The sequence below is a fragment of the Chloroflexota bacterium genome (genome assembly GCA_013152435.1).
GTDB lineage: Bacteria > Chloroflexota > Anaerolineae > DUEN01 > DUEN01 > DUEN01.
In genome coordinates, this window is record JAADGJ010000114.1 from 1 (window position 1) to 51,670 (window position 51,670).

39 protein-coding genes and 1 pseudogene are annotated in these 51,670 nt (G+C 64.2%); 17 read left to right on the top strand and 23 right to left on the bottom strand.

The window, feature by feature from the left end; translation table 11 throughout:
- Positions 1-103 precede the first annotated feature (103 nt).
- The 18 genes from GXP39_16155 to GXP39_16240 all read right to left on the bottom strand — a co-directional run bounded on the left by GXP39_16155 (position 104) and on the right by GXP39_16240 (position 22,531).
- Positions 104-1,039, bottom strand: coding sequence for an alpha/beta fold hydrolase (locus tag GXP39_16155; GenBank protein ID NOZ29570.1), 936 nt, complete (start codon positions 1,037-1,039; stop codon positions 104-106).
- 92 nt (positions 1,040-1,131) lie between these two features.
- A complete protein-coding gene (locus GXP39_16160; GenBank protein ID NOZ29571.1) occupies positions 1,132-1,797 on the bottom strand; it encodes a LysE family transporter in 666 nt (221 codons plus the stop codon).
- A 100-nt stretch (positions 1,798-1,897) separates the two neighbouring features.
- Entirely contained in the window at positions 1,898-3,091 is a 1,194-nt protein-coding gene (locus GXP39_16165; protein ID NOZ29572.1) for an amidohydrolase, read from the bottom strand.
- A gap of 66 nt (positions 3,092-3,157) precedes the next feature.
- On the bottom strand, positions 3,158-6,760 hold the full coding sequence (gene metH / locus GXP39_16170) for a methionine synthase (GenBank protein ID NOZ29573.1): 3,603 nt from the start codon (positions 6,758-6,760) through the stop codon (positions 3,158-3,160).
- A 42-nt stretch (positions 6,761-6,802) separates the two neighbouring features.
- The gene (locus tag GXP39_16175; GenBank protein NOZ29574.1) at positions 6,803-7,576 is read right to left on the bottom strand and encodes an SDR family oxidoreductase; all 774 of its coding nucleotides are present in this window, start codon (positions 7,574-7,576) and stop codon (positions 6,803-6,805) included.
- 148 nt (positions 7,577-7,724) lie between these two features.
- The gene (locus GXP39_16180) at positions 7,725-8,225 is read right to left on the bottom strand and encodes a flavin reductase (GenBank protein NOZ29575.1); all 501 of its coding nucleotides are present in this window, start codon (positions 8,223-8,225) and stop codon (positions 7,725-7,727) included.
- Positions 8,226-8,328: 103 nt separating this feature from the next.
- Positions 8,329-9,456: a DUF1786 domain-containing protein gene (locus GXP39_16185; GenBank protein NOZ29576.1), complete on the bottom strand. Its 1,128-nt coding sequence runs from the start codon at positions 9,454-9,456 to the stop codon at positions 8,329-8,331.
- 56 nt (positions 9,457-9,512) lie between these two features.
- The gene (gene lipA / locus GXP39_16190; protein ID NOZ29577.1) at positions 9,513-10,460 is read right to left on the bottom strand and encodes a lipoyl synthase; all 948 of its coding nucleotides are present in this window, start codon (positions 10,458-10,460) and stop codon (positions 9,513-9,515) included.
- Between the two features lie 89 nt (positions 10,461-10,549).
- Complete coding sequence (gene lpdA / locus GXP39_16195; GenBank protein NOZ29578.1) at positions 10,550-11,947, bottom strand: dihydrolipoyl dehydrogenase; 1,398 nt, start codon at positions 11,945-11,947, stop codon at positions 10,550-10,552.
- A gap of 37 nt (positions 11,948-11,984) precedes the next feature.
- Entirely contained in the window at positions 11,985-13,076 is a 1,092-nt protein-coding gene (locus GXP39_16200; protein ID NOZ29579.1) for a molybdopterin-dependent oxidoreductase, read from the bottom strand.
- Positions 13,077-13,297: 221 nt separating this feature from the next.
- Positions 13,298-14,680: an FAD-binding protein gene (locus GXP39_16205; protein NOZ29580.1), complete on the bottom strand. Its 1,383-nt coding sequence runs from the start codon at positions 14,678-14,680 to the stop codon at positions 13,298-13,300.
- A gap of 12 nt (positions 14,681-14,692) precedes the next feature.
- On the bottom strand, positions 14,693-16,036 hold the full coding sequence (locus GXP39_16210) for a (Fe-S)-binding protein (protein NOZ29581.1): 1,344 nt from the start codon (positions 16,034-16,036) through the stop codon (positions 14,693-14,695).
- Between the two features lie 150 nt (positions 16,037-16,186).
- Positions 16,187-17,242: an Mrp/NBP35 family ATP-binding protein gene (locus tag GXP39_16215; GenBank protein NOZ29582.1), complete on the bottom strand. Its 1,056-nt coding sequence runs from the start codon at positions 17,240-17,242 to the stop codon at positions 16,187-16,189.
- A 125-nt stretch (positions 17,243-17,367) separates the two neighbouring features.
- Entirely contained in the window at positions 17,368-18,729 is a 1,362-nt protein-coding gene (locus GXP39_16220; protein NOZ29583.1) for an NAD(P)/FAD-dependent oxidoreductase, read from the bottom strand.
- Positions 18,730-18,797: 68 nt separating this feature from the next.
- The gene (locus tag GXP39_16225; GenBank protein ID NOZ29584.1) at positions 18,798-19,148 is read right to left on the bottom strand and encodes a hypothetical protein; all 351 of its coding nucleotides are present in this window, start codon (positions 19,146-19,148) and stop codon (positions 18,798-18,800) included.
- A 104-nt stretch (positions 19,149-19,252) separates the two neighbouring features.
- Positions 19,253-19,984: a 4Fe-4S dicluster domain-containing protein gene (locus tag GXP39_16230; GenBank protein ID NOZ29585.1), complete on the bottom strand. Its 732-nt coding sequence runs from the start codon at positions 19,982-19,984 to the stop codon at positions 19,253-19,255.
- A 12-nt stretch (positions 19,985-19,996) separates the two neighbouring features.
- Entirely contained in the window at positions 19,997-21,751 is a 1,755-nt protein-coding gene (locus GXP39_16235; GenBank protein NOZ29586.1) for an NADH-quinone oxidoreductase subunit D, read from the bottom strand.
- A gap of 120 nt (positions 21,752-21,871) precedes the next feature.
- Positions 21,872-22,531, bottom strand: coding sequence for an NADH-quinone oxidoreductase subunit B (locus GXP39_16240; protein ID NOZ29587.1), 660 nt, complete (start codon positions 22,529-22,531; stop codon positions 21,872-21,874).
- A gap of 770 nt (positions 22,532-23,301) precedes the next feature.
- Here GXP39_16240 and GXP39_16245 point away from each other — a divergent pair.
- The 12 genes and pseudogenes from GXP39_16245 (at position 23,302) to GXP39_16300 (ending at position 38,411) form a co-directional block, all read left to right on the top strand.
- Positions 23,302-23,982: a helix-turn-helix domain-containing protein gene (locus tag GXP39_16245; GenBank protein ID NOZ29588.1), complete on the top strand. Its 681-nt coding sequence runs from the start codon at positions 23,302-23,304 to the stop codon at positions 23,980-23,982.
- Positions 23,983-23,989: 7 nt separating this feature from the next.
- Positions 23,990-24,967, top strand: coding sequence for a GTP 3',8-cyclase MoaA (gene moaA / locus GXP39_16250; protein NOZ29589.1), 978 nt, complete (start codon positions 23,990-23,992; stop codon positions 24,965-24,967).
- A 57-nt stretch (positions 24,968-25,024) separates the two neighbouring features.
- A complete protein-coding gene (locus GXP39_16255; protein NOZ29590.1) occupies positions 25,025-25,396 on the top strand; it encodes an iron-sulfur cluster assembly accessory protein in 372 nt (123 codons plus the stop codon).
- Positions 25,397-25,820: 424 nt separating this feature from the next.
- Positions 25,821-27,271 (top strand): annotated as a pseudogene (locus GXP39_16260) (RtcB family protein).
- Between the two features lie 362 nt (positions 27,272-27,633).
- A complete protein-coding gene (locus tag GXP39_16265; GenBank protein NOZ29591.1) occupies positions 27,634-29,082 on the top strand; it encodes a radical SAM protein in 1,449 nt (482 codons plus the stop codon).
- Positions 29,083-29,101: 19 nt separating this feature from the next.
- Complete coding sequence (locus tag GXP39_16270) at positions 29,102-30,604, top strand: radical SAM protein (protein NOZ29592.1); 1,503 nt, start codon at positions 29,102-29,104, stop codon at positions 30,602-30,604.
- 432 nt (positions 30,605-31,036) lie between these two features.
- The gene (locus tag GXP39_16275; protein ID NOZ29593.1) at positions 31,037-32,512 is read left to right on the top strand and encodes a radical SAM protein; all 1,476 of its coding nucleotides are present in this window, start codon (positions 31,037-31,039) and stop codon (positions 32,510-32,512) included.
- The gene (locus tag GXP39_16280; GenBank protein ID NOZ29594.1) at positions 32,497-33,585 is read left to right on the top strand and encodes a radical SAM protein; all 1,089 of its coding nucleotides are present in this window, start codon (positions 32,497-32,499) and stop codon (positions 33,583-33,585) included. The genes GXP39_16275 and GXP39_16280 overlap by 16 nt, the downstream gene beginning before the upstream one ends.
- A gap of 188 nt (positions 33,586-33,773) precedes the next feature.
- Positions 33,774-35,225, top strand: coding sequence for a B12-binding domain-containing radical SAM protein (locus tag GXP39_16285; protein NOZ29595.1), 1,452 nt, complete (start codon positions 33,774-33,776; stop codon positions 35,223-35,225).
- Between the two features lie 16 nt (positions 35,226-35,241).
- Positions 35,242-36,762 carry a radical SAM protein gene (locus GXP39_16290; protein NOZ29596.1) on the top strand — a complete coding sequence of 507 codons (1,521 nt, stop codon included), beginning with the start codon at positions 35,242-35,244 and terminating at the stop codon, positions 36,760-36,762.
- Between the two features lie 93 nt (positions 36,763-36,855).
- Complete coding sequence (locus tag GXP39_16295; protein NOZ29597.1) at positions 36,856-37,932, top strand: radical SAM protein; 1,077 nt, start codon at positions 36,856-36,858, stop codon at positions 37,930-37,932.
- Positions 37,929-38,411: a hypothetical protein gene (locus GXP39_16300; protein NOZ29598.1), complete on the top strand. Its 483-nt coding sequence runs from the start codon at positions 37,929-37,931 to the stop codon at positions 38,409-38,411. Before GXP39_16295 ends, GXP39_16300 begins: the two co-directional genes overlap by 4 nt.
- Before the next feature lie 383 nt (positions 38,412-38,794).
- Here GXP39_16300 and GXP39_16305 read toward each other — a convergent pair whose 3' ends face one another.
- From GXP39_16305 to GXP39_16315, 3 genes are all read right to left on the bottom strand, one after another.
- Positions 38,795-40,207: a fucose isomerase gene (locus tag GXP39_16305; protein ID NOZ29599.1), complete on the bottom strand. Its 1,413-nt coding sequence runs from the start codon at positions 40,205-40,207 to the stop codon at positions 38,795-38,797.
- 42 nt (positions 40,208-40,249) lie between these two features.
- Complete coding sequence (locus GXP39_16310; protein ID NOZ29600.1) at positions 40,250-41,104, bottom strand: deoxyribonuclease IV; 855 nt, start codon at positions 41,102-41,104, stop codon at positions 40,250-40,252.
- Between the two features lie 202 nt (positions 41,105-41,306).
- Complete coding sequence (locus GXP39_16315) at positions 41,307-41,864, bottom strand: cob(I)yrinic acid a,c-diamide adenosyltransferase (protein ID NOZ29601.1); 558 nt, start codon at positions 41,862-41,864, stop codon at positions 41,307-41,309.
- A 131-nt stretch (positions 41,865-41,995) separates the two neighbouring features.
- Between GXP39_16315 and GXP39_16320 the strand changes: the two genes are divergently transcribed.
- The 3 genes from GXP39_16320 (at position 41,996) to GXP39_16330 (ending at position 44,557) form a co-directional block, all read left to right on the top strand.
- Positions 41,996-43,027, top strand: a complete 1,032-nt coding sequence (locus GXP39_16320; protein NOZ29602.1) for an NAD-dependent epimerase/dehydratase family protein — start codon at positions 41,996-41,998, stop codon at positions 43,025-43,027.
- A gap of 400 nt (positions 43,028-43,427) precedes the next feature.
- On the top strand, positions 43,428-43,889 hold the full coding sequence (locus GXP39_16325; GenBank protein NOZ29603.1) for a YjbQ family protein: 462 nt from the start codon (positions 43,428-43,430) through the stop codon (positions 43,887-43,889).
- Between the two features lie 8 nt (positions 43,890-43,897).
- Entirely contained in the window at positions 43,898-44,557 is a 660-nt protein-coding gene (locus GXP39_16330) for a hypothetical protein (GenBank protein ID NOZ29604.1), read from the top strand.
- Positions 44,558-44,649: 92 nt separating this feature from the next.
- Here the strand turns inward: GXP39_16330 and GXP39_16335 are convergent, their stop codons facing one another.
- Both GXP39_16335 and GXP39_16340 read right to left on the bottom strand, forming a co-directional pair.
- Positions 44,650-45,696 carry an aminotransferase class I/II-fold pyridoxal phosphate-dependent enzyme gene (locus GXP39_16335; GenBank protein NOZ29605.1) on the bottom strand — a complete coding sequence of 349 codons (1,047 nt, stop codon included), beginning with the start codon at positions 45,694-45,696 and terminating at the stop codon, positions 44,650-44,652.
- Between the two features lie 553 nt (positions 45,697-46,249).
- The gene (locus GXP39_16340) at positions 46,250-48,820 is read right to left on the bottom strand and encodes a DEAD/DEAH box helicase (GenBank protein NOZ29606.1); all 2,571 of its coding nucleotides are present in this window, start codon (positions 48,818-48,820) and stop codon (positions 46,250-46,252) included.
- 208 nt (positions 48,821-49,028) lie between these two features.
- Here GXP39_16340 and GXP39_16345 point away from each other — a divergent pair, with 208 nt between their 5' ends.
- Together GXP39_16345 and GXP39_16350 are read left to right on the top strand one after the other, a co-directional pair.
- Positions 49,029-49,604 (top strand): sigma-70 family RNA polymerase sigma factor, encoded by a 576-nt coding sequence (locus GXP39_16345; protein ID NOZ29607.1) that lies wholly within the window; start codon positions 49,029-49,031, stop codon positions 49,602-49,604.
- A complete protein-coding gene (locus GXP39_16350) occupies positions 49,601-51,622 on the top strand; it encodes a hypothetical protein (protein ID NOZ29608.1) in 2,022 nt (673 codons plus the stop codon). Before GXP39_16345 ends, GXP39_16350 begins: the two co-directional genes overlap by 4 nt.
- The last annotated feature ends 48 nt before the right edge of the window (positions 51,623-51,670 follow it).

Below are 51,670 nucleotides of genomic sequence, written 5' to 3' on the forward strand. Positions count from 1 at the left end.
GAGAAGATGCGTATACAGACACGACACCTTGCCTCGTCCCTGCAGGCGCCATGTATGCCAATATGGACGTTGGACTTTGAAAAGGCCCTAGCCCCTCACAGGTCTAATGACGCTCGACCTCGCGTATGAACTCCCGAGCCAGATCGCGAAACGCCTCCGCCTGCTCATCCTGCGGGACCGTCCCCGCGTCGTCGATGACGTGCAGGCGAGCCCGCTCATTTCGCGTCAGGAAGCTCTGGGAGAGCGCCACCGGGACGAAATCTGCCAGCCGCCCCCAGACCAGACATACCGGCGACGCCAGGTTCCCGAAGGGACGGCGAACATCGCGGTTGAGCAGCCCTCCCAGAAAGGCGGCAGGGGCGAAACGGGCGCCTGGCTGATGAGCGGCCGCGTAACAGTGGTCGATCATCTCCTCCGTGACCAGGCTCGGGTTGGCGTACACACGATCGCGCAACACGTGCGCGATGGAGGCCCGCGAGACGAGCGCGTGGAACACGGCCTCGCCCAGGACCGGCGAGCGCAGCAGGGCGTGCAGAGAACGCTGCGCCTGTGTAGGCGGGGTATCCCACACCCCAATGCCCGCCGGACAGATCAGGACCAGCGACCGAAACAGATCGGGGGACGCCACAGCGGAGGCGATCGCGTGCGCCGCGCTGAGGGTGCTCGCGATCACATGTGCCGGCCGGCCGACCACATCCCGCACGAAGTCGGCGATCAGGGCCTCATAGAGCTCCCGCTCATACACCAGCGGCGGGCGAGCGGACAATCCATACCCCAACAGATCCAGCAGATACACGCGAAAGTCTTCGGATAGATAGGTGAAGGGAAGGCGCATCTCGTGAGCGGAGGCAAATGGATAGTGGCCATGCACCAGCACGACGGGAGGGGCCTCCTCCGGCCCGGCAACCCAGTACGCGACACGGAATCCACGCCACAGGTGCCGCTGCGTCTCCTCATGCACCGGGGGAAGCAACGGAGGAGCCGTCACGGACAGATAGGTGTTCACAGCGGCCAGCCCGCCCACACCCAGCGCCGCCATGCCCAGAAGCTTGCCGATGCGGATCCGAGCCATTTTCTCCTCCTCTCAGCGATCCCACACAAACGATCGCCAGTGACGGGCGATCCCCCACGTCACCTGGACATCGCCCGCGCCAGGAACCCCCATCCGGACCAACCGAAATAGACGGCAAAGGCGATCAGAAAGAGCCCGCACACGACCAGCGTGATCCGATATACCCGATCGCTGATCACGCGCCGCCCCGACGCCGTGGCCATGCTCAGAAGGCTCAGCCAACCCAGATCCGCGGTCCAATGCCCCACGACGTAGAAGAACGCCAGCGCCCACAAGCCATACGGGGCGACCCGCAGGATCTGGCTGGCCCCGAAGGTAGCCCACCAAAGCGACCAGTAAGGATTGCCGACGCTCATCAACACCCCGGCGGGGACCTGCCCCAGCCGCACAGCGCTCGGGGGCGACGCCGCGTGCGCATCCTGCAGGGACAGATGGCCGCGCCAGACGCCCGCAACCAGCCCATATCCCATCCACAGGAGCAGTACCCCGCCCGCCAGGCCGATCGTCCCGGCCACTACCGGCTGTTGGAGCCAGCTCCCCAGCCCATACGCGATGGCCAACACCAGGGCTCCCTCGATCAACCCGTGTCCCAGCGCCAGCTTGGGACCGCTCCAGAACCCGGCGCGGGCGCCCTCGCTGATCGCCAGCGCCGTGAGCGGCCCCGGCGAGAGCGCCCCCGAGAGGCTGATCACCCAGAATGCAGCGACGATCGCGATGAGTTCCACACACCCTCCTTCAGCTACCAGCTCCACAGGGGGAGGCGTGGAGAGGGCCTCCCCATAGCAGAAGTAACGGCGTTTCCCAGGTACGCTCTCAGACACACCCTCACGGGGCACGATCCGCTTGCCGGCTCAGATAAGCCACAGCAGCCCCGGCCAGGATTGCCGCGCCCAGGGGCAAAGCCTCCTCATCGAAATCAAATCGCGGGTGATGATGGGAGTAGGCCAGGCCGCGCTCGGCGTTCATCGACCCCAGGAAGAAGAAGCACCCCGGAACGCGTTTCAGGAACTCCGCCATGTCCTCCGAAACCATGGCCGGAGTCATGTCGCCCACCGCCGCATCGCCCAATACACGCCGGGCGGCCTCCGCCACGTACGAGGTGGCCACCGGGTCGTTGACCAACACGGGAGCGGCATGCTCCAGCTTCAGCTCGTGCGTCACCCCAAACGCCTGATCGATCCCCTCGATGATCTGGCGCAGCCGATCCAACACATGCGCGAGCATATCATCATCCAGCGTACGGATCGTGCCGCTCAGGTCCGCCCGACCGGGGATCACGTTGAAAACGCTCCCCGCGTGGAAAGAGCCGACGCTGAGAACTGCCGTCTGCGTGGGGTCCACATTGCGACTGACGATGGTTTGAACGGCGGTGACGAAATGAGCTGCGGCCACCAGAGCGTCCACCGTCTTATGGGGAAGGGCCCCGTGACCGCCACGCCCCTGAAACGTGAGCCAGAAGTGGGTGGCCGCGGCCATAAACGGCCCCGGCTGAACGACGGCGCGCCCAACCGGCAGGAGGTTCCAGAGATGCAAGCCGAAGGCCACCTCCGGCCTGGGGTCCTCCAACACCCCCTCGGCGATCATGGCGCGGGCCCCGCCGGTGGCCTCCTCGGCCGGCTGAAAGACGAACTTGACGCGGCCGGATAGCTCCTCGCGATGCCGGCTCAGCAACGTAGCCACGCCCAGGCCGATGGCCGTGTGCCCATCGTGACCACAGGCGTGCATCTTACCCGGCTCCTCCGAAGCGTATTCGACCTCGTTGGCCTCTTCCACGGGCAATGCGTCCATGTCAAAGCGCAGCATAACCGTCCGACCCGGTCGCGCCCCCTCCAGGATCCCGACCACGCCGGTCTTGCCCACGCCCGTCTGCACTCCCAAGCCCAATCTTTCCAACACATCGGCCACGATCGCGGCCGTTCGCTCCTCCTCAAACGCCAATTCCGGGTGGCGATGGAAATCCCGCCGCCAGGAGACGAGCTGATCCCGCAGCTCCTGCGCCTCTTCACGAAAATCAGACATAACCCCTCCAGAGGATATATTTCCAGGCGCCTTCCCAGACAGCAGCTCAAACCTGAACCGTGGTCCTTATGCGCCGCGCTCCACGCCGCGCATGAGCTGCTCCACCCGGCTGCCGCCCACGCTGAAGTATCGCGCTCGTGGATGGTGCACCACGATGGCGGCCGTGCTCTGCTCCGGCACCAGCTGATAAGCCGACGTCAGGCTCATCCCCAAAGCCTCCTCCGCCGGGAGCAGCCGGAACACCTGCACGTGGTCCTCCAGCTCGGGGCAGGCCGGGAACCCCCATGAGTACCGCTTCCCGCGGTCGCCGATGCCCAGCTCCTGCTTGATGCGACGGTGCAGCCATTCGGCTGTGGCCTCCGCCGTCTGCACAGCCAACCCGTGGGTATAGTAAGCCTCGCTGTAGTCCCCGGCGGCCTCCAGCGCGTCGAATCGCTCCGTCGCCTCCGGCCCCACCGTGACCACCTGGAGGGCTACCACATCCAGCCGACCGGAGTCAACGGGCAGGAAGTAATCGGCGATACACAGCCGATCGCCACCCTCCTGGCGCGGGAAGTGGAAGCGGGCGATCTCACGCGGCCGTCCCCCGCCGTCCTCCATCGCATCCTCCGGGGCATAGAGGATCAGATCGTCGCCATCGGACTGGCAGGGGAAATACCCGTATACGGCCTGCGGGCGCAGCCACCCCTGGGCCATCGCCTGGGCCTCCATGCGGGCCAGCCGCTGCTCGAACTGAGCCTGCAGCTCCTCCCATACCTCCCCATGCACGTTCTTCGCGCCCCAACTCAGCCGGAACAGCTCGTTCTTATCGATGAGCGGGAACACCTCCGCCAGCGGGATGTGCTTCAGGACCCGAGGCCCCCAGAACGGCGGCCTGGGAATGTCCACCTCCGCGCCGGCTTGTCGCTCCGTCGCCTCGCCCGTTCGCCGACTCATCGATTTGCTGACCCGCTGACTCGCCGATTCGCTCCCCCGAACCTCCCGCCACGCCTCAGCATGCACGCGCTCCAACAAGGTAGCCCGCTTCTCCTCGTCAACCAGCGCGTCCATGACCGCCAAGCCCTCGAACGCATCCTTGCAGTAGAAGACGCCCGGCTCATAAGGCACACCCTCCTCCACGAAGAGGATCCGATGGCTGAAGCGGCGGTTGATCGCCGCGCCGCCGATGAGGACCGGGAACTTCAACCCCCGCCGGTGTAGCTCCTGCACGCAGAGCGGCATCTGCTTCGACGTGTTCACCAACAGCGCGCTGAGGCCGATGGCCGTGGCGCCCACCTCCACCGCCTTGTCGATGACGGCGTTGATCGGCACCTGCTTCCCCAGATCGTACACCGTGTACCCGTTATTGGAGAGGATCGTCTTCACCAGGTTCTTGCCGATGTCGTGCACATCCCCATACACGGTGGCCAACACGACGGCCCCCTTGCTCGTCCCCTCGCGCCGCTCCAGAAACTGCTCTAGGTGGGTGACGGCGCGCTTCATCACCTCCGCCGACTGCAACACAAAGGGCAGGATAAGCTCGCCTGCTCCGAAGCGATCTCCCACCTCCTTCATGGCAGGCAGCAGGATCTCGTTGAGCACCTCCACCGGCGTATGGCGGGTGAGCGCCTCGTCGATCAGATCCTCAATCCCCTCCTTCCGACGATGGAGGATCTGCCAATGGATCCGCTCCTCGGCCGTCATCCCGGCGGTGGGATCCTCCGCCTGCTCCTGCTCCGCCGCCTGATCGGCCTGCTCGAAGTAGGCGATGTACCGCGCCAGCGCATCCGGCCGGCGGTCGAAGATGAGATCCTCCGCCAGCTCCCGCTCTTTCGGATCGATCTCCGCGTAGGGCGTGATGTGAGCCGGGTTCACGATGGCCATGTCCAGCCCGGCCTGCACGCAATGGTATAGGAAGACGGAGTTGAGCACGGCACGAGAGCGCCGCTTCAACCCGAACGAGAGGTTGCTGACGCCCAGGTTGGTGAGCACGCCCGGCAGCTCCCGCTTGATGAGCCGAATGCCCTCCATGGTCTCGATGGCCGAGCGGCGTAGCTCCTCCTGGCCGGTGGCCAGCGTGAAGGTGAGGGTGTCGAAGATCAGATCGGACGGCTCCAGCCCGTATTCGTTCACACAGATGTCGTAAATGCGCCGGGCCACCTCTAGCTTGCGCTGAGCCGTGTGCGCCATCCCCTCCTCGTCGATGGTGAGGGCGATCAGGGCCGCCCCGTGGGCCTTCGCCAGCGGCACCACGGCGTCGATGCGCTCCCGTCCGTTCTCCAGGTTGATGGAGTTGATGATGGCACGCCCTGGGTAGTTCTCCAACGCCACTCGCATCACCGCCGGCTCCGTGGTGTCGATGACCAGTGGCGCCTCCACGCTCTGGGCGAGCATCCGCACCACTGTGCGCATCTGCTCCGCCTCGTCAGATCGCTCCGTCAGCGCCACGCACACGTCCAGCAAGTGGGCGCCGCCCTCCACCTGCCCCCGAGCGATCTCCAGGATGGCGTCGTAGTCCTCGGCCAGCAGTAGCCGCTTGATCCGGCGGCTCCCCTGGGAGTTCACCCGCTCGCCGATGAGGGTGGGCGGCGGATCCTGGATCAAAGAGACGGCGCGCATGGCCGAGGAGGCCATCGGCACGCGCCTCCCCTCCCCGTCCCGAACGCGCCGCAACCGCGGCCAGCCGTCAGCACCCGGCACGAGTTCCAACCGCTGTTCAGGCCGCCGCTCTCGCCCTCGCACATAGGAGATGAGGACATCCAGATGCTCGGGCGTGGTGCCGCAGCAGCCGCCCACGACGTTCACGCCGAATTGGGCAACGAACGTGTGCAGATCGCGGGCCATCGGCTCCGGCTCCAGCGGGTAGACGGCGTTGCCGGAGCCATCGTTGATGGGGAGCCCGGCGTTGGGGATGATGGACACGGGCAGCCGGCTGTACTCACCCAGGTAGCGCGCCGGCTCATACATATGTTCCGGACCGGTGGAGCAGTTCAGGCCGAGCACATCCACGCCCAGGGCCTCCAGCGTCACCAGCGCTGCCGCGATATCTGTGCCCAGCAACATGCGCCCCGAGGTATCCAGCGTAACCTGCGCCTGAATGGGCAACCGGACGCCGGTCTCCTGAAACGCCTGTCGCAGCCCGAAGACGGCCGCCTTCAGCTCCAGTATGTCCTGGGATGTCTCGATGAGAAGCAGGTCGACGCCGCCCTGGATGAGCCCCACCGCCTGCTCGCGAAACACGTCGGCCAGCTCGGCGAAGGAGATGGCGCTAAGGGTGGGATCGCTGCTGGAGGGGAGCATGCCGCTGGGGCCGATGGACCCGGCGACGAAGCGAGGATGCTCGGGCGTGCTGAAGCGATCGGCCACCCGCCGCGCCAACTCGGCCGCGGCGCGGTTGATCTCCATCACGCGATCCTGAAGCCCGTACTCGCGCAGCGTGATGCGATTCGAGCGGAAGGTATCCGTCTCGATCACGTCACAGCCCACCGCCAGGAAGGAGGCGTGGATCTCCTCGATAACGTCCGGGCGAGTGATGACCAGATAATCGTTGCAACCGTTGTACTGCTCGCCGCCGAAATCCTCAGCGGTCAGGTTCAGGCGCTGGATGTTGGTCCCCATCGCGCCGTCGAAGACCAGGACCCGCCGCGCCAAGGCTTCTAAGTAACGGGTATGAAACTTAAAATCGGCCATACGATTTCCTCTGAGTCCCCCATACATCATCAGGAATAGACATCACTGCGCCGTCCAACCACCATCCACCACGATCACGGAGCCGGTCATGAACCGGGAAGCCTCCGAGGCCATGAAGAGCACGGCGCCCTGCAACTCCTCAGGGTCCCCCCATCGCCCCAGAGGGATCCTGCGTCGGAACGACTCATACGCCTCCGGGTTCTGCTTGAACATCTCGTTGATCGCCGTCATGAACGGGCCAGGACACAGGGCGTTCACGGTGATGCCATACGGTGCCCATTCCAATGCCAGTGTCTTCGTCATCTGGATCAGGCCACCCTTGCTGGCGGTGTAAGGAGTGCGATCGGCCAGGCCCACCAACCCCAATATGGAGCTGACATTGATCACACGTCCCCAGCGCTGGGCGATCATATGCGGCCCCACAGCCCGAGCGCACAGCCACGGGCCCGTCAGGTTGGTCTCGATGACCTCATGCCAGCTCGCCTCGTCCAGCTCCAGGATGGGGCCACGCCGGTTGATCCCAGCGTTGTTCACCAGGATATCCACCCGGCCCAGCGTCCGGACGACCTGATCGACCATGGCGTTCACCTGATCCGCCGAGGTGACGTCCGCCTGGATCGGGATGACGCGCCGCCCGGTGGCCTCCGCGATCTCCTGAGCGGTCGCCTCGGCCTCGTCCAGATGGCGGCTGCTGATGGCGACATCGGCGCCCGCACCAGCCAGGGCGGCCGCCATCGCCTTTCCCAATCCCTTGCTGCCCCCGGTCACCAGGGCCACCCGATCATCCAATCGGAAAAGGCTCAAAGGATCGAACACGGAATTCCTCCATACACAGAAGGGGATGGCGCCAGGCCATCCCCCTGATGCGCTCCCTCATGACGTCACAACAGGCAGGATGCCCGGCTCAACCCACCCTCCACGCCCCCTGAACGAGACAGCGAGAGGGAAGCGTTCGCCCTGCCGATCACCCACCATAGGACCACGGGGTATCCCGAAGAGCTAACGGTTTTCGGTCGGGCGACACGCCGCCGGCCACCACCTCCCCGATCACCAGCGCGTGATCACCGGTCTGGCACGCCTCCTCGACCACCTTGCACTCGATCCACGCGGCGGCATCCCGCAGGATCGGCACCCCCGCCTCGCTGAGCCGATAGCCATATCCGCCGACGGTCTGGGCCTCCGTGTCCGCCTCCACGAACTTGAAGAACGCGGAGGCCATTTCCTCCTGTCCCTCGCCCACGACGTTGATACAGAACTTCCCGGCCTGCTTCACGGCATCATAGATCCGGGTGTCCCGCTTCAGGCCCGCGGCCAGCAGGCGCGGCCGAAACGAAGCCTGCGTGACCCAACTCACCGTCGCCGCGTGGACCTCTCCATCAACGGCCGTCGTCAACACGTAAAGGCCATAGGTGATCGACCGCATCGCCTTCCGCACGTCATTCACAACTCCGCTCTCAGGGGTCATCTCCCATTCCCTCCATCGGTCATCACGTACAGTTCCTTTCTCAATCCGCATACCCGCAACGGGCAGGGGGATTCCGCAAACGATCCAGCAAGAGGGCGGCCCATCACCACAGGCTACGCCCCCGGCTGCGCCCCAGCGCATCCAGGATGGGCTCAGACCACTCAGGGACCAGGTCAGCCACCGCGCGTATCAGCCCGAAGCACCCGGCCAGCATCTGGTCGCCGTGGGGCACGGCGAAGTAAACCGGGAGATCACTATCCAGCAGCATCCCCCGCCGTGGGCCAGTGACCGCCAGGAAGTCAAGGGGCTGGGGCGTCACATCCAGCACCAGCGCCCCATGTCCATGCTCCGCGAACACACGCTCATGCGTGATGCTGCCGTCCGCCAGCGCATGCAGCCACCCTTCCAACGCCTCCCGGCTCAGCAAACCCGTGTGATGCTCAAACAGACGGATGATCTGCCCATCCCGGTATTGAAACGCCAGGCAGTGGAAGTTGCCCACGTTCACGATCTGGGCATCCGACCGCGAGCCCACCGCCGGATCCTCACGAGCGCCCAGAACGGCGGCCGGCGCCGTATCCATCACGTACACGGGCAGCCCGCTCTGCTCCACGGCCGTTCGGGCGACCGCTCGAAGCCGCGTCATGATGGCCGGGACGGCGTCCGCCGGGAAGGCGAACGTGGACAGCCGGCGATCAGCCCGCAGTCGCTCGGCCAGGTAGTCCAGCCGGAACTGGCGATCGCTGACATCCGGCGGGGCGTCACCATGATCGAACACGGCGACGGCCAGGGCGTCCGGCCGCAGATCGGCGCCAAACGCGGCGAAGGCCGCCCGGATCGCCCCGTAGTCCAGGTCTCGCATCTCCACGTGGGCGATGCCCTCGCGCCGGGCCAGCGCGGCCGCCTCATCCTCCGAGACGATCTGGACGCCCAGATCCCGCTGAACGGCCTCCAGGTCATCGTTGAAGGAGCGAGCCGCGTCGGGCGTGGCGAAGAGGGGCAATCCCGTCTCGCGATGATCCCTCGCCGCCCACGCGCTGGGCCCGCCCCCCATGATGACCCCGGTGAGGAGCACCCCATCCCGGCGGGCGGTCGCCTCCCGGATCTGCCGGGCCACTCGCAGCGTCGGCGACGGCATCACCATCTTCAGGTAATTCTCGGGATCCCGCCCGGCGTCGAACAAGAGGATGTCCTGGGTCCCGGTGCCCACGTCTACGGCCAGAATCTTCATCGCATGCGTCCTACAGAGGCTTCCCTCGCCATGAATCGGCTTCTCGGCGTTCGCATCTACCCCTCGCCGGCCAGATGTTGCAACGGATCCGGATGTCCGGCCGCCTGCTCGGCGTGATAGCTGGAGCGCACCAACGGCCCCGACTCCACCCAGCGGAACCCGCGAGCGATGGCCTCCTGCCGTAGCTCCTCGAACTCCGCCGGCGTGTAGTACCGGGCGATGGGTAGATGAAATCGGCTCGGCTGCAGATATTGCCCGACGGTCAGGATGTCCACGTCCTGGGCGCGAAGATCGTCCATGACCTGAAGCAACTCCTCCCACTCCTCGCCCAATCCCACCATGATGCCGGACTTGGTGAGCCCGTCGGGGACCATCTCCTTCGCCCGGCGCAGCAACTCCAGGGATCGAGGGTACTTTGCCTGGGGACGGACCGTCCGATATAGGCGGGGGACGGTCTCCACGTTGTGATTCAGGATCTCCGGCCGGGCATCCATTACGGTCTTCAGCGCGTCCCAATTCCCCCGAAAGTCAGGGATCAGGACCTCGATGGTGCAGCCAGGCACCAGCCTGCGGATCCATCGGATCGTCTCGGCGAAGACCCACGCGCCACCGTCCGGTAGCTCATCCCGATTGACGGAGGTGAGCACGGCATGTCGCAGCCCCATCGTCTGGATCGTCTCCGCCACCCGACGCGGCTCATCGGGGTCAAGGGGGGCCGGACGCCCCGTCTTGATCTTGCAGAAGCCGCACGAGCGCGTGCACGTATCCCCCATGAGGAGGAAGGTGGCGGTCCCACGCCCCCAGCACTCGCCGATGTTCGGGCAGCCGGCCTCCTCGCACACGGTGTGCAGCGAATGCCCGCGCATCAGCCCCTTGATCCGACGATAATTGGGCGTGTCCTGCACACGCACGCGCAGCCAGGGAGGCCGCCGTCCCCGGGTCAACTGCCCCCTTCGTCCCGCGGCGCCCCCCCTCCCACGACGAGAACTCCTTTCAGTCGGCATCATCCACCCTTACGCCTCACGCTTCACGTTTTACGTTTTACGCCTTACGTTTTACGCTCTCGCCTTTACGCTCCACGCACGCCCCCACGTCACATATGTATCGCCTGCCCCAGCACGGCGTGGGCGGCTTCCATCAGGCTCTCGGACAACGTCGGGTGCGCGTGCACGGTACGGGCGATCTCCTCCACGGTCAGCTCCCAGGTCCGGGCCAGCACGATCTCTGGTAGCAGCTCCGTCACCTCGGGCCCCACGAAATGAGCGCCCAGGATCTCACCGTATTTGGCGTCGGCGACGATCTTGACGAACCCCTCCCGCTCGGCCAACCCCAGCGCCTTGCCGTTCGCCTGGAAGGGGAACTGCCCGACCTTGACGTCGTGCCCACGCTCGCGGGCCTGGGCCTCCGTCAGCCCCATGGAGGCGACTTGCGGCTGGCAGTAGATACAACGGGGCATCCAGGTGTAATCCTCGATCGGCGTCGTCTCGTGCCCGGCGATGTGCTCGGCGGCGACGATGCCCTGGGCGGACGCCACATGAGCCAGCGGCATCTTGCCCGTCAGATCGCCGATGGCATAGATACCGGGGACGTTCGTGCGCATGTAACCATCCACCACCACTGCTCCCCGCTCAACCTGGACGCCGACCTGCTCCAACCCCAGATCCTCGGAGTTGGGCTGCACGCCGATGGCGATCAGCACCACATCCCCCTCCAGGGTCTGCTCGCCATCCGGCGACGAGACGCGCACCTTCACACCGTCGTCCGCGGATTCCACGCTTTCCACCCGGGTATCCGTGTGCAACTGAATGCCCCGCCGCTGGAAAGATCGCGCCAACGCTGCGCTGACGTCCTCATCCTCCAGCGGAGCAATGCGCGAGAGCATCTCCACAACGGTGACCTCGGCCCCGTACGTGCGATAGATATGGGCGAACTCCAGGCCGATGGGGCCCGCGCCCACCACGATGATGTGCCCGGGCACCTCCGTGCGCTCCAGCGCCTCCCGGCTGGAGATCACCCGCTCGCCGTCGATGGTCACGCCGGGGATGGAACGAGGTCGGGCGCCAGTGGCCAGGATGATGTTCTTCGCCGAGAGGGTCTTCCCCCCCGGCTCCACGACGACCTGCCCCGGGCCGACCAGCCGACCGGTCCCCTGCACGACGTCGATGCTGTTCTTCCGCATGAGAAAATTGACCCCGCGCACCAGCCGCTTGGACACCTCCCGGCTGCGCTTGATGGCCTGGCTGTAATCCAGCGTCAGATTCTCGAAGTGAAACCCGAACTCCTTGCCCCGTCCCAACAGGCTCACGACTTCCGCGTTGCGCAACAGGGCCTTGGTGGGGATACACCCCCAATTCAGGCAAATCCCCCCTAACGCCTCACGTTCGATCACGGCCACCTTCTGGCCTAACTGGGCGGCCCGGATGGCCGCCACATAGCCGCCCGGCCCCCCGCCGATGACGATGACATCATAGCTGTCGGCAGGCTGTGCCATGATACGCCTCCTCATCTGCTTGTATGATCCGAACCGCCTATCCTTCCACCTTCACAACGACCTTGTGGATCGCATCGGTTCCATCCGGGAAGACGCCACTCAGGAATCGCCCTCCACCGGCCCCCTGCATGACCCCATCCCCATCGGTGACGCGAACCTGAATCGTCGCTCGAGGGCCGGAGGGGGCCATCCAATCCCAATGCCACAGGGTCCACACGAAGGGCTGAAAGTCCGGGGTACGCACCCGCGTGAGCGTCGCCTCGTGCCATGTCTTCCCATCGTCCACGCTGACCTCCACCCTGGCGACGCCGGAACTTCCGGCGAAGGCTCGCCCCCGAATCCGGTAAGGCGCCTTCGGGATCTGCTCGCCGGACTTGGGACGCTCGATCTGGGAGTTGGGGCGGATAAACGCGTCGTTGCTCCAGCCCTTCTGCTCCCAATACCCCAGATGATGATTGGTGATCGCCTCAATGCTCACGATCCACTTGGGCTGCTTCATCCCGTACCGGCCAGGCCACAGCGCCCGCAGCGGGGCGCCGTTCTTGACCGGCAGCGGCTCGCCGTTCATGTTGTAAACCAACACGGAGCGCTCATCTCGCGCCAGGTCAACGGGGATGGCCGTGTGGAAGTCATCCGCCCCTCGCACGATCAGCTCCGTGGTATCGGGTTTGACTCCGGCCATCTCCAGCAGATCGGCCATCCGGACCCCCTCCCACACGGCGTTGCTGATCAGGTCGCCTCCCACCGGGTTGGAGATGCACTCCAGCGTGCGCATCTCCTGGACCCCGGGCAGGCTCTTGATCTCCTCCAGGGAGAGGCTCAGCTCCGTTTCCACGTTGCCGAAGAGCCGAAGCCGCCAAGCATCGACATCGATCCGAACCTCCGGCACGTTGTAATACACGGAATAAAAATCCTCGTTGTTGGTGACCCGAATCCCGTCCACAATGAGGCCTTCCTCGATGGAGCCGCCGACACCAGGGGGAGAGGTCACGGTCGGCTCGACGGGTTTGGGGGTATTCGTCGGCGAGGGGGGGAGTACGATACCACCGGGCTGACATGCCGCCAGCCACAGCCCGGCCAGTGAGCCGCCCATCGCTCGTAGCCATTTTCGCCGGGAGATCTTTCGCATCCTGCGCTCCTTTCTATCCATCACAACACGATCACCTTCATCCTCACTTCCGCATCGTCTCGTTCTCAATCCCAGTCTTCGCATTCCGCATCACGCATATGAGCAACAGCGTCACCACCAGACCTCAGAGCGTGTCCGAACATTCACCGGGCAGGCGAATCCTCAGACACCGATCCATTTCGCGCTTCACGTTTCCATGGGATGTCGCCCGCACCCCAACTTCACGCCTCCGGAAAGACCTTGCCCGGGTTCATGATCCCGTGGGGATCGAACACCTTTTTGATGCCCAGCATCTTCTCGATGGCCAGGGGCCCCAATGCCCCGGGGAGAAACTCCTTCTTCAACAACCCGATGCCATGCTCGCCTGACAGCGTCCCTCCCAACTCCACAGTCGCCTCGAACACGGCCTGGGCCGCCAGGGCGACCCGACGCATCTCGTCCGGATCTCGACGGTCACACATGATGTCCGGGTGCACGTTCCCATCGCCGATATGCCCGAACGTGGGGATCAGCACATCGTATTCCCGAGCGATGGCCTGGATCCGCCGGATCATCTCGGGGATCTTGGATCGCGGCACGGCGATATCCTCGGTCAGCCGGTTGGGCTTGATCAGTGCCAGCGCCGGGGACACACTGCGACGGGCCAGCCACAGCTTCTCCTCCTCCTCGGGCGTGGTGGCTACCTCCACCGGGTCGGCGCCCATCCTACGGCAGATATCGGCCACGCGATGGATCTGCGGCTCCACGGCTTCCGGCTCCCCGTCCACGGCGATCAGCATCAGCGCCTCCGCCTCCACGGGCAACCCGATCTGAAGCTTCCGCTCGACGGCCTGGATGCACGCCTGATCCATGAGCTCCGTCGTCAGCGGCAAGATGCCCGCGGAGAGGATCGCATTCACGGTATGGGCCGCGTCTTCCAGGCGCGCATACGCGGCCATAGCCGTCGCCCGCGCCGCCGGGGCGGGAAGCAGGCGCAGCGTGATCTCCGTGATCACCCCCAAGGTCCCCTCGGATCCAACGAAGAGCTGCGTCAGATTGTACCCCGTCACGTTCTTGATCTGCCGTCCCCCGGTACGCAGCACGTCCCCACCGGGCAACACGACCTCCAGGCCGAGCACGTAATCCTTCGTCACGCCGTACTTCAAGCAACGCGGCCCCCCAGCATTGGTCGCCACATTCCCCCCGATGGTGGACATATAGAGGCTGGCGGGGTCCGGCGGATAGATCAAGCCATACGGGCGCAGCTCATCTTGCAAGGTCTGATTGACGACGCCCGGCTCCACCACAGCCACCATATCCTCCGGGGAGATCTCCCGGATGCGGTTCATGCGGGCCAGGTTCAGGACAATGCCTCCCTGGGGCACCGATGCGCCGGCCAGGCCCGTGCCCGCGCCCCTGGGCACCACCGGGATACGCTCCCGGTTGGCGATGCGCAGCACGGCCGCCACCTGCTCCGTGGTCGTAGGATTGACCACCACATCTGGCTGACCTTCGGCCCAGGTCCCGTCGTACGAGTATACGATCAACTCCTCCGGCCGGGTCAGGACCCGCTCGGGGCCCAGCGCGTCCCGCAGCTCTCGCAACACGTGGGAGGGAATCGCCATCCTCACTCCTCGCTATCTCGCCCTGGAAGACTCGGCCCGGGCATACGCCTCATCCAACAATTGCGTGAGATGCCGCACCCGCACGGGGATCCCATGCTCACGAACGCCCATCTGGATCTGGAGCAGGCAGCCGGGGTTTCCCGTGACCACCGTATCCGCTCCTGTGCCGGCGATCTTCCGCACCTTGTCCTCCAACAGCCGATCGGCCATCTCCGGGTGGGTCAGATTGTAGATGCCCGCGCTCCCGCAACACCGCGTGCTGTCGGGCAAGGGCCTCAACTCCAGGCCGGGTATGCGACGCAATACCCGAACGGGCGGCTCCCGAACCCCCTGCGCGTTGGCCAAATGACAGGGCTCGTGGTACGTGACCGTACAGCGCACCTCCGCCAGGGGGACGGCATCATCCAGAACCTCGGCCAGCCACTCACTTACATCCCGCATACGGCGAGCCATGGCCAGCGCCCGCGGATAGTATACCGGATCGTCACGCAACAGGTGCGGGTACTCCTTGATCATTCCGGCGCACGCCGCGCAGTCCGCCACGATCACATCCAGATCCTGATACCGGGCGAACAGATCGATATTGCGGCGCGCCAGATCGCGAGCCATCCGCTTGTTGCCCTGATCGTCATGCGGAGCGCCGCAGCACACCTGTCCGGGCGGCGTCACCACCTCGCACCCATTGCGGGTCAGGACGCGCACCGTGGCCTGGCTGACATCGGCCAACACCTGGCTCATCATACAACCCAAAAAGAAGCCGACACGGTAACGACGCTCACCTTGCGCCGGCGTGACCTCCGCCAGCCGGGCGTGCAACGGCTGGGAGGGAAGCCGGGGCAGCAGCCCTTCCATATGAAACAAGGTATGGAAGGCCGGATGCCGGCCCTTCAACGCCCGCAGAACGGGGCGCACCACGCGGGGAAGCCCCAGCCGCTGATACAGGCGCGCCATCCTCATCACCGGCTCCATCGCACGCGCGGACGTGAGGAAACGGTCCAGCGCGATGCGCGCCCACCATGGACGCCCTGCCTTCACGGCGTAGGCCGCTCTCCCATCCAGGATCAGCTCCCCGATGGGTACTCCGGGAGGACACACCGTGTTGCAGGCCCGGCAGTCCAGGCAGTGATAGAGATAATCGGCGATGCTGGAGGTCAAATCCAGCTTCCCGTCCTCCACCGCTCGCAGCAACGCCAGCCGGCCGCGCGGGGACATCGTCTCCAGCGTGGTCTCCTGATAGGTAGGGCACACCGGCAGGCAACGACCGCAGCGGATGCAGCCCTGCAGCACATCATAATCGGGGAACTCCGGCCCCGTAACCTGTTGCCCAGGGATGATCTGTTGTAGCAACGATGTCATGCAGTCGCCTCACGCCCAAGGACAAGCCCGGCGATCATACATCGCATGATACGCCAGAGCCCACGCCCTGTCCAAAATCGCCCGGTGAAACACAGCGACCAGGCGGACGATGGATCGTCCGCCTGGTCATGTGAAAATCCCACAGGAGGATTAGATGACCTTGAGCTCCGGATCCGGCCGGAAGGACATGACGCTGACCCGGGCGGCGATGGTCTCGGCCAGCTTACGGAAGGCCTGCGCCGAGGCGGATTCCGGCGCAACGGCGACGATCGGCCGGCCGCTATCGCCGCTCTCCCGGATCTCCCGATCCAGGTAGATCCGGCCCAGGAAGGGCAATCCCAGCTCACGCGCGGCCTTCTCGCCACCGCCCTCGCCGAAGACGTCGCCGGCCATGTTCTCGATGATGCCCAGCACGGGCACATCCAGCCGCTGGAAGGCGTGCAGCCCCCGGCGGGCGTCGGCCAACGCGACCTCCTGCGGCGTGGTCACGATGATCCCGCCGGTCACAGGCACCGACTGCGCCAGCGAGAGCTGCGCGTCGCCCGTACCGGGAGGCAGATCCACGATCATGTAATCCAGCTCCCCCCAGTCCACGTCCGTGAAGAGCTGGCGGATGGCCTGATGGAGCATGGGCCCTCGCCAGATGACGGGCTGGTCCTTGGGGATGAGGAACCCCATGGACATGACCTCCACGCCATAGGCCTTGGGCGGCACTAGCTTGTCGCCGCGCGGGGGAGGCAGCTCTGACACCCCCATCATGATGGGCACGTTAGGCCCGTAGATGTCGGCGTCTAGGATGCCCGTTTTGGCCCCCAACTGCGCCAGGGCGACGGCCAGGTTGACGGCCACCGTGGTCTTGCCCACGCCCCCCTTCCCGGAGGCGACGGCCAGGATGTTGCGGACGGGGATCTCCAGCCGCCCGGCGATCCGCTGATCCGATCGCACGTTGGCGTCCATCTTCACGTGGACATCCTTCACACCGGGCAGGGTCATCACCGCTCGCCGCACATCGTCCTCGATCTGAGTGCGAAGCGGACAGGCGGGAGTGGTCAACATGATGGTCAGGCTCACCACCCCGTCCTGGACCCGGATATCACGAACCATGTTCAGACTGACCAGGTCACGGTGCAGCTCCGGCTCCTGTACATTCCTCAACACGTTTAAGACGTCCTGTTCCGTAAGGACGCCCTTCTCTTCGTCGCTCATCTTCTTCTCCTCAACTCATGATGAAATACAACTCACCTATTCGCGAGTGGGCAACCCCACGCCGAAACGTGGAGCGAGGGAAAGGACATCGCGATCACCATCCGCCCGCCTCTCTCCCATCACGATCAGGGCGCCATCCCCACCGGCGGCCGGGGGGCAGCCAGCCACGCCTCTCGATCCCGAATCCGACGCAGCCGGACATCCTCATCGGCCATGCGAGCCACATCTCGCCCCAACCGGACGGCATAATTCGTGCCCCGATCCCATGGATACACCTGGCTCATACTGGCAAAGTACAGCCCCGGCACGGGGGTCGCCAACGACGGGATGCGCTGCGAGTAATGCAGGGACACCACCGGCTGCGCGTAGCTCTCCCGATGAAGCCACATGCCCTGCACCCACGATCGATCGAAGGACGGGTTGAACTCCTTCAGCGTGGGCAGGAAGAGATCGGCCAGCTCCTCAAGGGTCATCTGGAAGTACGCGTGCTCCGTGGGCAGGTAATCGCCCAGGTAGACCAGGTGCTGCCCCCCGTAGTGCTTGGGCTCGATGTAGTTGGTATGCTCGACGAGGGCCAGGAAGGGCATCCCCTCCCGCTTGGGCAGGTTGATCCAATAGAGCCTCTGGGTAAGGGGGCGATCCAGCGCGACCGTCATGACCACCGCGCCCAGCGAGCGAAGCTCCAGCAGCCCATCCAGGTAATCGCGCGGCAGGGCGGGCGTGAGCCTCGCCATGAGGGCGGGAGACACGGTGCTGATGACCACATCGAAGCGCTCCTCGCCATCCGGCGTGATGACCGCCAATCCCTCCTCGTCCGGCCGAATATGCTCCACCCGAGCGGATCGCCGGATATGGGCGCCGCGCTCCTCCGCCCTCTCGGCCAACCGGTCGATGAACGCCTGAAACCCGCCCTCAAAATAGCCCAAGGCCGGGCTGCGCTTGAAAATGCGCGCCCAGAACCAGGCGAGATTGATGTCCTGATAGTAGTCCCCGAACTTGCCGACCAGCAGGGGCTCCCACAACGTCTGGTACGCCCGCTCCCCCATCCAGCGTTTCAGCCAATGATGGGCTCGCTCCCGCTCGAATCGACGCCAATCCCGGCTGACCCAGCGCAGGTACGCGATGACCAGCCCCATGCGGAACTTCTCCCACAGGGAGAGATGGGGGAATCGCAGCAGACGAAGGGGGGTGTCAAAGGGGTAGTTGGCCCCTCGATAGTACATGGCGGTGATGGGGCGGCGAAAGAACACCCGGGCGCCGATCTCCTGCGCCAGCTCCAGGATGTCCTTGTCGGAGGCGAACAGATGATGGTAAAAGCGCTCTAACGGCCAGTCCCAGGAGTCGGCCCGAAAGCCGGAGGCCAGCCCGCCCAAATAGGGAGCTCCCTCCAGAACGGTGACGGCATACCCGCGAGACGCCAGTTCATACGCGGCCGTGAGGCCGGCGATTCCGCCCCCGATGATGCCGATGCGCGTGGTTCCATTCATTCCAGACACTCCATGCGGATCGGGAGACGCACGATCACCCGCTGACGCCGTGCCGTCTGGGCGCCCCATCACGCCGCCTGCTCAAGCTGGCCGGTCTCGGCCAGATAGCGGTTGACCTCCGCCTGCGCGCGTTGGTACAGACGCAACAGATCCGCATCGCTCCCCTTGAATTGCATGATCGTCTGGCGAGAGCAGGCCGCACAGCCGCGCATGAACTTGTAACTGCCATTCGTGCACTTCAGACACCCGTTCAGACGGATCATCAACAGGGAAAAGGCGAGGCTGTCCGGGTGTGTCTCCGGTAATTCGGCCACACGTGTGACGAGATCGCGCCATTCCGGCCCACGCAGGTCCTTCAGCTCCGGGATCAGGCGCGGCGGAAAGAGAATCTCTGATTTTGGATATACGGATACGGGCATAGTCACTCCTCGAGCAGCCAAACGACGGCCGCTTATGGTGTAAAAGGCCCGGGGAGTCCCCGAGCCTGGATTACGATCCTGGCGATGCGAACGGCAATGACCCATCACTCCTGTTCTCCGGATTCCTCCTCCGGCTTCTGTTTCGCCTGCCTCTGAGCCCGGCGGGCGGCCGCTGCGGCCCTGCGTCGCTCGATCTCCTCGGGGCTCAGCTTGCCCCGCCCGCCCCCCTTGGCAGCGGCGCCGGCCTGTCGCGACGCACGGGCTTGCCTGGCCTTCTCCTTGGCCGCCCGGGCCTCCTCCTCAGCGGCGAACTGATTCGGGTACAGCGCCGCATAGTACTCCAGGGGCACCATCAGCTCCTGCTTGGTATAAATCAGCCGCGGATAGCGCTCGTACACGGCCAGCTCGTAATCGTGGTCCATGCGGATCGCATCAAACGGACAGAACTCGGCGCAAAATCCGCAGCTCATGCAGATGGACACGTCGATATAGAACTCGGCCGGCCGGGTGATCGGCTTGCCCTTCTCGTCCTTATCGCGCACGATCCAGATGCACTGCGGCGGGCAGACCTTGGAGCAGATGCCGCACGCCGTGCAGCGCTCCTTCCCCGTCTTGGCGTCATAGAGCAGCATAGGGATGAAGCGGAAGCGCTCGGGGATCACGCGCCGCTCCTCCGGGTACTGGATCGTGAAGATCCCCTCCTCATCAGGCCTCTGTCGGAGGATCTCCCGCCCACCCGCGTACCGACTCGGGATCTTCTGCAGATCATCGATATACGTGTAGATCCAATGCTTCATGGTGACGCCCAAGCCCTTGAGCACCCCCACACCAAACATGTCCACCTCCGATCAGCGATCCGTCTCGCCCAGCACGATGTCGATGGCCCCCAGATTGATGATGGCATCCGCCACCTTGTACCCGACGGACATGGGCCCCAGCGCGGTGAGATTGATGAAGCTGGGCGCTCGTATGTGGTATCGGAACGGATTGGGGCTGCCATCGCTCACGATGTAGAAGCCCAACTCGCCCTTGGGCGCTTCGATGCGGCTATACACCTCGCCCGGCGGCACGCGGAAGGAGTACTGCTTCTTCCCGCTCATCACCTCGCCCTCGGGGATATCGGCCAACGCCTGCTTCAATATGCGCAAGGCCTGGCGCATCTCCTCCACACGCACACGATAGCGGTCGTAGACGTCGCCGCCGTAGAACACGGGAATGTCAAAATCGAAACGGTCGTAGATGCAGTAGGGTTCCGCCTTACGGATATCGTACTGGACGCCAGAGGCGCGCAGCAGGGGGCCGCTGACGCTGAGGGCGACCACGTCCTCAGGCGATAGATAGCCCACCCCCTTGCATCGGGCGACCAGGATCTCATTCTCCGTCAACAGCCGCTCGAGTTCATCGATCCGGCGGGGCAACCGCTCATTGACGAGATAGCGACACTGCTCCAGCCACTCCTCCGAGACGTCATGAGCGACGCCTCCAAATCGCATGTAGTTGCACATCATGCGGCTGCCCGAGGCGGCCTCGAACAGATCCAGGATCAGCTCCCGCTCCTCGATGGCGTAGAGCGCCGGCGTGAAGAACGCTCCCAGATCGTTCAGCAGGAACCCGATCGCCCACGCGTGGTTGAGCACGCGCGTGAGCTCCGCCATAATGATCCGAATATACTGGGCCCGCTCCGGGACCTCCAGCCCCATCAGTTTCTCAACGGCCAGCGCGTACCCCAGGTTGTTGGACATAGAGCAGAGATAGTCCAGCCGATCGGTGAACGGCATGTTCATCAGGTACGTATTCCGCTCCCCGATCTTCTCGTGGTTCCGATGGAGATATCCCACCTCCGGCTCCAGCCCGACGATGGTCTCCCCCTCCAGGGTGACGACCATGCGGAACACGCCGTGGGTGCTGGGATGATGAGGGCCGAAGTTGACCACGATCCGCTCCGTCTTCAGATCGCTCTCGGCGCCTGGCGGGGGCTCCACCGGCAGCCGGTACTGCACGACCGGCTGTTGCCACGTCTCCGGGTCCCAACCGTCCGGGTACATCACGTTATCATGCCAGGGCGCCCGATCCTCCGCCCAGGTATGGCGGCCGTCGGGATGCCGGCTGCGGAACGGCTTGCGATCGGCCTCGTAATACGCCTCGTGCCAGTCCTTGCGCATGGGGTGCCCGTGGAACCCCTCCCACAACAGGATGCGACGCAGGTTGGGATGGCCGATGAACCGAATCCCGTAGAGATCCCAGATTTCCCGCTCCTGCAGCTCGGCCCCCGGCCACACGGACACCACGGAAGGCACCTCCGGATTCGACTCCGGCATGCGCACCTTCAGCACGACCGGCCCGCCGCCGCGTTTGGTGGAGTACAGGTGATACACGACCTCAAAGCGATTGGTTTCGTCGCGGCCTTTGTACCCCAGATAATCCACGCCGGTGACGCTGGACAGGAAATCGTAGCCCTCATGATCGCGCAGATACAACCCCAGCCGCAACAGCTTATCCGGCGCCACGATCAGAGAGCCGTTCTCCATGCGCTCCAGGACCGCGCCCGGCACAGCATCGTTATAAGGCAGCGCCTCGTGGGTCTCTACGGTTGCTTCGGACATCTCAGCTCCTCACATGCGCTCATGATCAAAATACAGGCGAATCCCCAGACACGCTCTCCTCCCGGGGAGGCAAGAGAGCCCTATTCGCTGCCGCCCTCCCCGGAGACGCTCGATGGATCCTCACGCCGTCTCGGCCTCTTCCTCCCCCTCGCTCGCGGCCGGCTGGAGGGTTCGCTGTCGGATCTCAGGGACCCGACGCGGGTCGAAGATATCCGGCCCCAACACCGGCTGCGGGATGGCGTCCTGAACCCCCTTCTGATACCACGGCACCTGCTTGATGGACTGCCGGGCGATCTTCTCCCGCAGCTTGAGGACACCGTGCAGGAGCGCCTCGGGGGTCGGCGGGCACCCGGGCACGTACACATCCACAGGCAGGAACCGATCGATGCCGGAGACGACGTTATACCCCTCCTTGAAGGGGCCCCCGCCGGTGGCACATGCTCCCATCGCGATCACATAGCGGGGCTCCGCCATCTGGTTGTAGATGCGCACGATCTGGGGGACCATCTTCTTCGTCACCGTACCGGAGACGATCATCAGATCGCTCTGGCGAGGCGACGGCCGCATCACCTCCATGCCGAAGCGGGCCATATCGTAGCGGCCTGCCGCCGTGCAGATCATCTCAATAGCACAGCAGGCCAGCCCGAACATGAGAGGCCACACGGACGTCTTGCGGATCAGGTTGTACATGTAATCGAGGGAGGTGATGAAGACGTTGCGTTGCAGATCCGAGGGAACCTGATTGTGGGCATCCTTGGCTTCATCTGGGTTCATGTTCATGTTCTCCCTGCCACGAGGTTAGATCATCAGCGGCCGTGAACGGACGTATCGATCGACCCAAACGGGGGTACCCGTCCCAACGCTGAGGCAGGCCCTGAGCATAATCATAGCCGACGGCACCCGGCCAATGGTGTAGGCCCAATTCCGATCAAATTTACCACCAAAATTCTCCGGGCCGGCGCACACCGCCGACAGACGTCACGACAGGTCATCCCTCAAGGCACTCACCGAGAGGATCAGGGGACGTGAGGTCGCGGTCAGACCGCCGCGCTGGGACACGTGAGCGATTTTACAATAGGATAGAAGCTCTTGCAAGTCCCCCTTCCACCAAGTGAAACGCTGAAGCGCGAACAAGAGACACCTTCGCCCAGTGTTCCCCGTCGCGATCCGAGCCTTCCTCTCCATTCCGGCTATACTTACGGTAGGAAAGATAGCTTACAGAAAATCCTTGTCCGGATTCGCTCTTTGCTGTACAATGTTCAGGTAACACAACTTGTTCCTGGGATCCTATATCTATTAAAAAAGTTACAGTAATTGACACAAGCTGTCGGCTATGCTACAATCACTCTGGAACGTAAAAGCGATGCTGCTATTCGGGGGAATGCGTCACTGCGCAGCCATCGCGTTCGCTCATCCCGGTAGCGGGCGTCTGCGAACTCAGTGACCAGCCCCGTGTATATCCCAACCCCCATCCAATCCGATTCTACGAGGATGAAGGACGCGAAGATGGCTCCATGTAAGCTTCCAAGTCAACAAGAGAGGTAGGGGCCGTGCAATCTGTTCGTAAACACATCCTGGAGATCCTGAAAGAACGCGGGGGCGCTTCCGTAGCAGAACTCGCCGAGGAACTGGGGATGGCCCCGGTATCCGTCCGGCACCACCTCGATATCCTGCAAGGCCAAGGGCTGATCGCGGTATCCCATATGCGACGCCGCCGAAGCGTGGGACGGCCTCAGCAGATCTACACCCTGACCGAAGCTGCCCTGGATCATTTTCCCAATAACTTCCGAGAGTTGACCAACGAGATCCTGGAGGGGGTGAAGGAGGTCACCACTCCGGAGCAGCTTCGGGAGGTGTTCCGTCGGATCGCTTTGCGGACCGCCGAGGAGGCGCCGCCCCCTCGAGAGGGACAGAGCTTTGAGGAGCGGCTGTCGGAGATCGCCGCGTTCCTGGAGCGGAAGGGATACCTCCCGCGATGGGAACGGGACAGCGAGGGGCGTTACCTGTTCCACATCATCAACTGCCCCTACGCAGGGGTGTCGGAGAGGCATCCCGAGCTCTGCCAGATGGACGAGATGCTGGCCCAGACGCTGCTAGGCAGCGCGCCCAAACGCCTGTCCCGACTGGCGGACGGCGACCTCCGATGCACCTATCTCATCGAGCCNCCTCTGACAACGAGCGAGATGGGCACGACGGGCGCGATGTCTGATCGCGCCCACACATCAGGATAACCCTCCCATGCGCGATCAGTACGGGCGACGCATCCACTACATGCGCATCTCCCTGACGGATGCATGCAATCTGCGCTGCGTATACTGCATGCCGGAACACATCCGCTTCCGGCCGCGCGCGGAACTGCTGCAAGACGACGAGATCCTGACCCTGGTGCGGGCATCCGCCGAGCTAGGAGTGGACAAGATCCGTCTCACCGGCGGGGAGCCGACGGTCCGGGCCGGCGTCATCGAACTGGTGAGGCAGATCGCACAAGTGCCCGGCATCCGAGATCTCTCCATGACCACCAATGGCATCCTGCTCAGGGAGATGGCCGCCCCCCTGGCGGAGGCCGGGCTCACCCGCGTGAACATCAGCATCGACACCCTGGACCCCAAGAGATTCCATCACATCACCCGGTGGGGACGCCTGGAGGATGTGTGGGCAGGCATCGAGGCGGCCGAGGCCGCCGGGCTCACCCCGGTCAAACTGAATTGCGTGGTCACCCGCGGATATAACGACGACGAGGTGGTGGATCTGGCCCGCCTCACCCTGGACCACCCCTGGGAGGTGCGCTTCATCGAGCTCATGCCGTTGGGAGATGTGGCCGACTTCCAGTATGACGCCGTGGTCCCCATGCGGGAGACCATGGAGCGCATCACGGCCGAGCTGGGGCCGCTCCAGGAGGTCCCCGGATACGACGGGACCGATCCCTCACGGCCGTTCCGATTGGCGGGAGCCCAGGGTATCCTGGGATTCATCAGCTCGGTGACGGAGCCCTTCTGCGCCGGATGCGGCCGGATCCGGGTGACCGCGGATGGGAAGCTGCGGCTGTGCCTGCTGCGCGATGCGGAGGTGGATCTGCTCACCCCCATGCGGGCGGGCATCCGCTTCGATGAGCTGAAGGCGCTGATCCGCGACGCCGTATGGCGCAAGCCCTGGGGGCATGGCCTGCCAGAGGGGGTGGTCCCCCAGACACGCGTCATGTCTCAAATCGGCGGATAGGCGGCGCAGTGCCCAACAGGCGTATGTGACCCCAACGTTCCTAGAAGGGATAGAGGCGTGATTACGATAACGGAGATCGCAGCGCAGAAGCTACGAGAGGTCATGGAAGCGAAAGGAGTTCTGGAGACACACGCCCTGCGCGTATTCGTGGCGGGGGGAAGCTGCGGGGGCGTCCAGTACGGGATGGCATTCGACAGCCAACAGCGAGAGGACGACGAGGTCTACGAACAACACGGCGTGCGCATCCTGGTCGACCCTATGAGCCTCACCTACGTCGACGGGGCTCGCATCGATTACGAAGATCGCCTGATGGGAGGCGGATTCCACATCGAGAACCCTAACGCTGCGTCGGCCTGCGGCTGCGAGAGCAGCTCCCGTGCCGCTCGATCCCGCGCCGGGGGAGGCTCCGCCTCGTGCGGATGTCACTGACCCGCGCGCCCAGGCCAGCGGAGCATTCATAGGTTCTGAGCGAGCGCGATCGGCCGGACAGCCACGCCCGGCCGTCCGACAACGATCGGTAACCCTATCACTCTGATCTATACGAACGCCAGTTGTACTTTCCTAGCGAATAAGCACCGGTAGTGCATCCGTAGAGGAAAGACGTGCGGAGGGGCCTCCCTTCGCCAAAACACCACTTTTCAGCCTTGCACTTGAGGGGATGCACTGCCCAGACGTCATCCAGTTTGACATGGCAGGATCCAGCCGGGGCACCTGTGAACGGGGCGTGGCGTAGGAGCCGCGGGCGTCAACGTTACCAGGGGAGGCCTCGGCTTGTTTTGCTTACCGGCGAACCTCGTGGATAATGGAAGTGCCGCAAAGCGGTCCGGCACAGGTAGGAAGCAGGGAGGAAACCATGGTACAACGACGGGATATCCGCCAAGTTGCACCGTTCGTATATGAGATCCCCAAGACTTACCGCCCTGACATGCGCGTATCGGCGCGCCTGTACGCAGATGAATCGATCCTGGAGCGAGCGCTCGGGGACCGATCCCTGGACCAACTGGCCAACACGGCGACCCTGCCCGGGATCGTCGGCCACGCGCTGGCCATGCCGGACATCCACCAGGGGTATGGGTTTCCCATCGGTGGCGTTGTGGCCACCCGGGTATCAGACGGCGTGATCTCCCCCGGCGGCGTCGGCTATGACATCAATTGCGGCGTCCGCCTGCTGGGTACCCACCTGGACCACGAGGAGGTGGCCCCCTATCTGGATGATCTGGCGACGGCTCTTCAACACTACATCCCCAGCGGCGTCGGCGAGACGGGGTTCCTGCGGCTGGATGAGCGCGAGCTGGACCAGGTGTTGGAGCAGGGAGCCCGCTGGGCCCAGCGACGCGGCTTCGCCCGCCCCGAGGATCTGGAGCACACGGAGGAGAGCGGATGCATCGCGGGGGCAGACGCCAGCAAATGCTCGGCCAGAGCCAAGAAGCGCGGCCGAGATCAGATCGGCACGTTGGGAGCGGGCAACCACTTCTGCGAGCTGGACGTCGTCGAGGAGATCTACGATCCCGAGGTGGCGGAGGCCTTCGGGTTGTTCCCCGGCCAGGTGTGCGTGCAGATCCACTGCGGCTCACGCGGCTTTGGGCACCAGATCGCGACGGACTATGTAAACCTGTTCCACGAGCCATCCAAAAGTACGGGATCCGTCTGCCGGACCGACAGCTGGTGTGCGCTCCGGTGGAGAGCCCGGAGGGGCAGGCCTATCTGGCGGCCATGAAGTGCGCCGCGAATTACGCCTGGGCCAACCGGCAGGTCCTGGCCCATCAATGCCGGGACGCGTTCGCTGAGGTCCTGGCGGGCAAAGTGAGGGACTGGGACCTGTTCCAGATCTACGACATCGCGCACAACATCGCCAAGATCGAGGAACATGAGGTGGACGGGCGCCAGGTGCGGGTCTGCGTCCATCGAAAGGGAGCCACCCGGGCATTCGGCCCCGGCTCGGAAGCCCTGCCGGCCGACTATCGGGACGTAGGGCAGCCGGTGCTGGTCCCCGGTTCCATGGGGACCGCCTCGTGGGTGCTGGTGGGCACGGAGCAGAGCATGCGGGAGACGTTCGGGTCTACCTGCCACGGAGCCGGGCGCATGATGAGCCGGGCGCAGGCCAAGAAGCGGATCCGGGGAGAGCGGCTGAAGCAGGAGCTCGAGGCCGAGGGGGTGCATGTGCGAGCGGGCAGTATGGCAGGCCTGGCGGAGGAAGCGCCGGATGCCTACAAGGACGTGGATCGCGTGGTGGAGGTGGTGGATGCCGCCAACATCGCGCACAAGGTAGCCCGCCTGCGTCCGCTGGCCGTGATCAAGGGATAACCCTTTCCGGCCTCTACCCGCCCCGTGGGGCCACAGGCCGTCGCCCCAAGTTCAACCGGGCAGATAAAGGCGAGAAAAGCTTCCACTTTGCAAGGAGATAGGCCTCCTGCCTCCCTCTCGGGTGCCACCGCTCCCGAGGAGGAGAAGTGGCGAGCCAGGGCTCTGCTTGTGCATTCCGTCGATGCAATGAGGAGCCTCTCCGGCAAAGAGATATTTTTGTCGGATTATTGACACAAATTTGGCGAATGGAGCTCGATCCATTATAATGGGTCCTACGCCTGGCAGAGGAACCGACTTGGGCGGCCTCCCCCTCGCGTGGCCAACACGGGTGTCGTCCAAACAGAACCCCGGAGGGGAAGACGGTGCGCGTTCTCTTCGTTGAAAAGCAGATCGACTACGAGCCACAGGGCATCATGTCGCTATCGGCGTGCCTGAAGGAGGCAGGCCATGAGGTCTACCTGGCCATCGCCGCTCAGGAAGACCCCGTCCGCGTGGCCCAGGAGATCGAGCCCGACATCGTTGGATACTCCGTGATGACCGGCTCGCAGCAGTGGTATTTCGACATCAACCGGCGCATCCGGGAGGTCCTGAAGGATAAAGCGCCCTTCTCCATCTTCGGTGGCCCACATCCCACGTTCTTCCCTGGGATGATCGAGGAGCCGGGAGTGGACGGCATCTGCATCGGCGAGGGAGAGGGCCCCATCGTGGACCTGGCCAACGCGCTGAGCAATGGCGGCCTGAAGCCCGACATCCCCAACTGGTGGTTCAAGATCGAAGACGAGATCGTGCGGAACCCGGTGCGCCCCCTGATCCGCGACCTGGATGCCCTGCCCATGCCCGATCGGGCGCTGATCTACGAGAAGCACCGGCCCACACGCGAGTCCCCCATCAAGCACTTTATGGGATCTCGCGGCTGTCCGTACAATTGCACGTACTGCTTCAACCACGCCTACTACCAGATCTACAAGCGGGAGAAGCGAGGTAACCAAAGAAGCGTCGATCACATCATACAGGAAGTGAAATGGGTGCGCGAGCGCTACCCGCTGAAGCAGGTCGTGTTCCTGGACGATCTGTTCATCATCTACGACGACTGGCTGGAAGAGTTCGCGGAGAAGTGGCCCCAGGAGATCGGGCTGCCCTTCTTCTGCAACGTGCGCGCGAACCTGATCGTGCGCGGGCCGCACAAGGTCGAGCTGTTGCGTAAGGCGGGCTGCAGCACCGTCAGCATGGGGATCGAGGCAGCCAACGATCGCATCCGGGTGGAGCTGCTCAAGCGTCGGATGACGAAGGAGGAGATGATCCAGGCCGGTCGCATGTTCCGGGACGCCGGTATCCACATCACGTCGACGAACATCCTGGGGCTGCCCACCAGCACGCTGGAGGACGAACTGGAGACGATGCGGCTGAACGCGGCGGCCAGGATCTCCTACGCCCATGCCTTCCTGTTCCAGCCGTACCCGGGCACCGAGCTGGGGCAGTTCACCCAGGAGAACGGCTTGATGGTGGGCTCCTTTGAGGACATCTCCTCCATCGCCTGGGAGCGCTCCATCCTGGTCTTTGAGAACGAGGACGAGAAGCGCCAGATCGAACATCTGCAACGCCTTTTCGCCATCGGGGTGGAATTTCCCTGGCTGGAGCCCGTGATCCGGCGGCTGATTCGGCTTCCGCACAACAAGGTAGTGGACACCGTCTTCTGGTGGATGCACAAACTTTTCAAGGGATACGCGATCTATCATCGCGTACATCCCATCAAAATCGGCCCCCTGGATCTGTTGCGGGCGGCCCTGCATTTCTTCCGCATGGAAGCATGATGTAGACCGGAGGGAGACTGTGCGCGTCGCATTGATCAACCCGCGTTTCCGCTTGCCCATTGATACACGAACCACTCCCCACCTGGGATTGGCGTATTTGGGCGCTGTGTCGGAGGAGCGCGGCGATGAGGTTCGCGTCTTCGACGCGGACGTGGAGGACCAGCCCCTGGCTGAGTTTCTGCAAGAGTTCCGTCCCCATATCGTGGGCATCACAGCCAACACGCCCCAGGTCAAGCAGGCATGGCGAACCGCGGCCACGGTCAAGCAGGTCCTGGATATCCCCGTGGTGCTGGGGGGACCGCACCCGAGCGTCGTGTCGGAGGACCTGGATTTCGAATCGTTGGAGCAAGAGGGCGTGGACATCGTCGTCCGCGGTGAGGGAGAGGCAAGCTGGACGGAGATATGCGATCGGGTGGAGTCCTTCCTGCGGGATCAGCCCACATTCTCCACCGCAGCGCTAATGGATCCGGAGAAGGGGATCTGGGAAGATGTGCTGGGCATCAGCTACAAGACCAGCGATGGTCAGTTGCACCGCAACCCGGACCGCCCGCCGCTCAAGGATCTGGACAGTCTGCCGTGGCCGGCCTACCACCTCTTCCGGATGGAGCGATACACCAACCTGCAACCGGCCACAGACCACGTGGACGGGGCTCGGTCCTTCTCCATCCTGACCAGCCGGGGGTGCCCCTATCGGTGCGCGTTCTGTTCGCAGTCCGTCATGCCCATCAAATGGCGGGCACGCAGCCCGGAGAACGTGCTGGAGGAGTGGCGGCACCTGGTGCGCGATCTGGGGGCGGAGGAGATCGGCGTCCTGGACGACAGCGCGAACATCCGCGTCGACCGGCTGCAGAAGCTGGCCGATCTGCTCATCGCGAACCGGCTGAATCACGTGCCGTGGATCTTCGTCAACGGCATCCGGGCCAACCTGGCCACCCGGGAGCTCCTGGCGAAGCTGAAGCAGGCGGGGCTGAAACGCACGGCCTTCGGCGTGGAGTCGGGCGATCCGGACATCCTGGCCTCCGTGGATAAGCGGGTGGACCACGACACGATCCGGGAGGCCTTCAAGAACGCGAAGGCGGTCGGCCTGGAGACGATCGGCTTCTTCATCATCGGGCTGCCCGGTGAGACACGGGAGACGATGCAGCGCACCATCGATTTCGCCTGCGAGCTGGACCCGCTCATCGCCAACTTCTCCATGATGACGCCCTACCCGGGCACGAAGGTCTACCAGATCGCCAAACGGGAGGGCCGCCTGCTGATGGAGGATTGGGAGGACTACGTGTTCTTCGACGGGCGAGCGCGCTATGAGCTGGGAGATCTCACCGCCGAGCTACAAGAGGAGATGTGGAAGAAGGCGTACCGCCAGTTCTATCTGCGGCCACACCGCATCCTGATGACCATCTCCCGGAAGGATTTCTGGTTGAACTACCGGCGGACCTTCCGGGTCGCCTGGCGCACCATCTTCCCACGCCGGGAGAAGGACGACCTACGCAGAGAATTGGAGGCGCAAGAGGCCATCTGATCGAAGACAGCGGAGTCACTGAGACGAAGTGAAGAAATCGTAAGACATGCGCACTCGATGTTCATGTAAAATTCACCTGTTTGAGGGATGATAAAAGAAAGATAGGAGGGCTGGGACGCAAGGCGTAAGAGAACGCTACCGCCACCATTGATTCGTCTCCAGGGGAGGCCTGAAGGGGCAAGCCCCGGGTAGAGGCGATTCATGAATCGCCTCTACCCGTTACCCGCAGATCGGCGACCCTCGCCCTCCTGGGCCCAGCCTAAATCCGCACCGAGGCCGGGAATGGCGGGCCAAGGGCAGGAAGAGGATATCCGCCCTCCCTCCGCACCTTCCCCGGTTTCCGGAGCGAAAATTCCTTTCCCATGGGTGGTCGGTATAGTGTCACGACCGCGGACGACAGAATGCTATGGACCGTTTATCGGAGGCAGTTGAATGAGGATCTCGCTCGTTGGCCCCAAGTGGAATGAGATGCTGAACAGCTACCCACCCCTGGGGCTGGCCTATTTGGCCGCGATGGCCGAACAGGAAGGGCATGAGGTGCGCATTCACGACTTCGGCCTGTATCCCACGCGGCCGGTAGAGGAAGACGTCAAAGAGATCGTGGACTACAAGCCGGACCTGGTCGCGTTCACGTCGATGACGACGTCCTACCATAACGTAGAGCAGACGGTGGCACTCGTAAAGGAGGCCCTGGGCGTCCCGATCATCATCGGTGGCCCCCACGCCACGAGCCTGCCGGAGTACACGCTGCAAAACCCTCACATCGACTTCCTGGTCTACGGGGAAGGCGAGTACATCTGGCGGGATTTCCTTCGCGCCTACACGGCAAAGGACGACCGCTGGGACCGCATCCAGGGGCTGTGGTACAAGGTCGACGGGAAGATCGTCCAGGGGGGGAGGCGGCCGCCCATCGAGGACCTGGACGCGCTGCCGTTCCCCAGCCGCCACCTGTTCGACCTGGAGAAGTACCCGCTGTATGCCCCGGACGGCAAGCCCATGGTCACCGTGCTCTCCAGCCGGGGATGCCCGTACGCCTGCTCCTTCTGCTTCAAGGGGATCATCGGGCGCAGCTACCACCAGCGCAGCCCGGAGAACATCGTCGCCGAGTTACGACAGGTCATCGACCGCTATGGCCTGCGCAATTTCTACTTCATCGACGACCTGTTCACCATCGACGTCCGGCGCCTGAATGCCCTCCTGGACTACTTCATCGAGCAGAATCTGGACATCCGATGGCGCTGCCTAGCGCGGGTGGACCGGGTCACACCCGAACTGCTGGAGAAGATGTACAAGGCCGGCTGTCGCCAGATCCATTACGGCATCGAATCCGGGAATCCGGAGATCCTCAAGGCGACGGCCAAGCATATCAATCTGGACCAGGTGCGGCAGGCGGTGAAGTGGACGGAGGAGGCGGGCATCCGTTCTAAGGGATATTTCATCCTCGGCCTGCCGGGCGACACGCTGGAGACGATGGAGCAGACCATCGAGTTCGCCGCCTCCCTGGATCTCAGCGAGGCCATGTTCTCCATCGCCACCCCCTTCCCCGGCACGCGGCTGTGGGAGGAATTGGTGCGAAAGAACCCGGGACTGGCCTTCTCGGCGGACTTCACCCGCAGCTATTACTATAACTCTTACACGGCGGAGATCGCCCCCTTCCTCAACGTGTCGGCCGTCAGCGACCACGAGCTGAGCGGCATGGCGCTCAAGGCGCGCCAGCGGTTCCAGGAGGCCAAGGAGAAGCGCAAGTTCATCAAGTACTTTGGGCCGCGCTGGGGTGAGATCATCTGGAGGCTATCGAAGATCGGGCCAATTCACAGCACCGCGCGTAAGGTGCTAGACCTGGGCCTGTTCCCTCGCTTCCGCCAGTTGCAACCGCGCCGGGAGGCCGAGGCATGGATGTCAGCCTGAAGCGGATCGAGCGGGTGCTAGAGCTGCGGACGCGCCCCTGGCGACAGCGGGCGCTCCAGCCGCTCAAGTACCTCGCATACGAGACGGGGCAAACGCGTTGGGTGCCGCCGCCGGATCGCATGTACATCGAGTCCACCAACATCTGCAACCTGCGGTGCGTCATGTGTCCCACCGGGCGCGGGGAGATCGAGCGCCCCAAGGGCTTCATGGACTTCGACCTCTTCAAACGCATCGTGGACGAGATGGCGCCGTGGGTGAAGACCACGACGTTGCACATCTGGGGAGAGCCGCTGCTGCATAAGCGGATCTTCGACATGGTCGCGTACTGCAACGAGAAGGGGCTGCGCAGCGAGATCTCCACCAACGCGACGCTATTGGACGAGGAGCGCGCAAAGGGGCTGCTGGAATCCGGCCTGAGCGCCATCTACTTATGCCTGGACGGCATGCGCCCGGAGACTTATCAGTCAATCCGGCTCCAGGCGGACTACGAGCGAACGAACGCGAACATCCGTCGCTTCATCGAGATGAAACGACAGGGCGGATACAAGGCCCCCTTCGTGAACCTGCAGATCATCCACATGAAGCAGACGGAGGGCGAGATCGAGGAATTCGTGCGAGCCTGGTCGATCCCCGGCGTGGACCGGATCAACGTGAAGCCCTTCGACTCGTGGGCCGGCCAGATGGACGAGGTGAACGAGCTCCGGGCGGACAACCCGGACGAGTTCGTCCCGCCGAAACGCTACCCCTGTCCCAACTTATGGTATCATGTACATATCTACTGGGACGGCAGCCTGGCCATGTGCGACCGTGATTACAACCAGCTCTTCCCGCTGGGCAACGTGAAGGACGGCGTGATGAAGGCATGGAACGGGCCGCGAATGCAGGAGCTGCGCCGGCTGCACGTGACCAACCAGCTCGATCATGTGGCGCCATGCAATACCTGTCCGGAGTGGGCCTGGTGGCGACCCACGCCATTCTCCTCCCACGGCAACTTCAACGCGGCCCTGGTCGAGGAGATGAGCGGGAACGGTATCGGCCCCCAGGTCGTTTCCGTAGATGAGAGCAGCCAGTAGAACAACAAAGCAAGGAATTCCCGGAAGCGCCACAACAGTAGGGAAGGGCGGGTTCATTTAAGGTAAGAGAGGAGCCCGCTCAGGAACCCCAGGGGCATCGAGGATCCATCCCAAAATGATGAGGCACGGGTGAGAGAACGGGGCACCGGCAGCGGAGTGGATGTGCAAAGAGACAGGAGGAAGGTGACGTGAAGACGACATTGATCTATCCAGGCATCGCGGGGCGAGGGTTCAACTGCCTGAGCCAGGGCATGGACGCCGGCTGGGTCTCCCACGGCCTGGCCTCCCTCAGCGCGGCCGCCAAGACTCAGGGGTTCGAGATCGATCTCATCGACCTGCGCGCCCTGGAGAGCTGGGATCACTTTCGCGAGGAGCTCCGGCAGCGAGCCCCGGACGTCGTCGGCCTGACCATGATGTCCGTGGATTACAACCCGGTGAAGCGCTCGCTGGAGATCATACGCGAGGTCAAGCCGGATACGATCACTATCGTCGGTGGCCCTCACGTCTCACTGGCCCTGGAGGACAGCCTGCAGTTGCCCCATGTGGACTACCTGATGACGAACGAGGGCGAGGTCTCCTTCCCTAAGCTACTGCAAGCACTGAAAGAAGGTCGCTCCCCAAAGCAGAAGGTGATCCGCGGGGAGACGCCCGATCTGGATCGGATCCCGTTCGCGGATCGGGATCTCTTCCTGGAGGAGTGGCGCAAGTGGGGCTATACGCTGGACAGCCCGGAGGTCCCCTTCGTCAAGGAGCTTCCGCCCCCCTTCATGACCATCATCGCCGGACGAGGATGCGTCTATCGATGCTCCTTCTGCAAGCCGGGCGAGGACTACATCTTCGGTAAGCGGGTGCGGCGCCGCTCAGTGGACAACGTCATCGAGGAACTGAAGGTGCTGCGCGATCGATATCACTTTGCCTCCTTCATGTTCCACGACGATTGTTTGACCGAGGATCGCGAGTGGGTGAGGGAGTTCTGCGAGAAGTACAAGGCCGAGGGATTCACCCAGCCGTTCTTCTGCCAAAGCCGGGCGGACATCATCACGCGTCACCCGGACATGGTGGAGCTGATGGCGGATGCCGGGTTGCGCGGCTATTTCATCGGCTTCGAAAGCGGAAACCAACGCGTGCTCAACTTCCTGCGCAAGGGCACGACCGTGAAGCAGAACCTGGAGGCGGCCAAGATCTGCCGGAAATACGGCCTGGTCATCTGGGCGAACTATATGCTGGGTATCCCCACCGAGACCAAGGAAGAGGTGATGGATACCGTCAACATGATCCGGGAGATCGACCCGGACTATTACAGCCCGTCCTTCTTCACGCCGCACCCGGGCACGGACCTGTATGACTACTGCGTGGAACATGATCTGAGCCTGATCACCGATTATGACTCGTACCGACGCAATCCGACCGAGCCCAAGATCAAGGGACAGGATTATGAGTTCCTGAAATGGGCTCGCGACTACTCGCAGAAACGCAAGTTCAAGAACCGGGTTCGCCGGGGCGTGAAGGCCTTCCTGGAGAAGTACGGCGATCCGGCGCGATACGTACGAAAGGCGCGAAAGCTTCTGGGCATCTACAAGGAGGACCCTTCCGGACCGGTGGGAACGCCCCCTCTGTCCGGCAAGGCCAGCGCCCATTAACCTTTGGAGTGGGACGATGAAAATCCTTTTGGCCAGCCCGGAGTCCAAGCTCTGGAATTCGCGCCAGCATATTCACATGGGGCTGGGATATCTGGCCGGCGCGTTGCGCGCCGCGGGATATGACGTAACCCTTTACGACGCGGCCGTGGAGCAGGAGCCGCTAAACGATGTGATGCGACGAGGCCGCTACGACGTGGTGGGGATCTCCTCTCCCACCCCGCTGATCCAGGAGGCCTGGGAGGCGGCCCGGGTGGCCAAGTCCACGGGCGCGGTGACGATCCTGGGCGGGCCGCACCTCACCATCCAACCGGACGAGTCCATGCAGCGTCCCGAGGTGGATCTGGTGGTCCGGGGCGAGGCGGAGGACACGATCGTCGAGATCATGCAAGCGCTGGAACTGGACGCCGGCGTGCAGGCCTCCAGCACGGCCCCGCGCGTCTTCGAGCACAAGGCCTGGTCGGAGATCCTGGGGCTATCCTACCGTCGGCCGAACGGGAACGGCGGGCAGGTGGTGCACAACCCGCCCCGCCCCCTGCGCGAGGATCTGGACAATATCCCGTTCCCCGCGCACGACCTGTTCAAGATCGAGCAGTACACCAACCTGCAACCCCTGACGGACGGGCTGATCCCCAACTCACGCTCGTACACCATCGTGACCAGCCGTGGGTGCCCGTTCAAATGCACCTTTTGCTCCAAGCCCGTCACCGGGGACACCTGGCGGGCGCGCTCCGTCGAGAACGTGATCGAGGAGTGGCGGTGGCTGGTACAAGACCTGAAGGCCACCGAGATCGGCATCACCGATGACATCTGGAACCGCGATCTGGACCGGGCCAAGGAGCTATGCCGTCGACTCATCGAGGAGGGGCTGAACACGGTGCCTTGGATCACGGTCCACGGCATGAAGGTGAATTACACGGATCTGGAGCTGTTCCAGCTCATGAAAGCGGCCGGGGCCAAGCGCGTTGGGTTCGGCGTGGAATCCGGCGACCAGGAGATCCTGAACAAGGTGATCCGCAAAGGCCAGACGCTGGACATGGTGCGCCAGGCATTTCGGGACGCCAAGGCGGCCGGATTGGAGACCATGGGCTTCTTCGTCTTCGGCATGCCGCACGAGACCGAGGAGACGATGGAAAAGACTATCCGCTTCGCCTTGGAGCTGGAGCCAGATCTGGCGCACTTCATGATCGCGGCGCCGTATCCGGGCACGCGCCTGTGGGAGATGCTGGAGGAGGAGGGCGCAGAGATCTTTGCCCGCGATTGGAGCGACCTGGCCATCCAGAACGATAAGGCGCACTTCCAGCTGGGCGACATGACGGCCGAGCTGGTGGAGCGAAAGTGGCACGAGGCCTATCGGCGATTCTACCTGCGGCCGAGCCGGCTGGCGCGCCGCCTGGCCAAATGGGATACGTGGCGCCGCGCGCCGGAGCGCATTCGCGACGCCAAGCGATTCTTCCTGCGCGGGCGCAAGAAGCCCGCGTCCGTCGCCTCGCCACGGCAGCCGGAATGGAGCGGCAAGGCCGCCCGCAGGCTAGGGTAGTCAAGCCTCGCCTATATCCAAAGCTCGAAATGCAGGGGAAGGAACGGCGCTGAAGCCTTCCCCTGCTTTGCGTATCAGGAGTGAACCATGTCGGTGCTCAGCTTGGCCGCCAGACTGCCAGCCTATTGGGCCTTCCGGCGGTTCGGGTGGCCGCGCATGTACCCGTTCTCTGTGGTCGTGAGCGTCTCCTACCGCTGCAACTCCCGATGCCGCACCTGCGACGTGTGGAGGAAGCCCAACGACGATATGACGGCCCAGGAGTGGCGTCAGGTATTCCACCACCTGGGACGATCCCCGGTCTACATCACCTTCACCGGCGGCGAGCCCTTCCTGCGTCCGGACCTGGACGAGCTGGTTATCGCCGCGTACCAGGAGTGCCGTCCGGCCTACATCACCATCCCCACCAACGGGCTGCTCAGCGATCGCATCGTGGAGCGGGTGGACCGCATATGTCAAGAGGCCGCCCGCTCGGAGATCGGCATCAATCTAAGCCTGGATGGCGTGGGCGAGGAGCATGATGATATTCGCGGCGTGTCGGGCAACTGGCAGCGAGCCATGGAGACGTGGCGACGGCTGAAGGAGCTGCAGAAGCGGCGGCACAACCTGGTGCTCACCGTCCACACCGTGATCTCCCGGTTCAACGTCCACCGCTTCCGGGAGATCTACGAGGGGCTGCGGTCCCTGGAGCCGGACTCGTACATCACGGAGGTGGCGGAGGAGCGGGTGGAGCTGGACACGATGGGGTGGGGCATCACGCCTGCCCCGGATGACTATGCGCCCATCGCCGATTTCCTGAGTCAGGAGGCGCGTCACTGGCCCGCCCACGGAATCGCCCGGGTGACTCAGGCTTTTCGCGCGGAATACTATCAACTGGCCAAGCGGATCCTGTACGAGCGCGACCAGGTGATCGCCTGCTACGCCGGCTGGGCCAGCGTCCACATCGCGCCCAACGGCGACATCTGGTCCTGCTGTATCCGGGCGGAGCCGGTGGGCAACCTGCGGGAGACGGGCTATGACCTCGCCCCCATCTGGTTCGGTGAGGAGATGGCGAAACTTCGTCGCTCCATCGCCGATAAGGAGTGCGCGTGTCCCATGGCGAACGCCTCCTACGCCAACATGCTCCTACACCCACCCACAGTGGTGAAGGCAACGCTGGATGCCCTGAGATGAGCGAACAGCGCTCGGGCGAACGAGAGCGGGCATTGGCCTATGTCATGAGACGCTGCGAGGATTACTACGCGACGATCGCCTGGGAGCCCCTGCTGCCGCGATCCGCAGCCGAGGCGTTTATGGCCCATCTGGCCGACCTTGGAGCTCCGCCGGCCGGGCTTGTGCGGGCCTGGGAGAGCGTCGAGCTGTTCAACTTCTGCCTCGCCAGCATGCCCAGCCCCCCGAATCGGCTGGATGCGCTGAACGAGGCGGGTCTGACCCATTGGGTCGACGAGCTGATCCCGAGCGCGCTGGGAACAGGGCTGACCCGCGCCGATCTGGCCGAATTCCTGCGACATGTGGCCGCGCTATATGAGTTTCTGCCCGGCCTTATAGCGGACCTGGATGGGGAAGCGATGGAGAGACTGGCCCGCGCAGCCCACACGCTGGCCAGCGAGATGACCTCCACAGGCTTTCCACCTCACACGCCCACGCCATGAACGAAATGGGGACGCATCTCTGCGCTCCCCATGCACATCAACGGAGCAGTACAGGTGAGGCCCCGCCTGCCGCTTTTTCCCTCCACGAGCGGTCACACCTGAAAGGGGAGGTGCGGAGGGGCTTCCCCTCCGCAGAAAAACTCCTTCTCTCGCCCTTTACCTGCCCTGTGGGGCCGGTGGCCCCCGGCCCCACAGGGCAGGTGAGAAGCTGAAAACAGATTTCTTCGGAGGGGCGGTAGCCCCTCCGAGAGAGATACGGGACCACGCTTCCGTATCGCTTAGCTTGATACCAATGGGACACGGCGGCGCCGTGTCCCTGCTACCTCAGTCCACTGTTATCGCCCAACTTCCCGATGGTTTCCCTGGGAGTTCTGACTTCCCAGCTACCCCCGGTGGTAGTACACCTCCCACCCCATGTACTTCCCCAACGCCTCGGCGATGGCGTCCGCCACCCGGGCCTGATTGATGGCCACATGGTGCTCGTATCCGTTCTCGCAGATGTAACGCAACAGCCCTTGCAGGTTCGGGATCCTCACCACGCCGTAGCCGCCGAAGGTCTGCAGCGGATCGTCCGTGAGCTCTCCCTCGCCGGTGTAAGCCCGGATGATCCCGCGGGCATCATCCGTCGACACCCGGCAATACGTGAAGGGCTCGGCCTTGATGCGGCCCTCCACGGTGCCGTATGTGTTCTCCTGGCCGACGGTTCCGGCGATGATGGCCTGGTAATCCATCACCGGGATGTCCGTGAACACCTGCTTGGGCAGGTTGGAGCAGTGGAAGACCACGGCTTTATCCGGATCCTCGCCGTAATTGTTGTTCCAATCCACCAGCGCGCTGGGCTTCCCCGAGGCCAGTTGCAGGGCATACATGCCGACCACCCCGGCGATGTCCGTCTCGCAGGCGCTGGGGAGCAGGCTGTTGCTCAACATGCTCATGACGGTGCACGGCACCACGCCGAAGAACTCCTCCATGGAGGTCCAGCATTGGATCGCCGTGGCCTGTAACCGATTCTCCTCCATCCAGCGCTGCACGACCACCGCGAACTTGGCCATCTTGATCAGCGCGGCCTCCGGGACGTCATCGGTGGGCACATAAGCCCGGATCTCCTCCACCTTCTGCTTCACGGCGGAGTCGTCATCGGCCAACTGCCCAGCGCGTCCGAAGGCCTCGGACAGGTCCAGCGTCTCCACGCTGATCCCGGCGAGCTCCAGCAGCTTCTCGCTGAAGCGCACGGTGTTGAATGCGGCCGGCCGCGCGCCCAGCATCCCCAGGCGAGCGCCGCGCAGCCCCTTGACCACCCGACAGGTGGCAACGAAGGTGCGCAGATCCTGGCGGAAGCTGTCCGACTCCGGATCGACGGTGTGGAGCGTGGTCAGCGAGAAGGGGATGCCGTACTGCCTCAGGTTGTTGCAGACGGACATCTTGCCGCAGAAGGAGTCCCGGCGGTGCTCAACCGTCATCCGGGCGGCATCATCCGGGAAGGCGTGCACCAACACCGGAACGTTCAGTCCGGACCAGCGCAGGGTGTTCGCCACGGCGCGCTCATCGCCGAAGTTGGGAAGGGTGACCAACACCCCATCGATCTCGTCCGCGTGCTGCTTGAAGAGCGCGGCGCACTTCTCCGCGTCCTGCAGGCTCTCCACGCTGCCAAACTCCGTATCCTCCGGTGAGAGCAGGATCGCCCGGACCCCTTCCTCCTCAAGAACCTTCAGGATCGCCTCGCGCCCTTCCCGGCACAGATGGCTGGGGAAGAAGCCGCGATTGCCGATGATGATGCCCAACGTCGGTTGCTTCATCGCACTCACTCCTTTTCTGGAATGGATCCCCTGAGAACGTGACTACGACTCGATCAGGCTGCGTAGGACGCGAAGGTTCTCGACGTCTTCCTTCATATCAGGCCCCTTCGGCGTCTCCAGCAGCATGGGCAGTCCATCGAAGCGAGGGTCGTTCAAGAGCAGCCGAAACCCCTCCAGGCCGACGTACCCCTGCCCGATGTGCGTGTGGCGATCGACGCGGCTGCCCAGGTCCCGCTTGCTGTCGTTGAGATGGAAGCACTTCACCAGATCCAGGCCCAGCACCTGATCGAAATGCTCCCACATGGCCGCGTACGCGTCCGGGGTACGATACTCGTATCCGGCCGCCAGCGCGTGCGCGGTGTCGAAGCAGATGGCCACCCGGGCGGGGTCGTCCACCGCGTTACGGATGGCGGCCAGTTGCTCGAACGTGTAGCCCAGGTTGGTGCCCTGGCCAGCCGTGATCTCCAGGATGGTCAGCGTCCGGAACCCTTGGGTCGCGGCGTGGGCGCGATCCAGCGCCCGGGCGATGCGATCGATCCCGACGTCCTCGCCCGCGCCAACATGGGAGCCGGGGTGCATCACCAGCCCCAACAGGCCCAGCGCCTCCGCCCGCTCCAGCTCATCGATGAAGGCGTTGAGCGATTTCTCCCACAGCGCCTCGTCTGGCGAGGCCAGGTTGATCAGGTACGCATCATGCGCCACCACGGGATCGATCCCGGTCTCCCGATGGCGCTGATGAAACCGTTCGATCTCGGCCGGCTCCAACGGCTTCGCCCGCCACTGATTCTGGTTTTTGGTGAAGATCTGCATCGCCTCGCAGCCGACCAGCACACCGCGATCGAACGCCTTGCTCACGCCGCCGGCGATGGACATATGCGCGCCGAGTCGTCCAGGCATCTTGTGTTTCCCCTCTTAGAAAATTTACCGGCAAGGTGTCCGAGGGTCTCCTTCAACTACCAGCCCCACAGGGAGAGGTCCCCTCCCGGCCTACACCTGCCTTTCTCGGCCCTTTCCGCAGGACCCAGGCCGAGGTCAGGCAGGTCGAAGGCGGAAGAAGGGCTTTTCTCAGACACGCTCCTGGAGCGCCCACTACTCCAATCTACTCCAGATCCGCCCGGGTGAACTCCTCAACCCCGGCCGCGCGGTCCTCAAAGCGGGCCAGCACGAACAGCAGGGAGGACAGCCGGTTCAGATACCGCAACGGGTCGCTGTTGCGAAGCCCATCCTGGTGATATAGCTGCGCGACGTGCCGCTCCGCCCGGCGGGCCACCGCCCGCGCCACGTCCAGCAGGGCACCGCAGTGGCTGTCGCCGGGCAGGATGAAGGCCAGGGGGATCTCCACCTCTCGCCCCAGAGCGTCCGTCTGATCCTCCAGCCACTCAACGCGCTCGGGCTTCAGCCAGGGAGGGCGAGGGGAGGCATCAGGCAGGGTGGCCAGGTCCGCCATCAGGGCATACAGATCTCGCTGGACCTGTTGAAGGATCTCCACCGTGCGGGAGGAACGCGCCGCCGTCTTCGCCAAACCCAGCAACGAGGTCGTCTCATCCACAGTGCCATACGCGGTGGGGCGCAGATCGTACTTGGGGACGCGCTCCCGTCCCAACACGCTGGTATAGCCCTCATCGCCAGCCCGGGTGTATAGCTTTCGGGTGCCCATGTCACCACCTTGGAGTCAAAGGTTCTCGCCTCTTGAATTCTACCGCATGAGGGGCGGCAGGGCAACCATATTGGGGGCAGGTCGAACTTGTGGTAGAATCGCAGGTACCCTGCACACGTGGGAGGCGGAACGTGACGACGTTGGTGACCGGAGCGACGGGCTTCATCGGTCGGCACCTGACCCGGGCGCTCTGCCGGCTGGGCGAACCGGTGCGAATCCTCGCCCGTCGTACCAGCGATCTGCGCCCGCTGGCCGATCTCCCCGTCGAGGTGATCTACGGGGATCTGACGGACCCGGCCGCGGTGGAGGAGGCCGTGCGAGGCGTGCGTCGCGTCTTCAACTGCGCCGGCACGGCCAGCGACTGGGGCCCCTGGGAGGCGTTTCAGGCGGCCAACATCACCGGGGTGGACTACCTGCTGCGCGCGGCCCGGCGGGAGTCGCATCTGGAGCGGTTCGTCCACATCTCGACGACGGACGTCTACGGCTATCCTAACCGACGGCACGTCACCGAGGACGCCCCGTGGGTGGACCGCCGCATGTACTACAACAGCAGCAAGATCGCGGGGGAACGGCTGGCCTGGCGCGCCTATCACGAGCACGGCGTGCCTCTGACAGTGATCCGCCCCGCCTCCGTGTACGGCCCCGAGGACCCCCATTACGTCAGCGAGATCCTGGCGCTGTTGCAGAGCGGATCTATGGTGCTGATCGATGAGGGAAAGCCCATCGCCGGCCTGGCCTACGTGGAGAACGTCGTGGACCTCCTGCTGCTGGCGGCCGAGCGGCCGGCCGCGGTGGGGCAGGCGTTCAACGCCAGCGACGGCACGGAGATTACCTGGCGAGACTTCACCGATCGCCTGGCGACCATCGCGGGCACGCCGACCGCCCGGTGGTCGCTGCCCCACGACGTGGCATACGCGCTCGGCTGGGCCCTGGAGCACCTATGGCGATGGCTGCGGCTGTCGTCTCGGCCGCTTCTGACCCGCCAGGCGGTCGAGAACATCGGCACGCACCAGGACTTCAGCATCGCGAAGGCCCGGCGCATGTTGGGATATACCCCTCGCGTCGGCTTCGACGAGGGAATGGAGCGAGTCGCCCAATGGCTGCACGACGTCGGCGCCCTGGGATCATCCCAGCAGCGCCGCCCACTTCAACGCTATCGCTGAGAGCGTGTCTGAAAATTTACCGGCAAGATGTCTGAGAGGGCTCCCTCAACGACTAGCTCCACAGGGGGAGGTGTGGAGGGAAGGTCCCCTCCACGGAAATCCCACTCTTCCGGCCTGTACTTGCCTTTCTCGGCCCTTCCCGAAGGCCCCAGGCCGAGGCCAGGCAGGTCGAAGGCAAAAGAAGGGCTTTTTCCGGAGGGGCTCCGCCCCTCCGGGCCTCCCCATAGCAGAAGCAGTGGCATCTTTCAGACACACTCTGAGAATCCCATTGCTCCTGCATTGGAGGGGAATCCCTTCCACATCTCCCCTATAGGGCGCATACAGCTGAGGGATGCCCTCAGACACCCTGCCGGTGAATTTTCAGATGCTCGCTGAGGCAGGAGTCCCCTGCCCTCGCCGGATGTACTATCCCATCTACTACCTACGACAGATCACGGAGGAGATCATGGTGGTCACCCAATACATCGCCTTAGACACGCGCGGCCACGGCGAGGTGATCGACGTGACGGAGAGGGTGTCGCAAGCGGTGGCCGAAAGCGGCATCACCAACGGTCTCGTCACTGTGTTCAGCCCCAGCGCCACCAGCGGGCTGACCACGCTGGAATACGAGCCGGGATGCGTGGCCGATCTCCAGGCGCTCTTCGAGCGCATCGCGCCCGAGTCCATCGACTATCGCCACAACCTGCGCTGGGGGGATGGCAACGGACACGCCCATATCCGGGCCGCGCTGCTGAAGGCCTCCTTTACGGTGCCGATCGTGAACGGCCGGCTGACGCTGGGGACCTGGCAGCACATCGTCTTCGTGGACTTCGACGTCCGGCCGCGCCATCGCGAGCTGGTCGTGCAATGCATGGGGGAATGAGGGATACCATGGATCTGCCCAACTACACCTGCCGACGCACGCATGATCCTATCGTAATCGACGGTCGTCTGGATGAGCCGGCCTGGGCGACGGCAGAGGTCGCCCCTCTGGTGCGCAACTTGGACGGCGGGCCGGCCCAATTCGGCACGGAGGCCCGACTTCTGTGGGATGATGAGCACCTGTACGTGGCATTCGTGTGTGAGGACCCGGATATCTGGGGGACGATGCTGGAACGGGATAGCCCTCTATGGGAGGAGGAGGTCGTTGAGGTCTTCCTGGATGCCAATCACAACGGCCGCCTCTACTTCGAGTTCGAGGTCAGCCCGCGCAACATCCAACTCGATCTCATGGTGGTCAAGCGCCCGGGCGAGCCGCCCCAGACCTTCTTCGAGTGGGACTGCCAGGGATGGGAAACGGCCGTGCAGATAGACGGCACCCTGAATGACCGGTCGGGCCGGGACCGGGGATGGACGGTGGAGATGGCCATCCCGCTGGCCGAGATCTACACGGCGCCGCACCCCCCGCAGCCGGGCGACGTCTGGCGCCTGGGGCTGTATCGCATCGAGCGGCCGCAGAACACGGCGCCCCATCTCTATGCGTGGTCCCCCACCCGGGCGGCCACATATCACATCCCCGAGCGCTTCGGGTTCCTGACCTTCACCGCATAGCGCGACGTGTGGCCGCCGCGCCCGAACCCTTATGTCAATACAGGCGGGGCGGGAGGCGTCATCGGCTCCATCGCTCAGGCGTCTCGCATGCCTCAGATGATCCCCACCTCTCGCCCCACCTTCGCAAACGTATCCAGCACCTGATCGAGCTGCTCATCGGTGTGGGTGGCCATGTAGCTGGTGCGCAAAAGCTGCTGCTTGGGCGGGACGGCGGGCGAGATGACGGGGTTGACGAACACGCCCTCCTCGAACAGACGTCGCCACATGTGGAAGGTCAGCATATCGTCGCCGATGATCACCGGGATGATGGGCGTCTCGGTCTGCCCCGTGTTGAACCCCAGGCTGGTCAGGCCCTCCTTCATCCTGCGGGCATTGTGCAACAGCCGCTCGATACGCTCCGGCTCGTTCCGCATCACGTCAAGGGCCGCCAGACAGGCCGCGATGTTCGAGGGTGGCATACTGGCGCTGAAGATCAGGGACCGGGCGTGATGCTTGATGTAGTCGATGATGGGAGCATCACCGGCGATGAAGCCTCCCAGCGAGGCGAAGGATTTTGAGAAGGTGCACATGATGAGGTCCACCTGATCGGTCAGGCCGAAGTGCGCGGCCGTGCCACGGCCGCCGCCCAGCACGCCCACGGAGTGCGCATCGTCCACCATGAGCCGGGCCCCGTACTTCTGGCATAGCGCGACGATCTCCGGGAGCGGCGCGATGTCCCCGCCCATGCTGAACACGCCGTCGACCACCACCAGCTTCCCCGCCTGGTCGGGGACAGACTGAAGCACTCGCTCCAGGTCCGCCATATCGTTGTGACGGTAGCGCTTGATCTCCCCGAAGGAGAGACGGCACCCATCCACGATGCTGGCGTGATCGTCTCGATCCAGGATCACGACGTCATTGCGCCCCACCAGGCAGGAGATCGTGCCCAGGTTGGTCTGGTAGCCCGTGCTGAACACCAGCGCGGCCTCCTTACCCACGAACTCGGCCAGCTCGGCCTCCAGCTGCTCGTGGAGGACCAGGGTTCCGTTCAAAAAGCGGGAGCCGGTACAACTGGTGCCATATCGCCGGACCGCCTCGATGGCCGCCTCTCGGACTTTGGGATGGGTCGTGAGCCCCAGGTAGTTGTTCGAGCCACACATGATCAACTTGTGGCCCTTGTAATTGGCTACCGTGCCTTCCGTCTCATCCAACGGGATGAAATAGGGATAATACCCTTGAGCGATCGCTTCCTGAGCTGCGGTGAACGCGAAGCACTTCTGGAACAGGTCTTTCACCGTCCTCCTCCTCACTCGCTGAAGTGCGGGGGATTCTCGTTAAGAGGGTGTCTGAACATCCACCAACAGCGGAACGCTCGCCTATGGCAGGGACACGGCGGCGCCGTGCTCTTACCAGAGGCTGAGATCCTTCGGCGCCTTTGAGGTCTGACAACGGCCCAGGCAGCATTCCTCAGACACACTCTAAGGCAAGCAAGTCCCCTCTCAGTCGGCCGTCTTCTGCGATGACTACAGGTGCGCACCGTAGAAGGATCAGGCTGTGAACCTGAGATCCAGCCGAAGAGGCGGCTCATAGGGGGCCCCCGGTGCCAGAGAGCCACCTCATTGGCGGATGAGGCTATGTGAGATGACAATGCGCTACAGGAGAGCTGCACCGGTGCAGCGTTGGCTGAAGTATACACTTCGCCGATGGTGGGCGTCAAACGGGACGAATCCAGGGATGCCGGGCGGCTTCGATCAGGGCCAATGTGAGCTCCTTGGGATCGGCCAAAGGGCTTTCGTCCAGCACCGGGCCGACACAGGCGGGGCATCCGGTAGTGCAGCGACACTGGACGACCACATCCCGGCAGCCGCTCAGCAGCTCCGGGGCGATCTCGAACAGGCGTTGCGCCAGGCCGACGCCGGCGGGCACCTTCTCATACAGCGTGACCGTGGGATATCCTGTGTGGGGAGAACGGGCCTCCACGACGACGCCCAGATCACGGGGATCGCACATCAGGTGGATGGAGGCCACGTGCGAGAGGACATGCGCCAGACCGGAGAGCCCCGTACGCGTGCGCACGCCGCGCTCCGCCCGTCGATGGCACGCAGGACAGAGGGTAACCAGGTTCTCCAGGCGATTGGCCCTCTCGTAGGCCTTCGTGATCTCCTCACCACGCCGCTGAGCCTCCAGAAGGAACGCCCTCAGCGGTCGAATATGGTGCACGTCATGCTGCCGGCCGTCCCGCTCCGGAGCACCGCACTGGGCACAGCGAAAGCGGTCTCGCTCCCTCGCCCGGCGTCGTTGCGTCTCCCAGCCCGGGCCGTAATCCAACGCGTCGCCCACCCACTGCCCCGCCTCCCGCAGGGAGTCCAGGGCCTCATCAAGGAAGCACAACCAGAAGGCGGTCGTCTCCAGCTCCTGCTCAGGCAGGGAGATCTCCCCCCAACCGAGGTTCTCATGCGTGTACCGACGCACCTTCCGGTACCCTGTAGCCCGGGCGACGACCGACACCTCGCCATACGCCCGCTGGACGCCCCCCCGCCGATCCTCCGCGCGCACCTCTCGCACCTGGACCGACTCCGTCACGCTGGCCCGGGTATAATAATCCACCTCCGCCTCTCGCACCCATGCCCGTCCCCCCTCCCAATCCAGCTCCTCGACCAGGTAGCTCTGCCCCTCATGCAGGTACACGGCTCCCTCGTGGAGCAACATGGGAACGCTGAAACGATCCATCTCCCCGATGGACTGGGGCGGCTCGCCATCCCGCCGGGCCAGGATGACGAAGCGATCCGGCGACGCCGTGCGCAACGAGACGAACTCGGCAGGATAGGCCTGGCTGATCCAGTGCCACGACTCCGGGCCCGGATAGAGGTCCCCCTCCTCGGCCAGGTATTCCAGAATAGGGGTCACGTCCTCGATGTCGCCGAACGGCTCACCCCGTCGGAAGGGCAGCTCAAAGGCCGCGCAGCGGATATGATTGGTGAGGATGATCAGGTTGTCCGGGTTGATCAACGCCTGTTCCGGGTCCCGCTCGAACAGGAACTCCGGGTGAGCGGCGATGTACTGATCCAGCACGCCCCCTCCGGCGACCAGGATAGCAAGGGAGAGGTCCCCCTGGCGACCGGCGCGGCCGGCCTGCTGCCAGGTCGAGGCGATGGTGCCCGGATAGCCGGTGAGCACCGCCGCGCCGAGGTGACCGATGTCGATCCCCAGCTCCAGAGCGTTGGTGGCCACCACGGCCCGCACCACCCCCTCTCGGAGCTCGCGCTCGATCTCACGCCGCTGCGAGGGGAGGTACCCGCCCCGATAGCCGCGCACCGCCTGAGGGCGCAGGCCCTGACGGCCAGCCGCGTCACGCAGATATGTCAACAGGACCTCCGTGGTCAGCCGCGCCCGGGCGAAGACGATGACCTGGACCTCGTGCTCCAGCAGGCGGCCGGCGATGCGCTGGGCCTCTAGCACCGGACTACGCCGTATGCCCAGCTCGGCGTTCACGAGGGGCGGGTTGTAGAGGATGAAGTGCTTCTCGCCGGAGGGCGATCCGTCCCGATCGATCAGGGCAACGGGGGCGCCGATCAAACGGGAGGCCAGCTCCGCGGGGTTGGCGATGGTGGCGGAGGCACAGATGAACTGGGGATCGCTGCCGTAGAAACGACAGATGCGTCGCAGACGGCGGAGCACGTTCGCCATATGGGAGCCGAACACGCCACGATACGTGTGCAACTCGTCGAGGATCACGTAGCGCAGCCGGGCGAAGAAGCGGTCCCAGCGGGTATGATAGGGCAGGATGCCCACATGAAGCATGTCCGGATTGCTCAACACCAGTCGGGCTGTGCGCCGTATGGGGGCACGCCCGGCGCGCGGGGTATCCCCATCGTACGTGTTGGCCCAGTCCGGAGGCAACCCCAACTCCTCCAGGAAGGCCGTCAGCTCGGCCAGCTGGTCGTGAGCCAGCGCTTTGGTCGGGAACAGGTAAAGGGCACACGACTCGGGGTCCTGAAGCAGACGAGAGAGGACGGGGAGATTGTAGCAGAGGGTCTTGCCCGATGCCGTGGGGGTGACGATCACTACATGTTGCCCCCGCTCCACGGCTGAAAACGCCGCTGCCTGGTGAACGTAGAGCCGATCAATGCCCCGAGCCTCCAGGGCCGCTCGCAATCGGCGATCCAGGGAGGCCGGGAGGGGGACGTAAACGCCCGGCCGCCTGGGAAGGCGGCGCCACGCGACCACATGGCGCATGAAGCGAGGGTCCAACCGGAGGGCCTCAACGGCCTGTGAGATCGACATCCTGACGCTCCTGGCCATGGGGAACGGCGTGGGATGGCCGAAGGGCTATCGCCCAAGTCGCGCCCACATGATATCATTGGCGATAGGGGGAAGCAAAACGCGGGTGCGGTATAATGCCAGTATCCGATAGAGTGGCCTTCTGCCGGCCCCCATCGCTTTCATCGTATCCTTAGACCGGACAAGAGCGTTTGTCCTACAGAGAGCCGCAATGCGAGACGTCTGCACCGATGCTGAGATGCTGGATCTGATCCAGCGCGCTCGAAAATTAGATGAGGCGGCCTTTGAGCGCCTCTATAACATGTACGCGGACAAATTATATCGCTATATCCTGGCACGAGTAGGAGACACATCCACGGCGGAGGATCTGACGGCTGAGGTTTTTCTTCGCGTGCTGCGTCGCATTGAGCGGTTCCAGCCAGACCCTCAGCATCCGGTGGCGACGTTTTCCGGGTGGATCTACCGGATAGCCGCGAACCTGGTTACGGATCACTTCCGTAGTCGGTCTCGGCATGAGACCGTCCCCCTTGATATCCAGCCCCCTCACCGTTTCCTTTCGAACACGTCGGAGGATATCGCCGCGGCCGTGGATCGGCAGGATATGATCTCTCGTGCTCTGGCACAGTTGACGGAGGATCAACGCCTGGTGATCTTATGTAAGTTCGGCGAGGGGATGAGCAACCGGGAGACGGCGGCCGTCCTGGGAAAGACAGAGGGTGCGGTGAAGTCATTGCAACACAGGGCCCTGGCCACCCTGCAACGGATCCTGTCTGCGGAGAGTTCATGAACGAGAAGCTGCAAAGCGCGCTTGATGATTGCTTAGAGCGCCTCGGACGCGGCGAAAGCGTCGAGGAATGCCTGGCGCGCTATCCTGAGCTGGCCGACCAATTGAGGCCTCTGCTGCGCGTCGCATACCGGCTGACCGCGCACTCCTGGCCGCGCATGGATTCCGAGGCCTTCGCTCGGGGACGAGAACGACTGTTGAAGGAGCTACCCGCCCAGCGGGCCCGCCGTTTCGGCTGGCACCGTTGGCTTCGCGCGGCAGCCCGCAGCATGAGCGCGGCTGCGGCGCTTGTGATCCTGGTGTTCGGGATCACGTGGGCCACCGCCAGGAGCCTGCCGGGGAGCCCGCTCTATCCGCTCAAGCAGACCGGCGAGCAGATCATCTCGCAACTGGTGAACACCCCCTCCGCTACCGTGGCCTGGGACATCCGACGGGCGCATAACCGCCTGACGGAGGCAATCGCCCTGCTGGAACGCCAGGAGCCGGTGGACCCGACCGTCATGACGGCCGCCGTGCAGGCCTCCCGAGAGGCGCTCACCGAGATCGCCCAGGTGGACCCGGCCGATCGCGGCGAGCTCTTGAAGCAATACCTGGCCGTCATGCAGGAGGACGTAGCGCGGCTAACGGTCGCGGCGCAAGCGATGGCCGCCGGATCGGATCGCGCCAGCGTGCAAGAGACCCTGAACACCCTGAACCAGCACATCGCCTGGGCGCAGATCGCCCTGGATCAGCCGGATCGCCTGCCCGCGCTCCTCGCCGGCGAACCATGGCCCACACCGATATCTCCTACACCCACGCCGACCATGACCTCCTCTCCGACGCCAACAGCGACCACAGCGGAGACGCCGGGCGCGACGTCCACCCGAGGGATCACGGGAACGATGAGCCTTCCGACGGCAACGGCCACGCCCACGCGATCGCCGACGCCCATCTTTGCGATCACGCCCACGCCGCAGATCTCGCCGACTCCGGCGGAGCCGGGGACGGTTGCGCCATCCCCCACGCGAGCGTCCGACCGGGATAATCGCCGTCCGAAGATCACCCCTACACCGAAGCCGGCGAATCCCACGCCGACGCCCACGAGCAAGAAGGAGGCACCGACTCCGGCCCCCACGCCAACTCACGAGCCGGAAACGCCATCGCCCACCCCTGCGCCAACCCAGGCGATGCCCACGCCAACCCCGCGGCCGATCACCCAGACGCCGATGAAGAAGCCGGGCACGCCACAGCCTACGCCCACGCCGCAACCCTGGCCGACGGCCACGCCGACCCAGGTGCCTATGCCCACGCCGACGTTCAAGCCGACGCCGACCCAGATCCCCGTGGTCACGCCGACGCGCGGGCACGGGCCGACGGCGACGCCCACGATGATGGCCCCCACGGCCACACCGACGCACAAGCCTTCGCCGACGGCCGCGTTGACGCCTACACCCAAGCCGACCCACACGCCCAAACCCACGATGATGCCAACGCCCACACCGAAGCCCACGAACACGCCCAAGCCCACCGTGGCGCCGACACCCACGCCCAAGCCGACCAATACGCCCAAACCCACCGCGCCGCCCACGCCCACACCGGAGCCAACCGACACGCCCGAGCCCACGGAGACGCCCGAACCCACGGAAACCCCAGAGCCTCCGGAACCCACGGAGACACCGGAACCGACGGACACGCCCAAACCGACCGTGCCGCCGACGCCGACACCCAAGCCTACGAACACGCCCAAACCCACCATGGCGCCGACGCCCACGCCTAAGCCGACGGACACGCCCAAGCCCACCATGGCGCCGACGCCCACGCCTAAGCCCACCAATACGCCTAAACCCACCGCGCCGCCCACGCCCACACCGGAGCCAACCGACACACCCGAGCCGACGGAGACGCCGGAGCCCACGGAACCCCCGGAGCCTACGGAGACACCGGAGCCGCCGGAATCGACGCCTACACCGCCCAGGCGAGGCGGCGGGCGCGGTCACGCGGTCTACTTACGGGATACCGGGAACAGGCAGAGCCTGCCTTGAAGTGTGTCTGATTGATCTTCGCTTAGATAAAGGGGCAGGGGCGATTCA

What these genes read in the sequence shown, in the direction of transcription:
- GXP39_16155 (NOZ29570.1), bottom strand. Translation starts at nt 1,039, where the DNA reads ATGGCGGCGCTGGGTGTGGGCGGGCTGGCCGCTGTGAACACCTATCTG.
- GXP39_16165 (NOZ29572.1), bottom strand. Translation starts at nt 3,091, where the DNA reads ATGTCTGATTTTCGTGAAGAGGCGCAGGAGCTGCGGGATCAGCTCGTC.
- metH (NOZ29573.1), bottom strand. Translation starts at nt 6,760, where the DNA reads ATGGCCGATTTTAAGTTTCATACCCGTTACTTAGAAGCCTTGGCGCGG.
- GXP39_16180 (NOZ29575.1), bottom strand. Translation starts at nt 8,225, where the DNA reads ATGACCCCTGAGAGCGGAGTTGTGAATGACGTGCGGAAGGCGATGCGG.
- GXP39_16185 (NOZ29576.1), bottom strand. Translation starts at nt 9,456, where the DNA reads ATGAAGATTCTGGCCGTAGACGTGGGCACCGGGACCCAGGACATCCTC.
- lipA (NOZ29577.1), bottom strand. Translation starts at nt 10,460, where the DNA reads ATGCCGACTGAAAGGAGTTCTCGTCGTGGGAGGGGGGGCGCCGCGGGA.
- lpdA (NOZ29578.1), bottom strand. Translation starts at nt 11,947, where the DNA reads ATGGCACAGCCTGCCGACAGCTATGATGTCATCGTCATCGGCGGGGGG.
- GXP39_16200 (NOZ29579.1), bottom strand. Translation starts at nt 13,076, where the DNA reads ATGCGAAAGATCTCCCGGCGAAAATGGCTACGAGCGATGGGCGGCTCA.
- GXP39_16205 (NOZ29580.1), bottom strand. Translation starts at nt 14,680, where the DNA reads ATGGCGATTCCCTCCCACGTGTTGCGAGAGCTGCGGGACGCGCTGGGC.
- GXP39_16210 (NOZ29581.1), bottom strand. Translation starts at nt 16,036, where the DNA reads ATGACATCGTTGCTACAACAGATCATCCCTGGGCAACAGGTTACGGGG.
- GXP39_16215 (NOZ29582.1), bottom strand. Translation starts at nt 17,242, where the DNA reads ATGAGCGACGAAGAGAAGGGCGTCCTTACGGAACAGGACGTCTTAAAC.
- GXP39_16220 (NOZ29583.1), bottom strand. Translation starts at nt 18,729, where the DNA reads ATGAATGGAACCACGCGCATCGGCATCATCGGGGGCGGAATCGCCGGC.
- GXP39_16225 (NOZ29584.1), bottom strand. Translation starts at nt 19,148, where the DNA reads ATGCCCGTATCCGTATATCCAAAATCAGAGATTCTCTTTCCGCCGCGC.
- GXP39_16230 (NOZ29585.1), bottom strand. Translation starts at nt 19,984, where the DNA reads ATGTTTGGTGTGGGGGTGCTCAAGGGCTTGGGCGTCACCATGAAGCAT.
- GXP39_16235 (NOZ29586.1), bottom strand. Translation starts at nt 21,751, where the DNA reads ATGTCCGAAGCAACCGTAGAGACCCACGAGGCGCTGCCTTATAACGAT.
- GXP39_16240 (NOZ29587.1), bottom strand. Translation starts at nt 22,531, where the DNA reads ATGAACATGAACCCAGATGAAGCCAAGGATGCCCACAATCAGGTTCCC.
- moaA (NOZ29589.1), top strand. Translation starts at nt 23,990, where the DNA reads ATGCGCGATCAGTACGGGCGACGCATCCACTACATGCGCATCTCCCTG.
- GXP39_16275 (NOZ29593.1), top strand. Translation starts at nt 31,037, where the DNA reads ATGAGGATCTCGCTCGTTGGCCCCAAGTGGAATGAGATGCTGAACAGC.
- GXP39_16280 (NOZ29594.1), top strand. Translation starts at nt 32,497, where the DNA reads ATGGATGTCAGCCTGAAGCGGATCGAGCGGGTGCTAGAGCTGCGGACG.
- GXP39_16290 (NOZ29596.1), top strand. Translation starts at nt 35,242, where the DNA reads ATGAAAATCCTTTTGGCCAGCCCGGAGTCCAAGCTCTGGAATTCGCGC.
- GXP39_16300 (NOZ29598.1), top strand. Translation starts at nt 37,929, where the DNA reads ATGAGCGAACAGCGCTCGGGCGAACGAGAGCGGGCATTGGCCTATGTC.
- GXP39_16305 (NOZ29599.1), bottom strand. Translation starts at nt 40,207, where the DNA reads ATGAAGCAACCGACGTTGGGCATCATCATCGGCAATCGCGGCTTCTTC.
- GXP39_16310 (NOZ29600.1), bottom strand. Translation starts at nt 41,104, where the DNA reads ATGCCTGGACGACTCGGCGCGCATATGTCCATCGCCGGCGGCGTGAGC.
- GXP39_16315 (NOZ29601.1), bottom strand. Translation starts at nt 41,864, where the DNA reads ATGGGCACCCGAAAGCTATACACCCGGGCTGGCGATGAGGGCTATACC.
- GXP39_16325 (NOZ29603.1), top strand. Translation starts at nt 43,428, where the DNA reads ATGTACTATCCCATCTACTACCTACGACAGATCACGGAGGAGATCATG.
- GXP39_16330 (NOZ29604.1), top strand. Translation starts at nt 43,898, where the DNA reads ATGGATCTGCCCAACTACACCTGCCGACGCACGCATGATCCTATCGTA.
- GXP39_16335 (NOZ29605.1), bottom strand. Translation starts at nt 45,696, where the DNA reads ATGTGTGGCTCGAACAACTACCTGGGGCTCACGACCCATCCCAAAGTC.
- GXP39_16340 (NOZ29606.1), bottom strand. Translation starts at nt 48,820, where the DNA reads ATGTCGATCTCACAGGCCGTTGAGGCCCTCCGGTTGGACCCTCGCTTC.
- GXP39_16345 (NOZ29607.1), top strand. Translation starts at nt 49,029, where the DNA reads ATGCGAGACGTCTGCACCGATGCTGAGATGCTGGATCTGATCCAGCGC.
- GXP39_16350 (NOZ29608.1), top strand. Translation starts at nt 49,601, where the DNA reads ATGAACGAGAAGCTGCAAAGCGCGCTTGATGATTGCTTAGAGCGCCTC.